At 46.2% G+C, this 57671-nt stretch carries 44 protein-coding genes and 1 tRNA gene (1 of these 45 only partly in view); 23 read left to right on the forward strand and 22 right to left on the reverse strand.

The window, feature by feature from the left end; genetic code table 11:
- A protein-coding gene (locus EHQ17_RS07210) for a 2-isopropylmalate synthase (RefSeq protein ID WP_246057441.1) crosses the window boundary here: on the reverse strand, positions 1–485 show its 5' end (the start). 1030 nt of this gene lie to the left of the window's left edge; the window shows 485 of its 1515 coding nt (coding positions 1–485); it begins with the start codon at positions 483–485; its stop codon lies beyond the left edge, outside the window.
- Between the two features lie 115 nt (positions 486–600).
- Between EHQ17_RS07210 and EHQ17_RS07215 the strand changes: the two genes are divergently transcribed.
- Complete coding sequence (locus EHQ17_RS07215; protein ID WP_135592472.1) at positions 601–930, forward strand: hypothetical protein; 330 nt, start codon at positions 601–603, stop codon at positions 928–930.
- Here EHQ17_RS07215 and EHQ17_RS07220 read toward each other — a convergent pair.
- The 3 genes from EHQ17_RS07220 to EHQ17_RS07230 form a co-directional block, all read right to left on the reverse strand.
- Positions 927–2744: a VanW family protein gene (locus tag EHQ17_RS07220; RefSeq protein ID WP_135592474.1), complete on the reverse strand. Its 1818-nt coding sequence runs from the start codon at positions 2742–2744 to the stop codon at positions 927–929. The genes EHQ17_RS07215 and EHQ17_RS07220 overlap by 4 nt on opposite strands.
- Positions 2745–2910: 166 nt before the next feature.
- The gene (locus EHQ17_RS07225) at positions 2911–3540 is read right to left on the reverse strand and encodes a hypothetical protein (RefSeq protein WP_135592476.1); all 630 of its coding nucleotides are present in this window, start codon (positions 3538–3540) and stop codon (positions 2911–2913) included.
- Positions 3541–3613: 73 nt separating this feature from the next.
- Positions 3614–4321: a queuosine precursor transporter gene (locus tag EHQ17_RS07230; RefSeq protein ID WP_135592478.1), complete on the reverse strand. Its 708-nt coding sequence runs from the start codon at positions 4319–4321 to the stop codon at positions 3614–3616.
- Positions 4322–4481: 160 nt separating this feature from the next.
- On the opposite strand from EHQ17_RS07230, the gene EHQ17_RS07235 reads away from it, so the two are divergent.
- Together EHQ17_RS07235 and EHQ17_RS07240 are read left to right on the forward strand one after the other, a co-directional pair.
- A complete protein-coding gene (locus tag EHQ17_RS07235; protein WP_135592480.1) occupies positions 4482–6110 on the forward strand; it encodes a glycosyl hydrolase family 18 protein in 1629 nt (542 codons plus the stop codon).
- The gene (locus EHQ17_RS07240) at positions 6097–7041 is read left to right on the forward strand and encodes an L-threonylcarbamoyladenylate synthase (protein WP_135736167.1); all 945 of its coding nucleotides are present in this window, start codon (positions 6097–6099) and stop codon (positions 7039–7041) included. The genes EHQ17_RS07235 and EHQ17_RS07240 overlap by 14 nt, the downstream gene beginning before the upstream one ends.
- A gap of 99 nt (positions 7042–7140) precedes the next feature.
- Here the strand turns inward: EHQ17_RS07240 and sppA are convergent, their stop codons facing one another.
- Positions 7141–8928 (reverse strand): signal peptide peptidase SppA, encoded by a 1788-nt coding sequence (gene sppA / locus EHQ17_RS07245; RefSeq protein ID WP_135590207.1) that lies wholly within the window; start codon positions 8926–8928, stop codon positions 7141–7143.
- 154 nt (positions 8929–9082) lie between these two features.
- Between sppA and uvrA the strand changes: the two genes are divergently transcribed.
- Positions 9083–11950: an excinuclease ABC subunit UvrA gene (uvrA, locus tag EHQ17_RS07250; protein ID WP_135590206.1), complete on the forward strand. Its 2868-nt coding sequence runs from the start codon at positions 9083–9085 to the stop codon at positions 11948–11950.
- Between the two features lie 34 nt (positions 11951–11984).
- Positions 11985–13043: an acyl-CoA dehydrogenase family protein gene (locus EHQ17_RS07255; protein WP_135590205.1), complete on the forward strand. Its 1059-nt coding sequence runs from the start codon at positions 11985–11987 to the stop codon at positions 13041–13043.
- A 7-nt stretch (positions 13044–13050) separates the two neighbouring features.
- Here the strand turns inward: EHQ17_RS07255 and EHQ17_RS07260 are convergent, their stop codons facing one another.
- Both EHQ17_RS07260 and EHQ17_RS07265 read right to left on the reverse strand, forming a co-directional pair.
- Positions 13051–14013, reverse strand: a complete 963-nt coding sequence (locus EHQ17_RS07260; protein ID WP_135590204.1) for a cation diffusion facilitator family transporter — start codon at positions 14011–14013, stop codon at positions 13051–13053.
- Entirely contained in the window at positions 14013–15029 is a 1017-nt protein-coding gene (locus tag EHQ17_RS07265; protein WP_135590203.1) for an OmpA/MotB family protein, read from the reverse strand. Before EHQ17_RS07265 ends, EHQ17_RS07260 begins: the two co-directional genes overlap by 1 nt.
- A gap of 145 nt (positions 15030–15174) precedes the next feature.
- Here EHQ17_RS07265 and mgtE point away from each other — a divergent pair, with 145 nt between their 5' ends.
- The 5 genes from mgtE to EHQ17_RS07290 all read left to right on the forward strand — a co-directional run bounded on the left by mgtE (position 15175) and on the right by EHQ17_RS07290 (position 21315).
- A complete protein-coding gene (gene mgtE / locus EHQ17_RS07270) occupies positions 15175–16566 on the forward strand; it encodes a magnesium transporter (protein WP_135590202.1) in 1392 nt (463 codons plus the stop codon).
- A gap of 82 nt (positions 16567–16648) precedes the next feature.
- Positions 16649–17308 (forward strand): LA_2219 family laminin/E-cadherin/plasminogen-binding protein, encoded by a 660-nt coding sequence (locus tag EHQ17_RS07275; RefSeq protein WP_135590201.1) that lies wholly within the window; start codon positions 16649–16651, stop codon positions 17306–17308.
- Positions 17309–17403: 95 nt separating this feature from the next.
- The gene (gene mgtA, locus EHQ17_RS07280; protein ID WP_135590200.1) at positions 17404–19938 is read left to right on the forward strand and encodes a magnesium-translocating P-type ATPase; all 2535 of its coding nucleotides are present in this window, start codon (positions 17404–17406) and stop codon (positions 19936–19938) included.
- 203 nt (positions 19939–20141) lie between these two features.
- Positions 20142–20903, forward strand: coding sequence for a class I SAM-dependent methyltransferase (locus tag EHQ17_RS07285; protein ID WP_135590199.1), 762 nt, complete (start codon positions 20142–20144; stop codon positions 20901–20903).
- 1 nt (position 20904) lies between these two features.
- Entirely contained in the window at positions 20905–21315 is a 411-nt protein-coding gene (locus EHQ17_RS07290) for a hypothetical protein (RefSeq protein WP_135590198.1), read from the forward strand.
- A gap of 43 nt (positions 21316–21358) precedes the next feature.
- Here EHQ17_RS07290 and fbp read toward each other — a convergent pair whose 3' ends face one another.
- Positions 21359–22387, reverse strand: coding sequence for a class 1 fructose-bisphosphatase (gene fbp, locus EHQ17_RS07295; protein WP_135590197.1), 1029 nt, complete (start codon positions 22385–22387; stop codon positions 21359–21361).
- Between the two features lie 183 nt (positions 22388–22570).
- Between fbp and EHQ17_RS07300 the strand changes: the two genes are divergently transcribed.
- The 6 genes from EHQ17_RS07300 (at position 22571) to rpoD (ending at position 27825) form a co-directional block, all read left to right on the forward strand.
- Positions 22571–23002, forward strand: coding sequence for a hypothetical protein (locus EHQ17_RS07300; RefSeq protein ID WP_135590210.1), 432 nt, complete (start codon positions 22571–22573; stop codon positions 23000–23002).
- 117 nt (positions 23003–23119) lie between these two features.
- Positions 23120–23332: a hypothetical protein gene (locus tag EHQ17_RS07305; protein ID WP_135590196.1), complete on the forward strand. Its 213-nt coding sequence runs from the start codon at positions 23120–23122 to the stop codon at positions 23330–23332.
- Between the two features lie 185 nt (positions 23333–23517).
- Positions 23518–23727 carry a 30S ribosomal protein S21 gene (gene rpsU, locus EHQ17_RS07310; RefSeq protein WP_000232823.1) on the forward strand — a complete coding sequence of 70 codons (210 nt, stop codon included), beginning with the start codon at positions 23518–23520 and terminating at the stop codon, positions 23725–23727.
- A gap of 61 nt (positions 23728–23788) precedes the next feature.
- Complete coding sequence (locus EHQ17_RS07315) at positions 23789–24238, forward strand: GatB/YqeY domain-containing protein (protein WP_135590195.1); 450 nt, start codon at positions 23789–23791, stop codon at positions 24236–24238.
- 11 nt (positions 24239–24249) lie between these two features.
- Positions 24250–26049, forward strand: coding sequence for a DNA primase (gene dnaG / locus EHQ17_RS07320; RefSeq protein WP_135590194.1), 1800 nt, complete (start codon positions 24250–24252; stop codon positions 26047–26049).
- A gap of 18 nt (positions 26050–26067) precedes the next feature.
- On the forward strand, positions 26068–27825 hold the full coding sequence (gene rpoD / locus EHQ17_RS07325; protein ID WP_135590209.1) for an RNA polymerase sigma factor RpoD: 1758 nt from the start codon (positions 26068–26070) through the stop codon (positions 27823–27825).
- 183 nt (positions 27826–28008) lie between these two features.
- Here rpoD and EHQ17_RS07330 read toward each other — a convergent pair whose 3' ends face one another.
- Positions 28009–29661 carry a glycerol-3-phosphate dehydrogenase/oxidase gene (locus tag EHQ17_RS07330; RefSeq protein ID WP_135590193.1) on the reverse strand — a complete coding sequence of 551 codons (1653 nt, stop codon included), beginning with the start codon at positions 29659–29661 and terminating at the stop codon, positions 28009–28011.
- A 33-nt stretch (positions 29662–29694) separates the two neighbouring features.
- Between EHQ17_RS07330 and tyrS the strand changes: the two genes are divergently transcribed.
- Positions 29695–30912 carry a tyrosine--tRNA ligase gene (gene tyrS, locus EHQ17_RS07335; RefSeq protein ID WP_135590192.1) on the forward strand — a complete coding sequence of 406 codons (1218 nt, stop codon included), beginning with the start codon at positions 29695–29697 and terminating at the stop codon, positions 30910–30912.
- A 45-nt stretch (positions 30913–30957) separates the two neighbouring features.
- Entirely contained in the window at positions 30958–32154 is a 1197-nt protein-coding gene (locus EHQ17_RS07340; RefSeq protein WP_135590191.1) for a polysaccharide deacetylase family protein, read from the forward strand.
- Between the two features lie 1147 nt (positions 32155–33301).
- On the opposite strand, the gene EHQ17_RS07345 is transcribed toward EHQ17_RS07340, so the two are convergent.
- From EHQ17_RS07345 to EHQ17_RS07360, 4 genes are all read right to left on the reverse strand, one after another.
- Positions 33302–36541 (reverse strand): efflux RND transporter permease subunit, encoded by a 3240-nt coding sequence (locus EHQ17_RS07345; RefSeq protein ID WP_135590190.1) that lies wholly within the window; start codon positions 36539–36541, stop codon positions 33302–33304.
- Positions 36542–36556: 15 nt separating this feature from the next.
- Positions 36557–37093, reverse strand: coding sequence for a peptide deformylase (def, locus tag EHQ17_RS07350; protein ID WP_135590189.1), 537 nt, complete (start codon positions 37091–37093; stop codon positions 36557–36559).
- Position 37094: 1 nt separating this feature from the next.
- Positions 37095–37802, reverse strand: coding sequence for a hypothetical protein (locus EHQ17_RS07355; protein WP_135590188.1), 708 nt, complete (start codon positions 37800–37802; stop codon positions 37095–37097).
- A 130-nt stretch (positions 37803–37932) separates the two neighbouring features.
- Positions 37933–38005: transfer RNA gene (locus tag EHQ17_RS07360), tRNA-Ala, on the reverse strand.
- A gap of 64 nt (positions 38006–38069) precedes the next feature.
- Between EHQ17_RS07360 and EHQ17_RS07365 the strand changes: the two genes are divergently transcribed.
- The 5 genes from EHQ17_RS07365 (at position 38070) to EHQ17_RS07385 (ending at position 46025) form a co-directional block, all read left to right on the forward strand.
- Positions 38070–38378: a hypothetical protein gene (locus tag EHQ17_RS07365; RefSeq protein ID WP_135590187.1), complete on the forward strand. Its 309-nt coding sequence runs from the start codon at positions 38070–38072 to the stop codon at positions 38376–38378.
- 18 nt (positions 38379–38396) lie between these two features.
- Positions 38397–41213 (forward strand): SpoIIE family protein phosphatase, encoded by a 2817-nt coding sequence (locus EHQ17_RS07370; protein WP_135590186.1) that lies wholly within the window; start codon positions 38397–38399, stop codon positions 41211–41213.
- Entirely contained in the window at positions 41197–41526 is a 330-nt protein-coding gene (locus tag EHQ17_RS07375; RefSeq protein WP_100748431.1) for an STAS domain-containing protein, read from the forward strand. The genes EHQ17_RS07370 and EHQ17_RS07375 overlap by 17 nt, the downstream gene beginning before the upstream one ends.
- Positions 41527–41619: 93 nt before the next feature.
- The gene (locus EHQ17_RS07380) at positions 41620–43272 is read left to right on the forward strand and encodes an acyl-CoA carboxylase subunit beta (protein WP_135590185.1); all 1653 of its coding nucleotides are present in this window, start codon (positions 41620–41622) and stop codon (positions 43270–43272) included.
- A 5-nt stretch (positions 43273–43277) separates the two neighbouring features.
- A complete protein-coding gene (locus EHQ17_RS07385) occupies positions 43278–46025 on the forward strand; it encodes an ATP-binding protein (protein WP_135590184.1) in 2748 nt (915 codons plus the stop codon).
- A 175-nt stretch (positions 46026–46200) separates the two neighbouring features.
- Here the strand turns inward: EHQ17_RS07385 and EHQ17_RS07390 are convergent, their stop codons facing one another.
- The 9 genes from EHQ17_RS07390 to EHQ17_RS07430 form a co-directional block, all read right to left on the reverse strand.
- Entirely contained in the window at positions 46201–47247 is a 1047-nt protein-coding gene (locus tag EHQ17_RS07390) for a protein-glutamate methylesterase/protein-glutamine glutaminase (protein ID WP_135590183.1), read from the reverse strand.
- On the reverse strand, positions 47244–47750 hold the full coding sequence (locus tag EHQ17_RS07395) for a chemotaxis protein CheD (RefSeq protein WP_135590182.1): 507 nt from the start codon (positions 47748–47750) through the stop codon (positions 47244–47246). The genes EHQ17_RS07390 and EHQ17_RS07395 overlap by 4 nt, the downstream gene beginning before the upstream one ends.
- Positions 47747–48262, reverse strand: a complete 516-nt coding sequence (locus tag EHQ17_RS07400; protein WP_135590181.1) for a chemotaxis protein CheW — start codon at positions 48260–48262, stop codon at positions 47747–47749. Before EHQ17_RS07400 ends, EHQ17_RS07395 begins: the two co-directional genes overlap by 4 nt.
- Before the next feature lie 15 nt (positions 48263–48277).
- Positions 48278–51211, reverse strand: coding sequence for a methyl-accepting chemotaxis protein (locus tag EHQ17_RS07405; RefSeq protein WP_135590180.1), 2934 nt, complete (start codon positions 51209–51211; stop codon positions 48278–48280).
- Between the two features lie 95 nt (positions 51212–51306).
- Positions 51307–53439, reverse strand: a complete 2133-nt coding sequence (locus EHQ17_RS07410) for a chemotaxis protein CheA (protein WP_135590179.1) — start codon at positions 53437–53439, stop codon at positions 51307–51309.
- Position 53440: 1 nt separating this feature from the next.
- On the reverse strand, positions 53441–53815 hold the full coding sequence (locus EHQ17_RS07415; protein ID WP_135590178.1) for an STAS domain-containing protein: 375 nt from the start codon (positions 53813–53815) through the stop codon (positions 53441–53443).
- Positions 53816–53829: 14 nt separating this feature from the next.
- The gene (locus EHQ17_RS07420; protein ID WP_135590177.1) at positions 53830–54192 is read right to left on the reverse strand and encodes a response regulator; all 363 of its coding nucleotides are present in this window, start codon (positions 54190–54192) and stop codon (positions 53830–53832) included.
- Between the two features lie 10 nt (positions 54193–54202).
- The gene (locus tag EHQ17_RS07425; RefSeq protein ID WP_135590176.1) at positions 54203–55465 is read right to left on the reverse strand and encodes a hybrid sensor histidine kinase/response regulator; all 1263 of its coding nucleotides are present in this window, start codon (positions 55463–55465) and stop codon (positions 54203–54205) included.
- Positions 55428–57638 (reverse strand): PAS domain-containing sensor histidine kinase, encoded by a 2211-nt coding sequence (locus EHQ17_RS07430; protein WP_135590208.1) that lies wholly within the window; start codon positions 57636–57638, stop codon positions 55428–55430. The genes EHQ17_RS07425 and EHQ17_RS07430 overlap by 38 nt, the downstream gene beginning before the upstream one ends.
- Positions 57639–57671 lie beyond the last annotated feature (33 nt).

The following is a 57671-nucleotide window of genomic DNA, read 5'->3' on the forward strand; positions in this document are numbered from 1 at the left end:
GCCTCACAGAGTTCGCGCAGAAATTCAGGCTCGGAACGGGTGGCGTCTTCCGGTGAAAATTCCACGTCGTCCACGAATTGACGGCAAAGGGTCACGGCTTCCACGGCCATCTTTAAGACCTCTTTGGGTTCTTTGCCGAGTTTGTATTTCATATGAATGGGAGAAGAAGCGATGAAGGTATGAATTCGTTTTTTCGCCGCCGGTTTTAATGCTTTCGAAGCCGCTTCGATGTCCGCCTTCATCGCCCGCGCCAGAGCGGTAATGATCGGCCCTTCGGTTTCCCGTGCGATTCGTTCCACGGCTTGGAATTGTACCGGTGACGAAACCGGAAAACCGGCTTCGATGACGTCCACTTTCATAGAAGCGAGTTGCGCCGCGATTTCCATCTTTTCATTTTCGGTCATTGCGGCGCCGGGACATTGTTCCCCGTCGCGAAGCGTGGTATCGAATATACGAACGTAGTCATCTTCTGGATGGATCGACATAGAATTCTCGCAAAAAAATCTTCTTCCAGTTTTTTCCGTTTTACAGATTAGACAACCAATTTAAAAGGAAGAATCCCGAAACTTCCGGAATCGATCCGGTTTCTCGTTTTCTTTTATGATCGAATTCTACGCGTCGAACTTTCAATCCACGGATTGCTCCGTGGCGGCCAGCCTCTACTCGGAAATATTCGGCTTCGAAGTTCTACGGAGTTCCGGAACACATTCGGAATTGAACGTTCCAGGATCGATTTTAATCTTCAGTAAGGAATCGAAACATTGTCCCGTTTCCCCGGGAACGATCACGTTTCGGATCGAAAAAAAAGATTGGGAAACCTTGTCTTCGCGTTTACTCGGCCGAGGTTTTCTTTTTGAATCGGGGGACGGAGATTCCTATCGTTCGGTTTTGGATCCTTGGGAAAATCGGATTTGGTTTTATTTTTCCTAATTCCGCGGAGTTTCCTTTTCCAAACCCAAACGCGACCGAACTTCCCGCTTTAAACTTTCGTAATCTCCTACGGGTAAAACGGTCACGTTTTTTTGCGTCGTTAGACCGGAGGCGGTTGTTGTTATCACCGGGATTCCCAGAGAAATCGCCTTTAAGAGTTGTCTGGGTTGGTGTTCTACGTAGGTAGGATAAACTACCAAACCGATTTCCTCCCAGGAATTTCGAAACGGATCTGCGGTTACGTTTTCCCAAAATCCTTCTCGTTCGACGGCGTTTCCTAAGACAAAAATCGAAAGATCGTTTTCTTCCGCCAATCGTTTCATTTCGTACGCGCCCTTTCTTCCGAGCGCCGATCCCGGAAATAAAATTCCCGTTCCCATTCTTTTTAGAACAGGAACTTCCGGTCGAAACCATTCCAAAAGGATCGATTGCCCGGAAAATCGATTCGCGATTTCCGCGTGGGGAGTAATCAGATTCCGAGCCGCGGCGAGGGCTTGGGTCTCGGATTGGATCCAGTGTTCGGATGCTCGGAAGTCGTTTAACGTTTCACTTTGCGGATGATTGGTATGGGCCTGATTCAAACGTTCGTGTAATAGATAAAATGGAAGTCGAGTCATCAATACGTCAAAGGTTCTTCCCGCAAAAACCCCCGCTTCCCAAAGGACCGGCAACAACGTCTGAGAAACGACGAGATGAGAAGCCTCAAAAGGAATACGTCGTGCGGCGGCTTGCGCTACGATTCGATCCAATTCCAAAGTGAGACGAAATCGATTCGTCGTCGCCGCGGTTAAATAACGAAGTTTGAATATTCTCCAAAGGGAGGGAAAAAATACGGATGATACGTTAGACGCGCTTCTTACACTCCAATCGAATCGATTCGTTTTCCAACGATTTCCGTTTTTCATCGGAACGATTACGGAATCGTTCGGCTTCCATCGGGTCCGCACGTATTCATCGAATTCGGGCCAGACCTCATCCAGAATCCAAGCGGTAAACTCGACGGTAGGGCGATTGTTCCAACCGTGCCGGCTACAAGCGATTTTACCGCAGCTATAACAATCGTTTAGCGAAGGGTGGTTTCGAGTTTCCTCGTTTTCCTCCGTTTTTGGGAACAACTCCGGAGCCTTTTCGTTTTTAGAAACGAGCCCGATTGATTCCTCGTTTGCGGCGGGAATGGGAGCGAGACTTCGAAATTGGACGATCATACTCTCCGCGTTGAATTCTATTTCGATCCGAAAGTCAACGGGGGAACGAAAGCGAAGATCGACGTAATTCCATTTTACAGTAGCGTCCCTGTTTTGTTCGGCGAGCGATCCGGGAATCACGGAAGAATGTCTGTGTCTTTCCAATATTTCGAAACCGGATCGAACTGCGACGTCGTAGAGTGCATTCGAAATTTGGCATATACCACCGGCGATACTCGGAACGATACAACCTTCTCGGATCTCCCTTCCTAAAACGAATCCTTGTCCTAAATTCGGATTTCCGATTTGTTTCCAAAAGCTGAATACTTGATCCGCGGTAACCTTGACGCCGTTCAGTTTTCTGGCGACGATTCTCAAGTTCTCGATCTTTCCTGCGGTCAATACTCTGTTTTCCACAGTGTCGTTCGGATTCCAAAGAGGGGTTTCCGAGGTCGCCAAGAGCGTAGAGATCGACCATCTACGATCTTCGTCTTTTTTCCAGAGAGGGACCGGAAAGAGAATATTTTTGAGTCCTCTATATCCTTGGAGTAGAAATACCTTAACGGCGAATCCAAGTTCGTCGGCGCGGGTTTTGGAAGAAGGTATTGTTCTGATTTGTGTCCGGTTCATCGATGCGCTTACTCAACACATGGAATTTTTTTCTTTGATACGAAATCCGTTCGTCCTTTAGACTACGAACATTTCTAAAGGAGAATCCGGTTTTGTTCTTCTTGAAATTTTAGAATTCGAGCGCGATGCTTAAGGAGTGGATCGTTTTTTATAAAAAGTTTTCTTTTCATTCGGAATCGGAAAGGTTTTGCTGCTTCTTTCCGACCTTTTCTTCTTCGATTCTTTTATTTTTTAAATCATAGATAAATCGATAACGTCTTGTGGAAAGCGAAACCAGTTCCGAACAATTTCGAACGTCCCAATGAGGATCGACGGTGATTTTTCGATCCTTTAGGAAATATCGATACTTCAATCCGCATTTACTTTTATCCGCGGTCGTATTCGAAATCCACAATTGTTTGTCGTTTTGCGGAAGGACCTCGTTCCAAAAGTATGTTTCCAAGTCCGAAGCGTAAAAATTTTCGTACCCCGGAAATTCTTTTTGCAGGGTTTGCCTTTCCACTTTAAAGAAACTCGATTCGGAACCGAAAATGCCGAATTTTTTTTTCCCGAAATACGCGAATCGTTCCTCTTCGAAAAGTTTCCGAACGTTGACGTCGATCTTTACGTGTTTTCGATTTTTGATCCAGAATTGAAAAAAAACTTCCACCGAGATTTGAGGAATGGATTCCAAATCGTTTCCTTTTTGTACGGTTTCAAAGGTCATGTTCCGTTTACCGCCGCACGCGGGGAAAAAAAGAACTCCGAAGATTCCGATTCGGAAAACGTTTTTTAAAATAGTATTCTTGAATTTCATCTTTTCGATTTTCCGAGACGAGTTCGATTTCGGATAGGATGGATATGGAAGTAAACTTTTTTCACCCGTCTTCCTAACCCGGAGAAATCGGATCCACGTCCGAATGGCCTTGTTCCATCGCTTTTTCGATCATCTTCTGCGCCTCCGGTCCCAAATATCGGTCGATAAGAAGATGCGCCAAATAGATAAGGGGAGTGATGGCGATCGCAACTCCGCATTTGTAGATGAAATTATTGGTCGAGATCGAGTTCAAATCCTGAAAGGACAAATTTCCTCCGCTTAAAGCGATATAAATGACCACGAAAGAATCCACGAGCTGGGATACGATCGTCGAACCGGTGGCGCGCAGCCACACGTATTTGTTTTTCGTTTTGATTCGGAGGAAATGAAAAATCTGGATATCGATCAACTGACCGATGGCATACGCAACGATCGAACCTACGATGACCTTTCCGGAATTGGAAAACACAACTCGAAACGAATGATCGTCCACGGGCGAATTGGGAGCCGCGGGAATCGAAAGATCGAGCATCAGCAGAAAATACGCCACGAAGATCATCACCATTCCGATCAGGGTGGTGAAACGGACTCCTTTTCTGCCGTAGTATTCGTTGAGAAGATCGGTCACGATGAACGTGACGGGGAAAGGAATTACGCCCATGGTCAAGGTGAAACCGAATGAGACAAAAAGTTTCGAGCCGGTCACTTCCGCTAAAATCAGAAACGTAAGAAAGAACGAGTTCAGAACTAAGAATAATTTCAGCGGTTTGGAAAGAGGCATACGATTTTTTCCCTTCCCCTTGGAATTCGTCAACACGTAAAAAGAACCGTTTGACAACCGTTCCACCGCCAAATCTCTGGAAGTGGGTCCCGAAACGGATCGTTCGTGGAAACTTCTTCATTTTCTTCGATTCCGATTCGATAATAAAACAGTAATACAGATGGCAAACAAACAAGAAGACAGATACAATACCCCGGACGGATTGTTCCAGCCGGTTCCCTTTCAAAAAACTCCAGAAACGAAACGGAAGATCCTCGTTTATTCTTCCGTTTGGTTTTTGCTTTCCGCGGTTTCATTTACGTTGGGAATCAACCTTCTCAAAAAACAGGAAACCCCGGCGGTCGGTCAGGAAACGGTCCGAGTCAGTTCCGTGGGCGTTTTGGACGGACTTCGGAATATTTTCTTTTTTACTAAAACGACTTCCTCTTCCGAAGAATCCGGATCGAAGGCGACCGAAGGTGATTCTGCGGGTTCGAACTTTTTTTCCTTCGCACAAGACGATGATCTTCCCGAGGCGACCTTACTTCCAAAAGCGGACGAAAACACTACGTTCCGCGCGTCCACCTGGTTTTCCGATTATGAAGCCATGAAAAAGACCGTCCATCTGTACAACGAAATCCATCCGTTTATCTACGGAATGAAGGGACGTGAAACGAACAACGGGGATCTTTATTCCAGCTGGGGAAGCACTCAAAAACACGAGCGGGTCGCCGAACTCCGCAAGTTGAATCCGAACGTTAAGGTCATTCCCACGATTTTCCGCTGGGAGAATAAATACGAAAAAATCTCCGAGAATATCGGTATGAACGGACGTAACGATATCCGGGACAAACATCTTTCAAACATTCTCCACGAAGTCGATACATACGGTTACGACGGAATCGACATCGACTACGAAGGTATGAGCTGCGAAAAAAAGGAAAAGTTCGAGGAGTTCATCGTAATCCTCTCCAAAGAAATGCACAAACGCGGAAAAATTCTTTCGGTCGCCGTTCATCCAAAAACCCCCGCGAAAAAAGAATCCCTAAAGGCGTGCAAAGGTCTGAAGGATAAGATCAAGATGGATTACGCGGAAAATTGGAGAGGTCCGATGACGCACGATTACGCATTTCTCGCCAAATACGCGGATCGTATTAAGATTATGGCATATGAATTGCATCCTCGAAAATATAGGAATCCGGGGCCGGGACCGCAGGCTCCCAATACTTGGATCAAAAGTATCATCGAATACGCGAAGGCGAGGGTGCCGTCCCGTCAGTTGTATATGGCCATTCCGACCTACGGTTACGATTGGGCCTTGAATTGTAATTCCAAAATCAAATCCGTCTATTACCAAGACGCGGTTCGTAAAAAGGATTTAGGAATCCATAGACAACCGACGAACATCGATCAGATTCTTGCGGATTCTAAAAATTCCGGCTCTTGGACCAATCTTTCCAAATTCTCCTGGGTGCACACGGGTAAAACCTACGAAGATCCGAGCATCTGGTACAAATCGGAAGGTTGTGATCGAGTCGCGTTTTACATGAATCGGAAAGCGTTCGAAGATAAGATGAATCTTCTGCGGAAGTACGATCTCGGCGGATTTTCCTTTTGGCAATTGATCAGCGACAACGACCCGGGAATCAACGATTATCTGGAACTATTGGTTTCCAACAAACTTCCTCCCGTGGAAAAAGTCAAAGAACCCGTCCAAGATCCCAATGCTCCGACCAACGAAACCAACCAAACCTCTCCGGAAGAGGCGAAACTAAATCGTAAACACGTCGAAAAGGTTGCGCGAAAATAAGGTCGATACGATTTTAACCGACTCTCCCCGGGAAGCGGCGCAAATCCTGCTTTCCGGGGGCCTTGTGGTCTTTCCCACCGAAACGGTCTACGGAATCGGGGCTTCCGCGTTCGATCAAACCGCTTGTAAAAAAATATACGAAGTAAAAAACCGGCCTTCGGACAATCCGTTGATCCTTCACGTAAAGGATTTGGATTCCCTTTTACGGTGCGCCGAGGTTCCTCAAAACGCGTTACGCGTCTTTGAGTCGTTTTCTCCGGGACCGATCACGGGGATTTTTAGAAAAAAGGATCCCCGCCTATTCACGGCGGGTTTGGCGACGGTTGCCGTCCGAATCCCGTCCCATCCGACCGCGTCCGAATTTCTAAAAGAAGCGAACGTTCCCGTGGCGGCGCCTTCGGCCAATCTTTCGGGAAAGCCATCCATTACGAAAATTGAATATATTCTGGAGGAGTTTTGGGGAAAGGTGGATTGTATTTTACGCGGACCCGACCCGACTATCGGAATCGAATCCACGGTGGTTTCCTTTGTGGAGGACGTTCCGATTCTTTTGCGCCCCGGTTTTATCGACGAAACGGATATCAGGACAAGGATCGATTTATTAGATATTTTGAATGTAGAAAATCCGGTCGAAACCGCCGTTATTAGTCCCGGTTTGAAATACAGACACTACGCTCCGCTCTGTAAGGTAGTCCTCGTGGAGTCCCTAACGAACGTTCCCGAAGACGTTGCACAAATCGGTTTTACTTTTTTCGAAACGCGCCCCTTCCAAGTTTTACTCGGTTCGAACGAGGAATATATGAGTTCCCTATATTCTTTTTTTGTGGAATGCGATCGCAGGGGGATACGAGAGGCTTGGTGCGAAATCCCGAAAGAAGGCTGGGGGAAACAGGCGCTTTTGAATCGTATCACAAAAGCGGCGCAGTCGTAAACGTTTCTTCCGAAAGACGTCGCCCTTCTTCGAATACACTTTCCTCTTCGCAGATTCCCTTCTTGTTTTTCCCCCGAAATCGATCGTTCGAATTCCGCTTTAACCCTGTCTCCAAAACGACGAGGAGAAGAGGGAGTTTGACTCCGCAAAAAAGAAATTCTTTCGTACCGATGGAAAAAAGGAAGTTCCTTTTTGAAAGGAGAGAGATGTTTCCGAATCGCCGAACGGGAGGTCCGCCCCCGGGAGACCCGAAACGGCGGATCGAACGAGGGAGTTCAAGAAACCGGGGCGCATGGATTTTAAAAAACTTTGAAAGGTGAATAACGTGGGTAGATATCGAAGTTGGATTTCTTCGCAGTTCAGATCCGACTTGATGTCCTCCACGAGTCCCAAAAAATCGGAGACGGAATCGATCATCTTTTCCTTAAGGAATTGGCTCGAAGTGAACACCTTTCCCTGTCCGAAACGTCGATCCAACAAAGGTACGTCCACGTTACGCGCTTCGGCGACACGTTTATAAAAAAGTCCTTCCGATTCTCGTATTTCCCGTTCCATCAGTTTCCTGGATTCCGGCTGGATCGGGCCGTATTCTGATAGGATGTCCCTGTATTTGTAAAAACCGACCCTATCTTTGGTGACTCCCAATTTCGAGTAGAGATCTTTCAGATCCATACGCATGGAAATACTTCCTATACTTCCTACGATCGCATACGGAGAGGAGTAGATCTTTTTCGCTCCGCAGGAGAGATAATATCCTCCGCTGGCGGAGACGTTCTGTATGTAAGCGTAGACGGGTTTTTTCTTTCCTAATTTTAGAATTTCCTGATATAGTAATTCGGACACGAACGCGGACCCTCCGGGGGAATCCACCTCCAGTATCACGGCTTTGACGCTGGGTTCGTCCTTTAATTCCTTGAGCGCCGATCTGACAGATTGATAGGAAATTCCCTCCGTTTTGCCGTCTCCTTTTCCCTGCGTATCGTGGTGAATGTTTCCTTTCAAGGGCAATACGGCCACGATTCGATCGGGACGCTTCCAAACACGAAACGAGCGTAAGGCGGAATATCGAAATAAAGAGGAAAGTTTCAACTCCTTCGTGGAAGGTTTTCGTTTTTCGTCCCCTCCGTCGTGGTAGTTTTCGTAGGTGAAATTCTCCCGAAACTCCTCTTCATTTAAGAAATCCGTAATATACTTACGCTCTCTCAGGATTCTGGCGGACAAAAACGGTTCAGAGAAAGTCTTCAGCGAAAAACCGGAATATCTGTCGAACAACGTTTCTAGATCCTCGGTCATCTGTTTTAGTAGTATGTTCAGATTCTCCTTGGCTTTCGGAGAAAATTTATCGCGTTGAAGGGATTCCCCGAAGGATTTGTAAGGTCCGCTTTGGAACGTCTCCACTTTGACACCCCATTTTTTTCCCGCGTTTCCGAAAAAGAAGGACTCCGCGGAAGGAAGTACGGGAAAAAACTCGGACGCCTCCGAACAATAACGTACGTCGCAAACGCCTAACAAGAGTAAGGTTTTGAGTCCGCCCGTAAGTGCGAACCCTTCTAAAATCGCTCCCGATTCCTTTAATACGCGTAGCCCTTCGGCGATACTCGTCGCTTCCGCGAATCCGTATTCCGGTTGTCGTATGAGGATCGAAACTTTTTTAAGATTCGGAATTTTAGAAAGAAGTTTTAGCTCGGATAAAAAATCGATGAAAAAAAAGTCCTCGTCCTTAGAGGAAAGTAGTTTTAAGAGAAACGATTTGTTATATTCCGAAAACTCAGAAGGAATCTCTAAAAAATAATGATTTCCCCGAAAATAACGAAATCGTATCCAGCGGATCGTATGAAAAAAAAGTCGGATCGGTAGAAAAATCAATCGGAGCAGGTTTCGAAACATGGGACCAATCTGAGGAGTCGTTTCTCCGGGAAAAAGAAGAATTTATCCGAGGAAAAAAGTTTTCAGATTTTCGGAAGTAGTTAGAACCTGGCCCAAACGGTCCGAGCCTGTTTTCGTCGGACGAAAGATTTGGTTTCATAAAAAGGGTAGTTCATTGCAGGAAATTCGGATTCGCGGCGCAAGAGAGCATAATTTAAAAAACATCAACGTTGACATTCCCCGGGACAAACTTGTCGTAATTACGGGATTATCCGGTTCCGGTAAATCTTCTTTGGCCTTTGATACGATTTATGCGGAAGGACAGAGAAGATATGTGGAAAGTCTTTCCGCCTATGCGAGACAATTTCTCGGCCAGATGGAAAAACCGGATTTGGATCTGATCGAAGGTCTTTCTCCCGCAATTTCCATCGAACAAAAAACCACACACAGAAATCCCCGATCCACGGTGGGAACCGTAACCGAAATCTACGACTATCTCCGTCTTTTGTATGCGCGTGTGGGAACTCCCCATTGTCCGGAATGTGGAACGCCGATTCAATCCCTATCCGTCGATCAGATCACGGCTCGGGTTCTCTCGTTTCCTTCCGGTACGAAACTACAGATTTTAGCCCCGGTCGTGGACGGTAAAAAAGGCGAGCACAAGGATATTTTGGACAAGATCCGCAAGGACGGATTCAATCGGGTTCGTATCAACGGGGAAATCCGAACCTTGGACGAAGAAATCGTCCTGAAGAAAAATTTCAAAACCTCCATCGAAATCGTAGTCGATCGAATCGTGATGAAGGACGGGATACGAAGTAGACTGGCCGATTCTGTGGAAACCGCTCTCAAACAGTCCGAAGGAATCGTGGTTTTGGACGACGGTTCTAAGGATCACGTACTCTCGCAAAAAATGGCCTGTCCGAACGGACACGAGATCGGGTTTACCGAACTTTCTCCCCGTATGTTTTCCTTCAATTCTCCGTATGGAGCCTGCGAAACCTGCGACGGTTTGGGAAGTCTGTTGGAATTCGACGAGGATCTTTTGGTCGGTGATCCGGAACTTTCCCTCGTGGACGGTTGTATCGAGGCCTGGGCCGGCTCCAAAAGCAACGGTTTTTGGTTTATGGCCACGCTCAAATCGCTTTCCGATTCCTTAAAGTTTAAGATGAACACCCCTTGGAAAGACCTTCCCGAAAAAACGAGACAAACGATCCTTCACGGGGACAAAAAGATAAAAATCGAATACGATTTTCGCGGAGCCAATTCCCATTACGAATTCACCAAGGAATACGAAGGTGTGATTCCCAATCTACACAGACGTTATAAGGAAACCAAATCCGATTCGATGCGGCAATGGTTCGAATCGTATATGACCAATCACCCTTGTCCTTCCTGCAAAGGGAAACGTTTGAAACGGGAAAGTCTTTCGGTAAAGGTGCATAACGTCTCCGTGGACGAATTCACTTCCTATTCCATCGAAAAAGCGCTGCGTTTTGTGGAAGGTTTGAAAGTGACCGGAGCGGAAGAAGTGATCGCCAAACCGATTCTCAAGGAAATCCACCAAAGACTTTCGTTCTTGAACGACGTGGGAGTGGGTTATCTCACTTTGGAACGAAGCGCGGGTTCGCTTTCGGGGGGAGAAGCCCAGCGGATCCGTTTGGCGACCCAGATCGGCTCTCGTCTGATGGGGGTTTTGTATATTTTGGACGAACCTTCAATCGGCTTACACCAACGCGACAATACGAAATTGATATCCACACTCAAGGATCTTCGCGACTTAGGGAATACGGTTCTCGTCGTGGAACACGACCAGGAAACCATGGAGGAATCCGACTGGTTGATCGACATGGGACCGGGAGCTGGAGTTCACGGAGGTTCCGTGGTTTGTGCGGGAAGCCCGAAACAGGTGGCCGCGCACAAACAATCGCTTACGGGAAAATATCTTTCCGGAAGAATGACGATTCCTATTCCGCCGAAACTCCGGGAAGGAAACGGTCTTTCGATCCAGATCCTCGGAGCCAAGGAAAACAATCTCAAGAACATCGACGTTACGCTCCCTTTGGGAAAGTTAGTCGTCGTTACCGGAGTTTCCGGTTCCGGAAAATCCACCCTGATCAACGACATTCTTTACAACGCGGCGGCTCATAAGGTGATGAAGATGAAAACCGTCGCCGGAAAACACAAATCGATCAAGGGATTCGAAAACATAGACAAGATCATCAATATCGATCAATCTCCTATCGGCAGAACGCCTCGTTCCAATCCGGCGACTTACACGGGATTGTTTACTCCGATCCGGGAAATGTTCACCGGTTTGGAGGAGGCGAAGTTGAGAGGATACGGCCCGGGCCGATTCAGCTTCAACGTGAGCGGAGGTCGTTGCGAAACCTGTCAAGGGGACGGAATCCTAAAAATCGAAATGCACTTCCTTCCGGACGTCTACGTCACCTGCGAGATTTGTAAGGGAAAACGATACAATCAGGAAACATTAGAAGTTCGTTATAAAGGAAAAAACATCTACGACGTCCTGGAGATGACCGTCGAAGACGCGAATCAATTTTTCGAAAATATCCCCATCGTCAAAAGAAAACTCGAAACCCTATTGGAAGTCGGATTGGGATATATTCGATTGGGACAACCGGCGACGACGTTTTCCGGTGGAGAAGCGCAACGGATCAAACTCGCCACCGAGTTGTCCAAACGTCCCACCGGAAAAACCTTGTATATCCTGGACGAACCCACGACCGGTCTTCACTTCGAAGACGTTAGACGCCTTTCCGAGGTTCTGCACACTCTTGTGGACCGAGGGAATTCGATGCTCGTCATCGAACACAATCTGGACGTCATCAAACAGGCGGATTGGATCGTGGATATGGGACCGGAAGGAGGAGACGGAGGAGGAATCGTAATCGCCGAAGGAACTCCTAAGGACGTGGCCAAGGTGAAACATTCCTATACCGGTCAATATCTGAAAAAAATATTCGCGGATTCGAAGGAAGAAAGTAAATCTCCGAAAGGAAAGGAAAAAGCGGTCCGGTAAGGTTTAGGATCGCCTGACAAAGGAGGCAGCAAATATGACTCTCAAAGAATTCCTAACGTCCGTTCCTGCGGAGGAATATAGAACCGTCTTTCGAAACGCGCTTCCGCATCTGATCGAAGAAGGTTATTTCGACCCGGTTTCCGGAGGTTCCTTCGAAACCTTTCATAAAAAAGTGTATGCGTTGGGCTCGTATCCCAAAGGAATCGGAATCGGAATCGCACTGATGGCACAAATCAACGTCGCGGGAAGGGTGATCCGATATTGTGGATCCGGTTTTTTCAACGAAACGGAAACCAGAACTCTTCCAGAGAAAGAAAAAACCGCCGCGTTGACGGGAACCATCCAATCCGGAATTCGATCGGGAACGAACATCATTTCCATGGGAGTAAGTGAATCCGGTTGGAAAGGAAGAATTTCGAATATCACGAGCCGTTATACGATCGAAGGAAACTCCATCGTCCTGGATTTGAACAAATCGTTTCTGACCAACGGAGCGAACTGCAACGGGTTTTTGATCGTAGCCAAATCTCCTGACCAATACTACGACGTGATCTATCTTCCTCTGGAAGTACCGGGATTGGAACGCGAAGATTTTGACCTCGAATACGCCAAAGAGGCGACCCACTGTCGTTTGAAGGGATCGGGAATTGTACTGCCGCCCGAAAACCTGGTATTTTTGAATTACGAGGAGTTCGCTCCCGAAATACATCTTTCCGAGATGTTGTCCGCTTCGGCGAGTTTTTGCGGCTATGTGGAATTGATCCTCAAAACGCTTTTGAAAGAAAGAAGGGACGCTATGGATCCTCGTCTCGCGGCGAAAATAATCGACATTCAACAATTATTATATTCTAAAATTTTGGAAATATCTAGGAGGAAGGACTCCGATCCGGAATTTACGATGGATTCGGTGCATCCGTACGGTTACGAGACCGCTTTGGATCTGATCTATTCCTGGCTGACGGAAGCGGTCAGCGGCGTCGAATTGGCGCAGATGTTTCCCGACTTCGGATTGTTTTACAGCATTCATCCGGGAAAAATGCCGGTTTATCAAAAAAACAGTCTGAAAAAAATCAGAGCCCTCCGCGGAGCATGAACGTTTTCTAATGATGGTGATGTCCGTGAGGGTGAGGGTGATCGGTTCCGTGTGTATCGTTGACGGCGAGAAGTTTCAGTTTTTCCGTAAGTTCCGCGTTTTCGCATTGGATCGTAACGAAGTCGATCCCGAAAGAGGATTTTAGAACTTCAGTACATTGAAATATTATGAAATCCTGCTTTTCCGAGGAAGACGTTCGTATCCGAAACGTGCAGGCGTTTACGCCCCGTGTCACCGACCAAAAATGATAGTCCAGAACCGCTTCGATTCCTTTGACTTTACGGATATGTTCCAAAACGTGCGGGATATCGATATTCGCCGGCGCCGACTCCAAAAGGACGAATAAACTTTCCCGGAAAATTGCCCAAGCGGAACGAAGGATCAAAAGGGAGATGAGGACGCTGATCGTCGCGTCCACCCAGGTCCAACCGGTAAAATGGATCAAAAGAGCTCCGAATAACACTCCCACGGTCGCGAGAAGGTCGCTCAAGACGTGTATATACGCCGACTTTACGTTGATGTTGTCGTTTCCGAATCGGAAGAGTACCCAGGCGCTGAGAAGATTGAGCACGATTCCCGCGGAGCTATAAAGGAACATGGCAAAACTAAGAATTTCTGTTTCGTTTTGCAAACGTTGGACCGCTTCCCAAAGAATAAAGAAGGAAATTCCGAAAATCAAAACGGAGTTGAGAAGCGCGGTTAGGATTTCGATTCGGAAATATCCGAAGGAAAACCGAGGATTCGGCTTTTTTGAGGCGAGAATTACGGCGATTAAGGAAAGAAACAAAGCGATCGAATCGGTGATGATATGCCCTGCGTCCGCCAAAAGCGCGACGCTTCCACTATGGATTCCCCCGAAAAACTCCACACAGAAGATGACCAGGGAAACTACGATCGCGAAAACTATGGATCGTTTGAGCCCGGTTTCTCCGTTTCTCTCGACGTGATGAAGTTGAAAAAAATCGTCCATCAACGCGGAACTACTACGATGTCTACTCTTCGATTGAGGGCCCTATTTTCCGGAGTATCGTTCGATACGATGGGTTGGAACTCTCCGTAACCCGCGAGAGAAAAATTACGGGGATCCAGATTTTTACTCTCTAAAAAATAATGAAGAACGGATAACGCGCGTTCGCCGGAAAGCTGCCAGTTGTCGGAAAATTTTTTGGTTCGAATGGGAACGTTGTCCGTATGACCTTCTATGATGATGAGATTCCCGGGGTAATTGGCGAGAATTTCCCTGATTTTGTCGAGCGCCGGTTGGATCTGCTTTTTCAAATCGGCGGATCCAGAGTCGAAAGAGATCTTATCGTCGATATTGATAACGAGACGATTGTGAAACCGTTTGAGCCGGATCTGCCCTTTTTTGATTTCGTCGGTGAGTTTGGTTTCCAGTTCGTTGGCTTGTTCGCTCAGACGATCCAATTCCTTCCTTTGATTTTCGGAAAGATTTTTCAACCGCGAGATCTCGTCGTTTAAGGAAAGGATCCTGGATTCGAGATCCGCGATTTTTTTCTCGTATTCTTTTTGTAGGGCTTCTGTTTTTTTCTGACAGGCGGCCCGTTCCCGTTCCAATTCTTCTTTGAGGTTTTCGAGAAGATCGCGGAATTTTTTGGTCTGTCTTTCGTTTTCCTCGATCAGTTCCTTTTCCTTGTTGGAGCTTTTGGTTTTGAGAACCGCGATCTGATTCTCCAAGGCCTTGTGTTTTTCTTCGGAGAGTTCGTTGTCCTTGGCCCGGAATTCCTTTTCACGAGCGATGAGTTCCTCCAAAGAACGGATCTTGGATTCCAACTCCAACTTTTCCTTTTTAGAATTTTCGGATTCGTTTCTGTGTCTGGTCCGCAGAGAATCCAATTCGATTTCCAGCGCGATCTTTTCGTTGTAGATCTTGTTGTATTCCCACGGATAATAAAACGCATCCGCCGAAACCGGTACGACGAGGACGAAGAACATAAGTATGAAAAAGGATTTGAGAAAGAATTTCATCAGGATGTACGCCTTCTTCTACGATGGAGCCGTTCCCGATCGGGTCAAATGAAAAACTCCTTTTTTACGCTTGTCCGGGAAATTCATTGATCGGTCCGCAAAGTTTTCCATCCTGTTCCGGAACGCCGTTTCTTGGAGAAAAAATATGGAAGAGAAGGGACTGGGACCAAGCCTGTTTTCGGAAAAAGCGAACGCTTCCTCTCCGGAATGGTTGGAATTCTTCTCCGAAAAAATCCAAGCCGGAGACGATCCTTTTTTGGATCGATTTCTAAACGTCAATCACCCGGCCGACGTCGCCGAGGTCCTCGAAAAATTGGAAGAGGATGAGGCGTTTTATATTTTCAAACGATGCGATTCCGAATTGCAGGGTTCGATTCTGGTCGAATTCGACGAGGAATTTCAGGCCGATCTGATTTCTCGATTTCAGATGAAAGAAATTTCTCCGATTCTTGAAAATCTGGAAACGGACGAACTTTCCAATTTGATCTCCGAGTTTCCCCGGGAAAAAGCGGAAGAGATCCTCAATTCCATCGACCAAGAGGATTCGTCTCAAGTACGGAAACAACTTACGTTCCGGGAATACACCGCGGGTCGTTTGATGAATACCGTTTTCGCTTCCGCCGTGGAATCGGATACGGTACGTAAGGCGATCATCAAACTCCGTAAGATCGCCAAAGAAACCGACGACATCTATCATTTATACATCACCGACGAGGACAACGTTCTCAAAGGATACGTGAAACTAAAAAATCTTTTTCTGGCTCCGCTCAACGGGAAAGTGAATCGACTGATGAAAACGGGATTCACCTCGATCCACTACGATACCGACCAAGAGGAAGTGGCCAAGATCTTTCGGAAATACGATTTGGTTTCCGCGGCGGTCGTGGACGATCTGGGTAGGATCCTGGGAAGAATCACCGTGGACGACATTTTGGATATCGTTCACGAAGAAGCCTCGGAGGATATCCTTCGTTTGGGAGGGGTTTCCGAAGAAGAGAAGATGAGTTCTTCGGTATTCACTTCCGCAAAACGAAGAATGGTCTGGTTATTGATCAATTTGGGTACGGCTTCTTTGGCGGCCTCGGTAGTTTCGTTTTTCGGAGCCACGATCGAAAAATACGTTCTCCTTGCGTCCTTGATGCCGATCGTCGCGGGAATGGGAGGAAACGCGGGAACTCAGTCGATCACGCTGATTGTGCGTAATCTCGCCACGGGGGATTTGACTACGGGAAATTGGAAAGCAGCGATTCGTAAAGAAGGTTTGGTCGGTCTTTTTAACGGATTTATGGTGGGAATCACCGCAGGATTGATCGTTTATTTTTTTACCGGAAACTTCGTTTTATCTGCGGTGATGTTTATGGCCTTGCAGGCGAATTTGGTCATCGCGGCGGTAATCGGAACTTCGATTCCTCTGTTGTTGCGCGCTTTGGGAATCGATCCCGCCATCGCGTCCTCGATATTCGTGACGACGTTTACGGACGTATTCGGATTTTTTTGTTTTTTAGGTTTGGCTTCGCTTTTTATCCGGATGTTGTAGTAAAAAACGCTCCTTTACAAAAAACGAAACGGCAGTTTGGATTCATTTTGGAAACATATCCTCGGAGAATAAAAAGAGTAAGATGCAGATTTCACCCGCCCCCTCGATCACAAAAAAGAACGTAGTACACCTCGGTATTCTGATTCTATGTCTGAATTGGATCCTCAGTTGTTCCAGCACGGGAGGAACGACCGGCGGACCGGATTCCCAAACCTACGAAAAAGTTCCCAATCCAGCGGGAGAAAACGAACCCGTTTTGGACGAGGAAGGTAAGGAAGTAAATCTTACCACCGGAGATCCGGCCCCGTTTTTGAAACCATCCAAGGATCCCCTCGAATATTTCCGTGTTCACATCACGAGCGACGGATATCGGCTGCGTCAGCTTCGAGGTTCCAAATACATCAAACGAAAGACGGATCTGGGAGGAGACGCGCTTATCAGCGAGGAATTGGTTCGTTTTAACAAGATCAATTTCGTGGACGACGGAATCATTATCGTCGTGTTAAACGGAAATACGGGCGCATTCGAAACGATCCGGTTCAACACGAGGGTTCCCCGAATCAACGACCTGGCCAAGATCGTTCAGAACGACGTCACTCGCTGGTCCATGGAACATTCCGAAGAAAAACCGGTCGTTACTAAATTCCAAATTCATTATACTCTTGAATTGAAAAACAAAGTGGGAAGCACCCGGGACGCGGTCAAAGAGGAACTCAAAAAAGAAGTCATCCGCAGAAAATAAGTTTTTGCCCCGGAGACGATACGAACAAGGGTTTACCGGTAAAACGATTTATCGCCCCGGTAAACCCGAATTGTAAACATACATTTGCGGAGGCAATCCAGTTGAAGTCCGATATTTCTATACTTCGTTTTTGGAGTTTGACCGTAAAGGATTGTCTCACTCTTCTCGGCTCGGACGAAAACGGTCTCAGTAGCGAACAGGCCGAGGTAAAACGTAAGCGTTTCGGAGCCAATCGTCTTTCCGAACAAAAGGAGCTTACGGAAGTCGGTTTGTTCGTCTCTCAATTCAAAAGTCCGATCATCCTTCTTCTTTTTTGCGCTTCTCTCTTGTCGTTTTTGTTACGGGATTCGGCGGACGGTATCGTCATCTTATCCATCGTGTTCGTAAGCGGCGCGCTCGGATTTTGGCAGGAACGGGGAGCGATGTATGCCGTTCGAAACTTATTAGCCATCGTTCAAGTGAAAGCTACTGTTTTGCGGGATTCGCAACCGACCGAAATCCCCGTTGAGGATGTAGTGCCGGGGGATCTTCTGATCCTGAAAGCGGGGGATATCATCCCCGCGGATTCGTTGATCGTTTCTTCCAAGGATTTGTTCGTCAATGAAGCCTCCTTAACGGGAGAATCGTTTCCCGTCGAAAAGGCCGCAAACGTTCTCTCGGAAACGTCCCCTTTGTCGGAGCGAAGTAATTCTCTTTGGATGGGGACGCACGTAGTCAGCGGTCAAACAAAAGCGATCGTGATCAAAACGGGCAAAGACACCGAATTCGGAAAAATTTCGGATCGTTTAAAACTCAGACCTATGGAAACCGAATTCGAAATCGGGATCCGCAAGTTCGGTTTTTTTCTGCTTCACGTCACGTTGCTTTTGGTGATCGCGATTTTTGTGGTGAACGTATTTCTTCATAAACCTCTTCTCGAATCCTTTTTATTTTCGCTCGCGCTCGCGGTGGGTTTGACCCCGCAGCTTTTACCGGCAATCATCAGCGTAAATCTTTCCCACGGCGCAAAACGGATGGCGGAAAATCGTGTGATCGTAAAGAGATTGGCCGCGATCGAAAACTTCGGCAATATGAACGTCATCTGTTCCGATAAAACGGGAACTCTCACCGAAGGAAACGTAACACTACGCTCTGCGTTGAACGTCTACGGCGAAGAGGACGAAGAAGTGACTCGGAACGCTTTTATAAACGCTTCCTTCGAGACCGGTTTCGTCAACGCGATCGACCAATCCATTCGCACGAACTTGAAATTCGATCTTACCGGATACGAAAAGTTCGATGAAATCCCGTACGACTTTCTAAGAAAAAGACTCAGCGTCTCCGTTTCGTATAAAGGTTTACACCGATTGATCACGAAAGGAGCGCTCGTCAATGTGATCGAAACGTGCGGTTTCGCCTTATCTCCGGACGGCGAACGGATTTCGATCGAACCTCTGAAGGAGCGCATTTTAGAAACCTACGAACGTCTCGGTAAGGAAGGAAATCGGGTTTTGGGTGTTGCGATCAAGGATTTGGAAACGGATTCCAAAGTCGATAAATCGGAGGAACGGGATATGGTCTTTCTCGGATTTCTTTCCTTTTACGATCCTCCTAAAAACGACGCGGAAAAAACGATACGGGATTTGCGGAACCTCGGTGTGTCTTTGAAAGTGATCACGGGAGACAACCGTTATGTGGCAGCCAATCTTTGTTCCAAATTAGGATTCCAAAATCCTAATATTCTATGCGGTTCAGATCTGGAGGAGATCAGCAACGAGGCTTTGATCCAAAGGGTAAACGAGGTGGACGTATTCGCCGAAATAGAACCGAACAACAAGGAACGGATCGTAGTCGCGTTAAAAAAAGGAGGCAACGTGGTCGGATATATGGGCGACGGTATCAACGACGTTTCGGCCTTACATTCCGCCGACGTAGGAATTTCCGTGGACGGAGCCGTGGACGTCGCCAAAAACGCGGCGGACCTGGTGTTATTGGAAAAAAATCTGGAGGTACTCGTAGAAGGTGTGAAACAAGGACGGAAGACCTTCGCCAACACACTCAAATACGTGTTTATGGCCACGAGCGCCAACTTCGGAAATATGTTCAGCATGGCGGGAATTTCGCTCTTTCTTCCTTTTTTACCGTTATTGCCGAAACAAATTTTACTCATTAATTTTTTGACCGATTTTCCCGAGATGACGATCGCGACGGATCGAGTGGACGAGGAGATGATATCGTCTCCGAAACGTTGGGATATTACCGCGATTCGAAAATTCATGTTAGTCTTCGGAGTGATCAGTTCCTTTTTCGATTATCTGACCTTCGGAGTTTTGTATTGGATTCTCGAAGTAGGGACCGAACAATTTAGGACGGGTTGGTTTTTGGAATCCATCGTCTCCGCGTCACTGATCGTCTTGATCATACGAACGAGGGATTCCTTCTTTCGAAGCGTTCCGGGGCGTTCCTTGTTTTGGGCGACCATCGGAATCGGATGTTCAACCGTTTTGCTTCCCTATACACCCATCGCAACTTTGTTCGAATTGGTTCCTTTGCCCGCGAACGTACTTTTGATCCTTTTGGGGATCGTATTCGTGTACGTGACGACCGCCGAATTCGCCAAAAAACTTTTTTATAAAAGAGTCCGGTTGTAAATTCGGGAATCGACTTCCGATTCAGATTTTTTCCAAAAGAGTATCGAAACGATTCCTACCAAAACGGTTTTGCCTCGATGGATCGGATTTCATTCTTTCGATCCGATGTTTGGTGTCGTTCGACCAAGAACATTCTGTATCCTCGAAAATTTTGAAAGACAAATCGTTTTTCATTTTCGAAAACGTTTCTCGGAAGCCCATTTATGAAAGAAAAAACGATCGATTTTGATCTCGTCGCGGATCTCTACGACGTGTACGTAAACTCGGATTTGGATCTGGCATTCTTTCTTCGGGAAACGGAAGGCGTCAGTTCTCCGATTTTAGAACTGATGGCGGGAACGGGTAGGGTTTCTCTTCCTCTTCTCCAGCGGGGACGAAAACTTTTTTGTGTCGATTATTCCCGGGAAATGTTGGTTCGTTTAAAGGAAAAAGCCGCGGATTTCACGGAGAATTTGGAAACACGGGAGGCGGACGTTCGCGACCTAAAACTCGATGGAACCTTCGAAAGGATCCTTTTGCCGTTCCATTCCTTGTCTGAAATCACGGATCCTTCCGATCAGAAAAACGTATTGAAGTCCGTCCGTGACGCGTTGTCGAAGAACGGCGTCTTTCTACTTACATTACAAAATCCTAAAGTTCGTCTAAAAACCGCGGACGGTCTTATGAGACCAATGGGGAAATTTTCCCTTCCCGATCGTAAAAAACTGATTCTTTCTTATTGGAATTCGTATGATCCGAAACGAGGTATCGTGACCGGAATGCAATTTTACGAAATTTACGATTCCAAAAATACGATGATCGAAAAGCGTTTTTTACCGATCCGTTTCAGACCGGTATTCAAAGACCAGATTTACGACTATCTCGCGGAACTTGACTACGAAGTCCTTTCCGTATTCGGAGATTACTCCTATTCTTCGTTTGAAGAGGAGACAAGTCCATTCATGATTTTTAAATTAGGAAAATAGAATGAAAAAGTTTTTTATTTTTTCGACGGCGACCCTGTTCCCGTTCGCTTTGTTGTGGAACGGATTGGTCCACGGGGTATTATTGCGGGAGTCGAACGAATCTTTGTCCTATTTGCGCAGAATCAATACCGGAGATTTCGTTTTAATGGGTCTAATCGCGACTCTCGTAATAACGTTTCTTTTTACGGTTAGTTTCTGGAAATGGAAAAAAATAGGATCGTTTGGAGAACACGTATCCCACGTATTTTTTTTCTCCGCGATCGCGGGAGTATTCGTGGATATGAACCAATACATGCTTTATCCGATACCGGGTAACGTAGTGTTTTTATGGTTTTTATTCGGGTTTTCGGAATTTTGCGTATATCAGTGGATCGCAAATTACTATCACGGAAAATTCATAGAAAACGGGTAAGGACGGAATCTTGAAAAAAGATCCGCCCTCGGTGAGGAAAAACCTAAGGTTTTTTCGGAGCGAATTTTAGGAAGTGTTCTACTTCTTTTTTGGAACCGACGACTAACGTGGAGCGTTCGTGTAATTCCTTCGGGGTCAAATCCAAAATTCTTTCTCCGTAAACGGTGACGGCCATTCCTCCCGCTTGTTCCGCGATAAACGCCATAGGAGCTGCTTCGTACAAAAGTCTGAGTTTTCCGTTCGGATATTTCGTTGACTTCGTATCATTCGGATACAGAAAGATTCCACCTTTCAAAAGGTTTCTGTGGAAGTCGGCGACCAAGGAGCCGATGTATCTTCCGGATTGAGGTTTTCTTCCTCCCTCGATGGATTTGATATCGCGAATATAATTTTTGACTTCGTCGGACCAATAGTTGTAGTTCCCTTCGTTGATGGAATAAATCCCGCCCGTCTCCGGCATTTGCATATCGGGGTGCGAGAGGATGAATTCTCCGCAGGAAGGATCCAGGGTGAAACCGGAAACTCCTTTGCCGGTACAAAGAACGAGCATCGTGGAAGAGCCGTAGAGAACGTATCCCGCGGCTCTTTGTTTGGATCCGGGTTGAAGCAAATCCTCTAAACTTCCCGGCGTGCCTCCGGGAGTCTTTCGCAGATGAACGGAAAAGATCGTTCCGATGGAAACGTTCGCATCGATGTTGGAGGATCCGTCCAGAGGATCGATCGCGATCGTGTATTTTCCGATCTTATAGCCGCTCGGAACGGGAACTGTTTCCTCGTGTTCTTCGCTTCCCAGGATACAAAGGTGACCGCAGCGGGTGAGGGTATGGTTGAAGACCTTGTCCGCATACTCGTCCAGCTTCATCTGCGTTTCGCCTTGAACGTTCACGGTTTCGGTGGATCCCAAAATGTTTTCTAAAAGTCCGGCTTTGCGCACTTCACGGGAAACGATTTTCGCGGCGTAGACCAAGTGACTCATAAGGGCCGTAAAATCCCCTGTGGCTTGGGGCAACTTGAGTTGTTCCTCGATCAGATATTGGGAAAGACTCAATGTTTGTGTAGGGTGAACAGACATAAATTCCTCTGGGAAAATGATTCCAACAGGGTTTTCGGAGGGCTTGCGAATTCAAGCGAAAAGCTCTGTAATCAAGCCGGATAATTTCCAGTTCCAAGCGGAACTTTTTTTTCGAAAGAAATCTTGCGAATTCGGAAGGTTTCCGTTCCGATATTAAAAATCGGAGCTACAACCAAAAAAGCGATGCAAGCCTTCACTCATAAATATAAAATCACGGAAGACATCTTCGAAGAGTTTTCGGATCAGTTTTTGAGAGATATTCGAAATTCGTTAAGCAATGAAATCGTGATCACACACTTCCGATTTCAGGATTTGTATTCTTATTTTAAACTCCTCGGCGAACAAAGATCCGCGGAGATCATGCGGGAATTAAAATCCATCATTCAAGCGCATCTGCGACCTTACGACAAACTCTACGTCTACGATTCCAGATCCATTTTGACTCTTTCTCCGGATTGTAAAACCGAGGTCGTTCAGGCGCGTTTCGACGAGGTAGTGTTTCAGGTCAATCATCTCATCGTGGATTACGAGATACAATTTATGGAATTGAACTCCTCCGTCGAATCCTTTGAGCCGATCTGGAGTGAACTACTCGCACCCGTAAAAAGTACCTGACGTCCGTTAAGCGAAAACGGAGAATTCCGATGTACAAAATTCCCCCACCGAAAAAGTTCTTCAGGGAATGAACGATTGTACCGTAACTTTCAACGAGGCTTTGCTTCGGAGGAAAGAATGAATCAGGCAGAAAAGTTCAAAAAAACGTTGGAACGATACATCGACTACAGAGGGATCGACATCATTCTTCATCTGAAAAACGGAACCGTGATCGAACTCGATAAAAATCGCCGCTTAAACGGGGATATAGTGATCAAAAACGGAAAAACGGGAATCGTAGCCGAAATCGAAATTTCTGAAATCCAAAAAGCGGAATTTTTTGCGGCTTAGAAGTTTTGTCTCTTTTTCGAATTTTGTCGGAAAAACCTTGCAAAAAGGCCCTCTGTTTCAGGTAATGTACATTTGGATCTCTTATTTCTGCGGAAGTATAGGGATTGATGTGCGTCCCCTTAGCCTCGGGCGGCTTTCCGTTTCAAAATCGAGGCTCAATAAAAACGAAGGAATCTAAAACTCGAATGGTAGGAATTATTGTAAAAGACGGAGAATCGATCGAATCTGCTTTGAAACGTTTCAAACGTGATTGTGCGAATGCAGGAATCATGAGTGAAATCAAACGCAGAGAATACTTCGAAAAACCGAGTATCAAAAAGAAAAAAGCGATCGAATCCGCAAAAAGAAAAGCAGAAAAGAAAAAGCGCCTTTTCTCAAAGAAAGACAAAGCCTAAATCGGGCTTTGTTCCAAGAGATCCGAGAGGATTCTCCTCCTAAATCTGAATCATTAAACTCATGTCCTTGCAAATAAAAATCAATGATGATTTGAAAGAAGCGATGAAGGCAAAGAAAGAACCGCATCTTTCCACGCTTCGTTTGCTGAAATCCGACATCCAATACGAACTTACAAAAACCGGCGCCAAAGAACTTTCGGACGAACAAGTAATCACCGTAGTAAAGAAGGCCTATGCAAAACGGATGGATGCGATCGAGATGTATCAAAAGGCGGGACGCAACGACCTTTTGGAGCAGGAGCAAGGAGAAGCCGGAGTTTTGAAGGAATATCTTCCTCCGGAACTTCCGGAAGAGGAAATCATAGCAACCATCGATCGAATTTTTGCGGAACTGCAACAGCCTACCGCAAAGGATATGGGCAAGGTTATGGGAAAAGTCATGGCCGCGTTCAAAGGGAAGAGTATAGACGGCACCAAGGTTTCGGCGATCGTTAAATCCAGGCTTTCCTGAGTGGTTGCACTTTGTCGAACAAAAAGGATTTCATCGATCGGATTCATCGGGAAGTTCCCATCGAGTCGTATATCTCCCGGTTCGTTCCCCTCAAAAAGAGAGGAAAAAACTTCCTAGGCCTGTGTCCGTTTCACCAAGAAAAATCACCTTCGTTTAACGTTTCTGCGGAAAAACAGTTCTACTATTGTTTCGGTTGCAAAGCCTCGGGAGACATCATCCGTTTTGTGATGGATTACGAGAGGGTGGATTTTTCCAGAACCCTCGAAATTCTTTCCGAATATTCGGGAATTCCCTTGGAGGAAAAAAATTCCAAGTCGGCCGAACTTACGGATTTTTTGTTTAAGATCAATCAGAAAGTCAACGATTACTACCAGCATCTGTTACATACCCCGGTGGGTAAACCGGCTTTGGATTATTTAAAATCCAGAGAGATCGAGGATTCCGAGATTCGTCTTTTCGGGCTCGGATATGCGCCCGAAGGTTTCGATACCTTAACGAGAGAGGTTTTAAAAACCAAGGATGAGATTTCTGCCGGAATCCAATTGGGACTTCTCCGGGAAAAAGAAGCGGGAAACGGACGCCCCTACGACTTTTTCCGGGAAAGGATCATGTTTCCCGTTTTGGATCTTTCCGGTAGGGTGATCGCTTTTTCGGGGAGAATTTTAGGACCGGGAAAAGAAGCGAAATACATCAATAGCTCGGCGTCTTTGATTTTCGATAAAAGTAGGACCTTCTACAATTTTTTTCGGGCCCGAGAAGGAGTCCGAAAAACCGGAGAAGCGATGCTCGTCGAAGGATATTTGGACGTCATCGGTTTGGCGAGGAGGGACTACGAAAATGTAATCGCTTCGATGGGAACGGCGATCACGGAAAATCATATTCGAACCTTGAAAAAATTCGCCGAACGAGTGGTCTTTGTTTTGGACGGGGATATCGCCGGGAAGAAAGGCGCTTTGCGAGCCGCGGAAATTTGTCTAAAAGAGGGAATGGAATGTTCCATCGTGCTCCTTCCGGAAGGGAAAGATCCGTTCGATTTGGCGAAATCCCTAAACCGACAACAGTTAAACGAATTGTTGTCGGTTCGAATCCAAGGTTCCGAATTCGTATTGGACGAACTGTTGGAAAACGCGGATTCGAGAGCACTTCCGGAAAAGAAAAGAAAGGGTCTGCAGAATCTCTATTCCTTCATCCAAGGATTAAACCGGGAAACGGACAAACAATTTTTTCTCGGTTTGGGGGCCAATAAACTGGGAATCAGTATGGATGCTGTTTTGCGGGATTTTAAAGGTGGCCCGGGTGCTAAGAATGGACCTGCAAATGCCGATATTAGTTCTAACGCGAAAGAAACGAAATCGGTCCCTCAGCCAGCTTTGGATTGCGAGAGAAAAATTATTTCTATGCTCGTCAAACATACCGGACTGTTTTCCTATTCCGAAGAGATCTCTTCGATGGAATTTATGGATTCCGTAAGTTCGTTTCTTTGGGATTATTTATATACGATCTACACGGGAGAAGAGGAGATTTCTCCGGTGCGAATTCTGACTTCCGAACTTCCGGAGGATTTAAAACAGGCTTTGGCCCCGTATCTTTTGGAGGAAGACTTTGAAAGAACGGAACCCGCCGAGTTGGACAAGGTGTTTCGAATTCTTTTGTTGCAACAGAAAAAATTCCGGATCGAGGAGCGGATCCGGGAATTAGACCAAAGACGAGAACGTTTTTTTACGCCCGAGATCTTTACGGAACTGAGTTTTTACCGTAAGGAAAAAGAGAAGATTCTGGAGCATATCCGGAGTCAATCGGCTACCACATAATTTAGAGGGAATGACATGATGGAAAATCTACAAAGCATGCCTGAGGTCCAAAAGATCATATCTTTGGGAAAGGCAAACGGAGAAGTATCGTACGACGATATCAACGAGATTCTTCCCGACAAGATTTTAAACTCGGAAAAGATAGACGATTTTTTCACCCTCTTGCACGAGATGGGAATCGAAATCGTCGAAGAATATACCAGAAACACTCTGGAGCCGGCTTCCACTCTCGTTCCTAAAGACGATTCCAAACCCGCGAGAAAGAAAAAGGAATCCTCCGCCTCTGCGAGCGGTTCCGAAGATCCGATCAAACTTTATCTTAGGGAAATCGGAAAGGTGAGTTTGATTTCCGGTGAAACGGAAGTTTTCCTCGCAAAAAGAATCGAAAAGGGAGAGAAGATCATCGAGGAGACGATCCTCAGTTCTTCCATTCTCCGAGCGAACTACATTAAACTTTTACCTAAAATCCGAAGCAAAAAGATCAAAGTCTACGATCTCATCCGTGTGGACAAGATGTATGCCCTCAACGCGGAAGAGGCGCATAAACTCGAAGAATTATTCTTTAAGAATATTCTCGTGATCCAGGAACAGGAAAAGGTTCTTCAGGAAGCCGTTTCCAAAATCAGAAAGTATTCCGAAACCTCGAAGAAGTATAAGGAATTCAAAGAGAAGATAGACGCTTCCACCGAAATCATTCACAACGCGATCCGCGAGCTCGGGGTTTCCCAAAAAGAAATCCAAAAAATTTCCCAAAAGATCAAATCCATGGTCTTCCGTATCAAGGAAATCGATCGTCACTTCTTAAAGATCAAAGCGCAATACGGCCAGGACGTTCGGGATATCAAGGCGTTCAACCGCTTTATCGAAAAGAACGAGAAGTTAGACGACATCGAAGTGAAGATGGGTGTGAACATCGACGAGGTTCGCGAGGTTATCAAGGACATTCGCAACAACGAAAGAAAACTCCGTCGTATGGAACAGGAAGCCGGCTCAACCGTTCAAGAGATCAAGGATTGGGGTGAAAAGATCATCAAAGGGGAACGTGAAATTTCCCAAGCCAAGAAAGAACTGGTTAAGGCAAACCTTCGACTTGTCGTTTCCATCGCGAAACGTTATGCGAATCGGGGGATGCACTTTTTCGATTTGATCCAAGAAGGAAACATCGGTCTGATCAAAGCGGTGGACAAGTTCGAATATAAGAAAGGTTATAAATTCTCCACATACGCGACTTGGTGGATCCGTCAGGCGATCACCAGAGCGATTTCGGATCAGGCGAGAACGATCCGAGTTCCGGTTCACATGATCGAACAGGTCAACAAGGTAATTCGTGAAACAAGACTATTCGTCCAGGAGTTCGGTCGCGACCCGAGCAACGAGGAAATTGCGGAACGACTCGGTTGGCCGGTTCAAAAAGTCAAGATGGTCAAAAACGTCGCGAGAGAACCGATTTCTTTGGAAATACCGGTCGGCTCGGAAGAAGATTCCGAACTCGGGGATTTTATTCCGGATACCGAAGTGGAAACTCCGGTCAATGCGGCTGCTTCGAGTATTCTCGCCGAACAAATTCGTCAGGTGTTGCATACTCTTCCTGCGCGGGAACAAAAGGTGATCCGGATGCGTTTCGGTTTGGACGACGGTTATCCGCAAACGTTGGAAGAGGTCGGTTATCAGTTTAAGGTAACGAGAGAAAGGATTCGTCAGATCGAAGCGAAGGCGCTTCGAAGACTCAGACATCCTTCTCGTTCGAAAAAACTCAAGGATTATATCGACGGTTGATTTTTTGTCGGAATTCCGACGACCGACTCAGAAGACAAATTCACTTTACGAAACCGTAATTTTGTGATAAAGGAAAATTTGCCGGGACGTCCTCCCACGGACCCGCCTCCACCACCCAATCAGGGTGGGGCACCCGCGTTTCACGGGAAAATCGTCGGAATTACGGCAAAAAGCTCCCTCCGTTCAACGATAGGATTTTTTTAAACTTTCGATCAGTTCAATCGCAGCGGATTCTTCCACTTTTTTCTTCTTATCCTTCCATTTGAGACGTTTTGCAAGAATGGCCGAAACCGGACCCACCATTTTTCGCGCCATTTCCAAATCCACGAAAAGGATTCTAAATCTTCTCGCTAAGATATCTGTGACGCCTAACGCGAATTCTTTGTCCACCGCGAAGTTCACTTCTTCCTCAAAATAAGGAATTCCTTTTCCGAGCAATTTGGGTTTTTTCCCGAGGATTTCGAATACTTCCGTTCCATAATAATTCTGTAACCTTTGGGAGAGTTTCGATTCTATCTTATAAGCGGCTTCGATTTCCCGATGTAGGCTTTCGGAATAACCCGCCGCACCCGGAAACAGATATCGTTTTGTGGAACACTCGCCCTTCGTTTCCAAGTTGCCCGATTGAACGAGTTTATCCACCAAATCCTCCGCCATCTTTCTGTAGGTGGACCATTTACCGCCGCCCATAGTCACCAAACCGGAGTTAGAGACGAGGATTACTTCTTCTCTAGAAATATTCTTCGTATCCTGATTTCCTTCCGGGGAAATGAGCGGGCGAATTCCGACGAAAACGGAAAGAATATCCTCTTCTTTCACCGGATTTTCCAGATATTCGTTTCCGGTTTCGAGTAAGAACCGAACTTCGTTGCCGATCGGCAAAGGTTCCTCGCCCGGATTTTCGACCGGTGTGTCCGTGGTTCCCAAAATCACGTGATCTTCCCAGGGAATGATAAAGACGACTCTTCCGTCCTTCGTTTTAGGAATGATCAAAGCCGATTCGCAGGGAATTTTTTCCTTCGAAAAAACGAGGTGAATTCCCTGGCTCGGAGAAAGTACGTTGAAGGTTCTCGGATCGTCCAATTTACGAACGTGATCCACCCAGATTCCGGTCGTATTGGCGATCACCTTCGCGCGAACGGGAAACGTTTTCCCCGTTTCCAAATCCTTTAGATGAGCGCCTTTTACTTTTCCGTTTTCTTTGATAAAAGAAACGAGTTCCACTCGATTGGCAACGGTCGCTCCTTCTTTTTGTGCGGAACGCGCCAGCAGAACGTTCAGACGTGCGTCGTTGAACTGCGCATCGAAGTAGGTGATCCCTCCGAAAAGCCCCTTTTTTTGAATCGCGGGGAATTCGGAAATAGCCTCGGACTTTGAAATCGTCTTATGCGACGGGAGTTTTCCTTTCGAAGCTAAAATGTCATACAAGGTCAGGCCGATTCCGTAATACGGCCTTTCATAAAAACGATAGGCCGGAAGAACGAACTGGAGCGGTTTTACGAGATGAGGCGCATTCTCCAAAAGTCTTTGCCTCTCGCTCAAGGCTTCGTGAATCAGTTTAAAATGAAATTGAGCGAGGTAACGAACTCCTCCGTGAATCAGTTTTGTAGAACGGGAGGAGGTTCCGGAAGAAAAATCCCTTCTTTCGATGAGCGCCGTTTTGTAGCCCCGTTTGGCCGCGTCCAAAGCCGCTCCGGAACCGGTGGACCCGCCCCCGATCACCAAGATATCGTAGGTTTCCGTTTGTAATTTTTGAATCTCTTCGGCTCGGTTCTGTTTTTCCATTTTTACGACTCTTCCTGCTTTACAGGTTTCTTTCCCCCTGCAAATTTGCATTAAGTTTCACAATTCCGATCTATATTTTCTTTCATGGACGTTCAAAAGCAAATCGAAATCATACGCAGAGGTTGCGTAGACATCATCAGTGAAGAGGAATTAAAATCCAAACTTCAAAAGAAAGGCGTTTTAAAAATCAAGGCCGGCTTCGATCCGACCGCGCCCGATTTACATCTAGGACATTTTGTTCAGCTGAAAAAACTCAAACACTTTCAGGATCTGGGGCACGAAGTTTCCTTTCTTTTGGGGGATTTTACCGCGATGATCGGGGACCCGACCGGAAAATCCGAAACCAGAAAAAGACTTTCGAAAGAGGAGGTTTTGGAGAATTCCAAAACGTACCAAAGTCAGGTGTTCCGGGTTCTGGATCCGCAAAAGACCAAAATCGTTTATAACTCGGCCTGGTGTTCTCCGATGAAGTTCGAAGACGTCCTGGTGTTAAGCTCCAAATACAACGTGGCCCGAATGCTCGAGCGCGACGACTTCAGCAAACGTTACAAATCCGGGCAACCCATCTCCATGATCGAATTCTTATATCCTTTGGTCCAGGGATACGATTCGGTCGCGATGGAATGCGACGTCGAATTGGGAGGAACCGATCAGAAATTCAATCTTTTGGTCGGTCGCGACTTACAACGCGAATACGGAAAAGAAGCGCAATGCGTGCTCACTCTACCGCTGCTCGTCGGTTTGGACGGAGTCAAAAAAATGTCCAAGTCCTTGGGCAATTACGTGGGAATCACAGAATCGCCGATCGATATGTTCGGAAAACTCATGTCCATCTCGGACGATCTCATGTGGAATTATTTCGAATTATTAACCGACTTGCCGTTTTCCGAAATAGAACTCAGAAAAAAAGGAATCACCTCCAAGGAGCTTCATCCCAAGGAAGTGAAAACCGAACTTGCAAAACTCATTATGGATCAATTCTCATCTCCGAGCGAAAACGAAGCCGCGATCGAAGAATGGAAGAGGGTCCATAATCCTAAGTCCAGAGCCGTTCCCGACGAAATTCCGGAAGTAAAACTGGGAGACGAATTTTATGCGGAAACTCCCGAACCGCTTTTGGTATGGGTGTTGAGCAAACTTGCTTTTGTCCCTTCCGTTTCCGAAGGAAGAAGATTGATCAAAGCCGGGGGATTGTATCTTGCGGAAGATAAGATCACGGACGAAAAACTGTCGATTCAAAGAGGCAGGGAATATCTGGTTCGTCAGGGCAAAAAGGGGAAATTTTTAAAAATTCTTTCTTAAAAATGATTTGAAGGAATCCGTTTTTTTTTATTCAATCGATTCTTTATGTTAAGCGAGGAAGAATCTTCAGAACTTTCCAGAACGATTTCAGAAATCAAAAAAACCGGGATCGAATCCGAGGAAATCGAACGGAAATTTCGAATGCTTCGAATCCTATTTTCATTGGGATTCTTTACGTTTTTAGGTTCCGTTTCGATCTTAACCCTCACTCATAAAATTTTCCGCTTAGAAGCGACCGTCGAAAAACAGACGGTTCACATCGCCGATTTAGAGGAAACCTTAACCTCTTTACGTCTAGAGGAACAACAGAAGGAAGAAGAACTTCTGAAATTCAAATCCGATCTCTACGAGGCCGTGCCCGACGGGGATTTGAGCGACCAGGTCTCTGAAAATAAAATCGCCTTAGAAGCGTTAGTCGGTCCTGAAACGGGCAAAAACGTAAATCGTGGAGACGTTCGTTTTAAGGAAATTGCCCTGACCTTTGATTTGGGTACCGGCGAGGATTTAAAACTCATCCACGAATACATGTCTCGTTTTCCGATTAAAATCACTCTCTTCGTTTCGAACGAAAACCCTGCTTTGAAAAACGGATCGTTTTTCAGCAATACCAACCTGTATTATCTTAAGAAACTCTCCGAGTTGGACGATCGTGTCGTCTTCGGAAATCACACATGGAGTCATTATAATATTCCAAGAAGTTTATACGAAACATCTCTTCGCAAACGCGCCTTGCTGAGTTACGTTTCGGACGAGATTCCGGACACGAACTTTCTGTTGCAGGAAATGAGAATGGTCGAGGAAAAGTTTCATTCCGTAACCGGGAGAGAACTTACGAAATTCTATCGATTGCCTTATGGCGGTTTTGATCCGCTCGTAATTAAAACGTTCGGAAAATTAGGATATCCCCATCATATTTTTTGGAGCAATAATTCCGTGGGTTCCCTGGATATTCCAGACTTCGTATATAAAAAATTCATTTACAAGAAGGATCCGCAAACCGGCAAAACTCGGATTCTTCCGAATCCCAATTATAAAACCAGAGTGGAGGCTTTGGACTTTTTGTATCGTTGGGAGGAAGCGGACAAAAACGGAATGAACGGAGCAATCATTTTGATGCATTTGGGTTCGCCGAGACAATCGGAGAAATTGATTTATATTCTTCCGGATTTCATTCAGGAAATGTTATCCAAAGGTTATAGTTTCGTGACGGTTCCGGAAATCATCAATTCCCAACAGGACTGATTTTGACCGGGTAGGAATTCCGACGTTTTTCGGAAAAGCAAGGTCGCACTTTCATTGTGAAATTTTTTAGTCGTAGGTTCGGCGTTTTATTCCTGTTTCGTTCCGCTCGTCGATCTACGTTCGAGTAGGAATCTTCCGTTCGATTGTATCGGTTGTGAACACGCGGCCGATCTCGGATTTTCTTTACGTCTTCGCCGTTGATACGTGCCTTATTCCGAGGTACGGACCCGGCGTTTCGATCGTTTGTATTTTTTCTTCTTCACCCGTTTTAGAAAAGGACGAGGGTTTCGTTTTGTGATCGACCTTACAAATAGGTTTCAAAGTGGAAAGTAAAGCAGGCGACAAAAACGGTCGGAAAAACTACGAAATTTTTAAAAAAGAAAAAAATTCATCCGAAGAAAAATAGAACCGCTCAAGAGCAAAATATTTCGAAGATCGTCGTAGGATCTCCCACCGAAGGCAATCCGCGGGGTTATTTCCCTTCGGCTTCAACTGAATTTCTTTGAAAAAAGAAGTGCTGATTTTTTCTTTTGTCGATATGGAGCCAATTCTCTTTGTTTAACGTTGTTGTTCCCACGTCGGTTTTCTCCGGTCATTTGCGGAATCTATTTGTGATATGCGGCGCCTGGCCTACACGTTCTCGCATACCTGATTTCCCGGAAATCGTAAATAAAGCCGTTCGTTAAACCGTATCTGGTCCGTCGCGAGGATTCCTTTTTTCTGATACAGTTTTCCGATTCCCGCTTTCGATTCTTTGAAAGCAAGAATCTCCGTTGTAACCTGGTCTCTCAAAAACGAATGTGTGTCCCCAGCCCGTCTCGATCCAAGGCGTCCCGTCCATTTAGGTCGCCTTCGTATGATTCGGCAAAAACGAAATTGGAATCTAAAAAGAGGGAGTTCTATTCGAAAGAGATTTCGAAGATGGACGGGTTTGGTTCGGAATCGTCGCGTTTACGATTTGCAGGAGCCAAACGCAAAAGAATAGGTGGAATGCGCTCCGAAACGAAACGATCCCAATCAATCATAAGAAGGAAGGAAACGAAAAAAATTGGGACTTTAAAATTTCAGAACGTTTCGGGAAAAGGATTCTTCCACCGCCCGGTTTCCAAATCACCTTTCCCGATCTTCGTGGAAAAACGGATTCTGATCAGGTTTTAGCCTGAAACAAACGTTGAAATTTCGTCTGAACGTTATACACCGTTTTGTAAAGTACTGGAACGGCGACTAACGTAAGAAACGAAGAAAACGCGAGTCCCCATCCGAAAGCCAAAGCCATCGGAACCAGAAACGGATCCCTTCCTCCGATTCCATAGGCAGTAGGCAAAAGTCCAAGTACGGTAGTGACCGTAGTTAAAACCACCGGTCTGAGACGCAACAATCCCGTTTCCACGAGGATGGAGTCTATGTCTTCGTTGGGTTTTTCCATACGGAGCTGATTCGCAAAATCCACCAACACGATCGAATCGTTTACCACAACCCCGGCTAAACCTACAATCCCCAAAAACGCCAAAAAGCCGAAGTATTCTCCGTGTAGTACGAACGCTAGAATCACTCCGATCAAGGAAAACGGTATCGAACTTACCACGATCACCGGTTGTATGAGAGACCGGAAGAGCGAGGCGAGAATCATAAAGATGATGATAAAAGCCACGAGGAAGGCCCTTCCCAAACTCGCTAAGGATTCTTCCGTGTCTTTGTTTTCTCCGCCGAAGCGCATCCGATAACCCGGATATTTTTCAATGATTCCTTTGGAAAGTTTGGAAATCTCCGCGTTGGCGCGCCTCGTATCCGTTTTCGTTTCATCCAGATTGGACGTCACGGTTAACAGACGTTTGCCGTCCAAGTGATTGATGTTTGCAAATCCGGGCTCCCGAACATAAGTGATCAATTTCGAAACGGGAATCAGTTTCCCGAGTTGATTGTTTACGAAAATGTTATTCAACGATCCGATGGACTTTCTCACCTCTTCCGGAAAACGGACTTTAACTTCCACTTCTTCGTCCGCACGTTTGATCTTGGTCGCGACCGTACCTTGAAACGCCGTGTTGATCGACTGAGCGACCTTAAACACGGAAACCCCCGCCGTGGAGGACAAGGATTCGCTGACCTTGATCCGAATTTCATCCTTTCCTTCATTGAAGTCGTCCCCGATATCCGTGACGCCGGGAACCTTCGCCATAACAGCTTTGTATTCTTCTCCGATACGAATCAGGGTGTCGTAATCGTCTCCCCGAATTTCTATGGCGACCGGTTTCCCGACCGGCGGTCCTCCCGAGATTTTTTCAAAATCCAAAGCCACGAGTTGTCCTTTAAAACGAGAAAATTCGGAAGGGTATCCGTTGAGAGAATAGGGTTTGTATTCCTCCTTTTTTTTCTCCGCTTCCTTTTTTCGGGTCTCTTCCAGAATCTGGATCGATTTTTCGTTCAACAACCAGATGGTCTTCTCTCGTATTTCGGAAATGATCGCATCCGTGGAACGTTTTCTATTTTCTTCGGGACTCAGATAAACGAGCACTTGCGCGTAGTGTTTTCCGCGTTTGGTGAACGGATCGTTAGGATCCTTTTGAATGATCCCGACGCGCGTAACGTAGTTTTCCACCTCGTCTTTGGAGAGTTTCGCGAGTTCGGATTCTATCAATCGTGTGAACCTCTCCGTCTCTTGCAAAGAAAGTCCCGTTTGTCCCGTTAGTTTCACCTGGAACACATCCACAGATCCGGGAAATAACTTGAACTTACCCGCAACGGCGAATAACGCAAAACTTCCGATAAGCATCGCCGTCAGATAAAGAAACACCTGAAGTCTGTGTTTTAAGGCGAATTTTAAAAGAGGCAGATAAGCTCCCGTTTTAAAACGGTAAAACCAGCCGCTTTCCTCTTTGATCTGTCCCGAATGAAACTTGTGTTTGTTGATGTCGTACAAATGGGAGGGAAGGATAAAAAACGCCTCCGACAAGGAAGCGATCAGGGCGATGATGACGACAAGCGGAATACTGTAGATGAACTTTCCGAAAATCCCCGTCATAAAGAGCATCGGTGCGAATGCGGCTACAGTGGTGGTAACCGTAGCCGTTACGGGATCGATGACCTCCGAGGTTCCCTTGAGCGCCGCTTCGTAAGCGGGCATTCCTTCCTCCATATAACGATACACGTTTTCGCAGATGATGATCGCGTCGTCCACGAGGATCCCCACTACGATGATCAAACCGAACATCGAAATCAGATTGAGAGTCAGTCCGAGATAATTCATGATCACGAACGTAGCACCGAAAGAAACGGGAATTCCGAGAGCCGTCATCAGCGCCACACGCCACCCTAAAAACAAAAACAAGGAAGCCGTAACTAAAATCAAACCACCGACCGCATTCGAAAGAAGAACGCCCAAACGCCTACGAATATATTTGGAAAGGTCGTTGACAAAGGCGTATTCGAATTCTCCGTCCGAGGCGCCGCGGAATTCCTCGATGACTTTTTTCGCCTGATCCACGACCAAAATCGCGTCCGCCTTTTCGCGTTTGATTACGGTAAGGGCGATCGTTTTTCTACCGTTCACCTTATCCAAGTATTCCGCTTCCTTCAATCCTTCGGTGACTCGGGCCACGTTTTCGATTCGAATGGAATTTCCGATCTCGTTGGAGCGGACGTGAACTCCGGAAATTTCCCGCGCAGAATCGAATTCTCCGATCGTACGAAGGATCATTTCCTTCTGATTTCCGGCCACGTTTCCGCCGGGGAAATTTATATTACGATTTTTTAATGCAAAGATTACGTCCTGGCTCGTGAGATAGTGCGAAAACATGGCGGCAGGGTTAATGTCCACCTGCATTTCGGTTTCTCTCCAGCCTCGTTTGGAGATTCTCGCCACTCCGGGAATATCTTCGAGGGCTTGTTCTACGATCTTGGCTTGGGCCTTGAGTCGTTTTTCCGCTTCCACACTGTTATCGTCCGATTTTAAACTTACGTCGATTTCGATAACCGGTTGTCTTGCAGTAGTGATTTCCGTAACGATTGGATCTTCCGCTTCTTCGGGAAGATCTTCCACCCGATCGATGGCCGCTTTCAGATCGTCCACCACCTTCTGCGTATCCTTTGCATCCGGATCGAGAGTGATCACGATTCCCGAACGGTTTTCGATCGAAGCGGAGCGGAATTCCTTGATTCCGTCCACTTCCTTGATCGCCTCTTCCAAAGGTTTTGTTACCAATTTTTCGATCTCGGACGGGGAGGCGCCGGGAAACACGGTGATCACGCTTACGATATCGAAGTTGATGTTGGGGAAGGCCTCGCGATTCATCCGAAAGGCGGTAAACCCTCCGATCAGGATGATCAAAAACGTGAGAAGATTGACGAAGATACTTTTAGAGAGAAAATACTCGACCAGTGATTTCATGTAGTTTCGATTTTTTTAATCTAGAATTTTAGCGTCGGAATCCAGAGTGTCGTTGAATCCGAATAATTTCGTGTCCTTGAGACGATCCACATAAAGAACTCCCTTTAGGTGATCGCATTCGTGTTGATAAACGACCGCCTTATAACCGTCGATCGTCTCGTCGAATCGATTTCCCTTTTCGTCCATCCATTGCATTCGAATCCGATTGGGTCGTTCCACATAACCTCTCATACCGGGAACGGAAAGACAACCTTCCCAAAATCCGGAACGATCCTCGGTCAGAGGAGTGATGATAGGATTTAGGATGATCCGTTCGGGAACATCCGGAGTTCCCGGATAACGTTCGTTATCCTCCGAACCCACGACTACGATCTGTTTCAGAATTCCGATTTGAGGAGCCGCTAAACCGACACCTTCCGCGTGACGCATCGTGTCGAACATGTCGCGGATTAATTTTTTGAATTCTTTGGTTTGAATTTCTTCTTCCGAAACGGGTTCGGAAACTTGGCGAAGAAGCGGATCGCCCATTTTCAAGATTTTTCTGACTGACATACTAAAAACCAGGTTCCATCTTATTGTTCGACTTTTTTTGGACAGAAGAAATCGAATCGTCCGAAAGAATTTTCTCGAGTAAATTCGACAACGTAGAATTTACGTTTTCTGTTTTCGAAACTTCGATTCTAAATACTCGAAAATCGCGGAGCTTGGTCCCGAAATTCGAAAGTTGTTCGGAGATCGTTCGGTTCGACTCCGTAAAAAGAATCGACGGAGGAGAAATTCCCGCGGGAAGTTCGATTCTAGTACAACTTTCCTCCAAGGAACGGAAGAAGGAATACAACTCCTCGGAAAAAAAATTCCACGGACTCCAACCGAGGCGTTTCGAAATCCAATGCACCGATTTCGGAAGAAAGGAAAACGATTCCGTTTCGAAATACGGAGGATCGATCACACAAGCGGCCTCGATCCGTTTCGGAAAACGGCGTAGAAGTTCGAATACCGTTCCCGAAAAATAACCTTCTCCCAAAAGTTTCATCTTGGATTTGGAATTCCCGACTTCGTTCGATAGAATTTCGAGCCATTCCGCATAACGAGGCAAGGGACCCGACAAAGATCCCGGTTTCCATCGCCGGATTCGAATCGGAAAACGGTCGGGGAAAGAGGATTCGGTCAAGATTTTTCCGGAGTATTCGAAATCGGAAATCCAAAGAATGGGAGAGGAGTCCGCGCGTCGGAGTCCGCGGAAGGAAAGCGATTCTGCCATAGTTCCGTATTTTCCTAGGGAAAGGTTTTCTCCATGGGTTCGAAGAACGGGCCTAAGATCCATTCAAAAAGAAAGAGTTTGACAGAGGCGGGGAAAGTTTAAAAACTCAAGTGCGGCGAGAAACGGGATTTGGAGACGAGGGGAATCGAACCCCCGACCTTTTGAATGCCATTCAAACGCTCTCCCAACTGAGCTACGTCCCCGTCGGAATCAGGATTTTTCCGATTTCGACGGAGTCAAATACAAATACAAAATGGAGTGTAAAGGATGAGTGATTCGATCGAAGAATTGCAAAAAAAACTGAAAATCCAAAACGACATCATCAAAGGATACGAAAAAGTTCTACGGTTAAACGAGCAGGAATTGGAAAACGCGGACGAAATCATCCGTATGTACGAGGGGATCATCCAGTATTCCGGAAAGGAACTCAAGGACGCCAAAGAAGCCTTCGATGCCACGAACGTAGTGACCAATCTTTCCCGGGAGGAATTGATGGGAGCCCTTTCCCGCATCAAAGAACTGGAAGGCGCGAATAAAAAACTCCGGGAAGAATCCTTACGGTTCCAAGCCGGTTGATCTCTGCCCGCGTCCGCCTTGATTTCGAGTAAAAAACAAGATTCCCTCCTCAGACAAACCTCTGATGGAAAACTCTACCTGGAAGACAATCCGGGTTTGACGATCGTTTTCGAATCCCTTCTTAAAGAAATCATACAGTTCACCTCCGCGTCGTACGGGGTCTTTCACTTTCGTTTAGAAGACGGAAACATCAAATCCATCTCATCTCTTCTTCCCGATTCCGTTTCCGAGGAAGCCGGACTCGTTTCCGAGTTTTGTTTTAAAACCGGACAGGACATCAACCTCAAAAAGGGAAAATCTCCGAGCAAACTGATCGCCCCTCTTTCGCAAAATTCGGTCTGTTGTATTTTACACGTCGGAGAATTGGGGGACTCGACCTCGGAAAATCAAAAAAGGATTTTCGGAACGATCTTTTTAGGAAGACCGGACGACGCCGGAGGCGAATTTCGGGAAACCGATTTCGAACATCTTCGTGAAACTACGCGTATCATCTCCGATCTTCTGGAGGAGTCATTCGTTTCCGGAGAATCCTCGTTAGTCGTTCTTTCCTTGATGACTACTTCCCGAGTTGCTTTAGAGTCGGTGCAGATCCGGAAACAAACCGATCGGTTCGACTTTCTACTAACGGAGATTATACGGGTCTCGGGTCTCATCAACAAGTCCCTGGATCTTTCGCAGTTGTTGGAAGCCATCATGCTTTCTTCCAAATCGGTCTTCCGTACGGAAGCGTGTAGCGTACTCTTACTGGACGACACGAAGGAATATCTGTACTTTCATACCGTCCTCGGTGAAAAAAGGGACGAAGTCACCAAGGTGCGTGTTCCGGTGGGCAAGGGCGTCGCGGGAATGGTGGTTCAGGACAAACAACCTATGATCATCAACGACGCCAAAACCGATCCGAGAGTGTATCGCGAAGTGGATAAGGTTTCCCATTTCGTGACGAGGAACATCATGGCGGCCCCGTTGCTCGTGGAAGGGCAGGTGATCGGAGTCATCGAAGCGATCAACACGATCGATCGCACCTTCTTCACCGAAAACGATCTAGAACTTTTCCTAAGTTTTTCGGGAACTTCCGCGCTCGCGATTCAGAAGACAGGTCTTCTACAAAACCTGGAAACCGCCAACAAGGATTTGAGAAAGAAGGTTTCCGAACTGGAAAGTTTATTCGAACTTTCTAAAGTAGTTTCCTCCGCCAAAAGCCAAGCGGATCTGATGAAACAATCGATTCCAGTAATTCACGGAGAGATGGATTCCAGTAAAACGGGAATTTTTCTCATCAATCGTAAGATGGGAATTTTGACTTCGATCGCGTTCACCGCCGAAAAAACGATTCAGATATCGAGAACACAAAACTACCAGGGAAGTTTTATCCACGCTTGCATCGAAGAGGAAAAAACGACCGTAAAAGAGGACATACAGAATTACCAGTTCTCCCACGAACTGGATCAGGAATATCTCAAAGGTTCTTATATCGTCCTTCCGTTGATGCACCAGGGAAGAAGTTCCTTCGGAGCGATCACCGTGTCCGACCGAGTGGATAAACTTTCCTACAACCATTCGCACCTTAGGTTGTTACAAACGTTCGCGTCGTTGATCGCCAGAGGACACGAAACTCTCAAATTGCAAAACGAGATGATTTCCAGAAAAGCGATGCAACGATCCCTCGAACGCGAGATCGAAATCACGAGAGAGATTCAAAAGAATATTCTTCCCGGATCCAAAAGTTTCAGTTCCAATTTCGATTTAGGAGTCAAGTCGGTTCCCGCCAAGGAAGTATCGGGAGACTTCTACGATTTCTATCAATATCAGGACGGGCAGTATTCGTTTTTGGTTTCCGACGTCTCGGGAAAAAGTTTGCCCGCGGCGATTTTTATGGCGATGAGTTCCTCAGTGATCCGCACCCTGGCGCGAAATCACGACTTAAGTCCGGAGGAAATTCTCAAACAAGGAAACGCGCTGATCTACGAGGATTCCCACAACGGCATGTTCGTGACGACGTTTTTTATCCACTACAATCCGGCGATTTTCACCGTGGATTACGCTTCCGCAGGTCACAACGATCAGGTTTTGATTCGTAAGGACGGAAGTTGGGAATTGATCAAAGGTTCGGGACCTCCGCTCGGAGTGGTTCCTTCCGCGAGTTATCGAGGGGGAAGTTTGATCGTGGAACCGGGCGACATGCTCATTCTCTATACGGACGGAGCGATCGAGGAGAAAAATTCCAAGGACGAGGAATTCGGTTTGGAGCGGATGATCGAAGAGGTGATCGCAAGAAAACACCTTCCTTCCGAACGGATCGTAAACGAACTTTTCGGACTTGTGAGAAATTTTTCCGGAGCTCCCGAACTCTTCGACGACTTCACGGTGATGATCCTGAAGTTCAACGACGACTATCAATTCTCCCGTAGTTTTGAGGCGAGCACTTCGGCGATTCCATTGTTTCGTGAATTCGTATATGAAACGATCAAGGTTCGGAATTTGGAGGAATCGCTTCGAGACGATATCTTATTGGCCTGCGACGAAGCGGGTACAAACATAGTGATGCACGGTTATGAAAATACCGAATTGAAAAATCCAAAGTTCGAATGTAAAATACGCTTTACAGGGGATTGGATCACCATTGTATTAATGGATGTAGGAAAAGTATTCCGGAGAAAGGAAGTTCGGGAACCTTCGATCGAAGACAATCTCACCGGCAAACGTAAGGGCGGATTCGGCGTCTACTTGATCGAAAAACTGATGGATTCGGTCGAATATTCCAGCGAAGGCGGAAAGAACGTTTTAGTTCTTAAGAAGAATTTTCAGAATAAGGCCGCACATGGAAATCACATCTGAAATCAAAAATCATTCTAAAATCGTCCATCTGATCGGAAATTTGGACGTTCACAACACGCATAGGATCGAATCCGTTTTTATGGACCAGGTCAAAGCAGGAAATTCTCCGGTTCTCATCTTAGATCTTTCCTCCGTGGAATTCATCTCTTCCGCGGGACTGAGAATCATCGTCGCCGCTTTGCGGGAATGTAAGGAGAGGGATGTGGAACTTAGACTGGCGGGAATCAAACCCGCCGTTCGAAAGGTCTTCGAGATCATCGATATGAATTCCATGTTCAGCATCTTCGACACTCTCGAATCCGCGATAAAGTAGTCCTTCCTTTCTTCTTAAGTCGAATTTAACTTTCCCGAGAAGCGTTTCTTTAAAAACTGGATATATTTCTCATTCCATTTTAAAGGGCCCTGTATGTCCGAGACAAATTACTCATTGGAAAATCCATTTCAATCCTCGACCGAATCCGAGGTTCCGAAAACCCGCGGTCTTTACGAAGAAGCGAACGAACTCGGAAAGGAACTTCTCGATAAACCCTTAGCCGGCGGAGGAGTGGATCGAATCCTCGTACAACACTCCAAAGAAAGGATGACCGTTTGGGAGCGCATCAAAGTTCTCACCGACCAAGAACCGAATATCCTCTATCAGAACTGGGGCAAAAATTTGGATGGAGCGTCCCTGGTCACCGGTATTTTGAACATCAACGGTCGAGACGTGGCTATTTACGGTCACGATTTTACGCTTCGGGCCGGTTCGATGGACGCGACCAACGGAAGCAAACTGGCGCGATTGATTTATATGGCCGGAGAACACGGAATTCCTTTGATCGGAATGAACGATTCCGCCGGTGCCTATGTGCCTGCGGGTGTCGGCGGTCTCGACGGTTACAGCGAAGCATTCACCGCACTTCGTAAAATCAGCGGCGTCGTTCCGAGTCTGATGCTTATGTTCGGATTCAACGCGGGGGGCGGTGCGTATCTTCCTCGACAAGGTTCGTTTATGATCCAATGCGAGAACACGTTTTTCGGTTTGACCGGCCCCGGTGTCGTAAAATCCGTGTTAGGTGAGGATATCTCCGCGGACGATTTAGGCGGGCCGAAGGTTCACGGTCAGAGCGGGGTCGTGGATTTGGTGACCGGGGACGAACTCGGATCCTTACGAACCGCACTCAGACTTCTTTCCTATCTTCCAGACAACAACCGTTCGTTCGCTCCGTTTCATCCGACCTCGGATCCGACGGATCGTTTTATCTACGAGGAGGAGATCCTCTTTAAGAAAACGTTCAATTCTCCGACCGGAATGAATACCCCGTTCGATATTACCTTGTATCTGCAGAATATCTGCGACCACGGTCAGTATTTCGAAATCCAACCGCAGAGATCCAGAAACCTGGTCACCGCATTCGGAAGGATCGGCGGCCACGTGGTCGCCTTCGTAGCAAATAACTCCGCGGTTTCCTCCGGTCAGATCGATATCGGAGCCGCGCGTAAGGGAACGAGGTTCATACGTTTCTGCAATTTGTACAATATTCCGATCGTTTTTCTCGAAGACACGACCGGGTTTCTTCCCGGAAAGGAACAGGAGCAGAACGGAATCGTTTTGGAAGGACGAAAACTTTTGGATTCCATCATCGACATTCGCACTCCTCGTCTAACATTAATTATACGGAATGCCTTCGGAGGCGCGTACGCTTGTTTCAACTCCTATCACGTCGGCGCCGATATGGTATTCGCGCTTCCTACGGCGCGTATCGCGGTAATGGGACCGGCCGGTAAGGACTACGTCTACAAGGACGAAGTTTCCTCCGTACAAAGGGAATATCAAGAAAACGTAAAGAAAGGGATGCCCGATAAGGAAGCGATCTCGATTCGGGATAAAAAACTTCAGGCCATTTCCACACAATACGAACGGGAACTGATGAATCCGAAAGAGGCGCTTTCCCTCGGTTCCGTTTCCAGAATCGTTCTACCCGGAACGACCAGAAGTATACTCCATCAAAATTTGGATTATCTGATTCGACATTACAAACCGGAACCGCTTTCCGGACCGCAAAGGGAGTTTGAGTAATCGACATGATCGACTTTCAAAACAATCGCATTCAATTTCACCAATCCAACTCTCCTTGGATTCGTTCCTTTTCCCTGGAATCGATCAAATGTTTGATCGTTTGCCGCGGTCCAGTTCGAAAAGAAGCTATGGATATCTTCGACTCGATCGGAATCCGCGAATACGGAATTCTACTTTCCGAAAAGGATTCCGTGGTTTATCCGATGGCACTTGCGCCGGAGCTTCGTGGTTTCCGTTTTCCGCACAATATCCACCGCGTTCCCGATTATATGGGCGCGGGCACAGAAGAGAAGGTGGAACGGATTCAACAGATCATCTCCATCGCCAAAGATAACCAATACACTCATATCTTCGCGGGTTACGGTTTTATGGCGGAGGATTCCGAATTCATCGAAGCGATCGAAAAAAGCGGAATCGTTTTTATGGGACCCGCGTCGTATGTGGCCAATCAAGCCGGTTCGAAAGACGCGGCCAAAAAGATAGCCCGTAAGCTGGACGTTTCCGTAACTCCGGGTGTGGACAATATCTCCTCGTTGGCGTTGCTCGCAAAGGCTCCGGACGCAAAGGCGTTGGAAAAATTCGCGAAGGAAAAAGGGATCGACTTTACGTTCGATTCTTCCCTGTCTCCGGAAGCGAACGCGGAGAACCTGTTAGAATTAGGATATTCTAAAATTATCGAATTGGTTTCGATTGCCGATCTACAAAACGAAGCCGAGAAGGAATCGAAAAAGATCTGGGAAAAATATCCGAAAAACCGGATCCGCTTTAAATACATAGGCGGGGGCGGAGGAAAAGGACAACGAGTCGTCTCCAAGCCGGAAGAAGTCAAAGGCGCCGTTCAAGAAATTCTTTCCGAATCAAAAGTAACCGCTCCCGGGACGAACAAAAACTTTCTGATCGAGTTGAACATTGAAAATACGAGACACAACGAAATTCAATTGATCGGTAACGGAGAATGGTGTCTTGCATTGGGTGGAAGGGATTGTTCCGTCCAGATGCACGAACAGAAACTGCTCGAAATTTCTCTGACCCAGGAACTTTTAGAGAAGGAAATCGCGGTCTGTTCGGCTAAGGATCCCAAAAAAGCCGAAGTTCTCAAAGGAGACCTAAAGGTTCTTCGCGAGATGGAGGAACAATCCGAACGTTTCGGAGCCGCGGTAAAACTCAACAGCGTCTCTACTTTCGAATCGATCGTGGAAGGAACCAACCATTTCTTTATGGAAGTGAACACTCGGATCCAAGTGGAACATAGGGTTACGGAAATCGTATATTCTTTGAAGTTCAAAAATCCGGAAAACGCGAACGAATTTTTTATCGTGGACAGTCTTATCGAGGCGATGGCCTTACTTTCCCTTCACGGAAAAAGGCTTTCGAAACCGGAACGGATTCTGCGTTATCCATCCGGTTCAGAAGTACGCATCAATGCGACGAACAAGGCGATTCAACCGCACGCGGGCGGCGTAATCATGAACTGGTCCAAACCTCTTTCGGACGAAATTCGAGACGACCAGGGGATCAGCATACGCAATCCGGACACCGGTTTATTCGTTCATTATAAAGTAGCTGGAGCGTACGATTCCAATATCGCCCTTTTGATCACACACGGAGAAAACCGGGAGGATAACTTAAAACGTCTCGGAAACATACTCCGTAAAACGGAACTGAGAGGCAACGACCTGCAGACCAATCTTCTCGTACATTACGGTTTGATAAATTGGATTTTGGGTAAGGACGCGATGTTCAAACCTTCTACTTCCTTTATGATTTCGTATCTCGCCGCCGTCGGCGCCTTGGAGAAATTGGTCAAGGACCTGGATCTGGAAATCGCTTGGAAAAAAGTAATTTCCGAACTGAATTCCGCAGACGCGAAAAAGGTTCTGAATCGTAAACTTACGTTGATTACGAGACCGATCGGCGACTTGATCAAGGACGCGCACTTACTCGCAGGATTTTTAGGGTATCACCTCGGGCGTTCTTGGAAACTGTCCGGTGCTAAGGTGGAATGGTTGAGAAACCCCGTACATATCCTTTTCGATCTCTATCATTACCTGAATATGGAAGCGAATCCTTCCCAATCACCTTCGGAACAAATTTGGGATCACGACGACGAGATTCTGCAAAACGCGTTGTCGTTTTATCAGGAACTTTCCAAACTCACCGGCATATCCGAGGATTCCATAGAACTCGTAACGGCCCTGGATTCCGGGAAATCGATCCAAGGCGTGGACGCAAAACTTCTACCTTCCGTACAAAAATCACACAATGGATTTCAACTCGGTCTGTCGTTGTTGAAACTTCTTCCCGTGGCCGGTTTAAATTCCGGGTTCTATAAACTGGATGTGGACGAAAAACTGGAAGCGGTCATTCCTGAGGAATTCAAAAAAACGGACACAAGGGACGCGTTCATTAAGTTTTTGGCTCCGCCTCCGAAAGCGAGTTCCGACGAAATCGTGGCTCCTATGGGAGGAATGTTCTATTCCAAAGAGGCACCCGATCTTCCTCCTATGGTTGGGGTAGGCGATCATTTCAAAGCGGGACAGCCTCTGTTTATCGTGGAAGTGATGAAAATGTTCAACAAAATCTCCGCACCGTTCAGCGGAACGGTAAAAGAGATTTTGTTAAGCGACAGCGACGGAAAAATCATCTCCAAAGGCCAGACGATCTTTAAGATCGTTCCTGACGAAGTGATCCATATCGAAACCGAAGCCGAAATCGCGGAACGCAGAAAGAAAATCACGCTCTCCCTCCTCTGATAAGAGGCGGTCAGACGTTAGACGACATATCCAGACGATGCATGGGGATTCTTCGGTCCTGTTTCGGATCGGAGAATCCGTTTGTTCTAAATTCGAATCCTTCGGCTACACTTCAGGAACGGTACGAAACGAACGGTACGTTTTCCGGTCTAAAACGAAACGGACGGAAAAGAGTTCAAAAATTTTGAACCTCGTCCACGATTTTAGAAAGCGGAAGAATCGTGTCCACCGCTCCCCGAAGGATTGCTTCCTTGGGCATTCCGAAAACCACACAACTCGATTCGTCCTGTGCGATCGTAGTCGCTCCCGTTTGTCTCATCTTTAAAAGTCCGTTCGCTCCGTCGCTTCCCATTCCTGTCATGATGATTCCTTTCGAATTTTTGCCGGCCACTTGCGCGACGGATTGGAATAATACGTCAACGGAGGGTCTGTGTCGGTTCACGAGAGGACCGTCTAACACGCGTATGTGGAATTGCGCCCCGCTTAGATAAATTTCCATGTGTTTGTTACCGGGAGCGATATACGCGGAACCGACTTGAATTCGATCTCCGTTTTTAGCCTCTTTCACCTGAATTTCGCAAATATCGTTGAGACGATTGGCGAACGCTTCCGTAAATTTTTCCGGCATATGTTGAACGATCACGATTCCCGGACAATGAACGTCCAACTGCGTTAGGATATATTCCAAAGCCTGCGTTCCACCGGTGGATGTTCCGATTGCGATCAACTTGTCGGTCGTACTGATTTTGGAAAAATCCGGTTTGATCTGATTCCTATCGACAACGGAGTGGGAGATCTTTTTGCGCTCGGAGGAATAAGATTTGAATCTGGATTTCGCGGCCGCTTTGATTGCGTCCGTAAAGAGGATTTTGGATTCCTCCAAAAATCCTTTTACGCCTAACTTCGGTTTTTCGATGATTTCGACGGCACCCAGTTTCATCGCCAACAAGGCGGTTTCCGAATCCTTTTCCGCGAGAGAAGAACAGATGATTACGGGAGTGGGGCGCTCGGACATGATTTTCTTTAAAAAGGAAATTCCGTCCATACGAGGCATTTCGACGTCCAAGATAAAAACGTCCGGCCAGTCCGAGGCAAGTTTTTCGGCCGCAAAGATCGGATCGGACGCAAACCCGAAAATGTCTATTTCCGGATCCTCGTTTAAGATCTGCGTCAACGCTTGTCGCACGACCGCGGAATCGTCCACGATAAAAACCCGGATCATACGGCGCCTCCGGGTCTTTCGATATAAATTTCACCGTCCCACAAGGAGAAAAAAACTCTTCGATGAGAAAAACCTCCGAGGTCTTCGGAAGAAACACCGAGTCTATTTTTTTCCAGGATTTCTTTGACCGAGCGGATATTCTTGGTTCCTATGTCCCGAACCGACTTTATCTCCAGAAGTTTTTCTTCTTCCGTGGAAAACATCGAGGCTCCTCCGAACAGTTTGATTTGATATTGGGTAATCCTTCCTCCGGTTTCCAGAATCTGATCGAAAAAAAGTTGAACTGCGTCGTCCGCGTATTTAGCAAGCAACTCTTTGTTCTCTTCACCGGCGGGACGATTGGGAAGCATCACGTGCGCCATTCCTCCGTGCAAACTCACCGGATTCCAGAAACACACCGCAACACAAGATCCGAGAAGCGTACGAATTCTCAAATTCCTTTGCCCCCAATAAAATGCCCCGGGTTGTAAAAATAAATCCCGGACCAAATCCGGCTCCATCATTTCTCCTGAAGTATCTCTTCGGAGGTTTGTGTTTCCTCAAGAGAAGTCAGTTCGTCCAGATTCAGGATCTTATCGGTGTTAAGAATGATGATGAAGCCCGTTTCTTGACGAGCCATACCGTGAATAAAATCCACCTTAATCCGCGATCCGAACGTGGGAGCCGGCTCAATATTTTCGACGGAAATGGAAATGACCTCGTTCACGGATTCCACTAGGATTCCTAGATCGGTTTTCTCCTTTCCGCTTCCGGATTGCGAGGAATGTATTTCCACAATGATCACACACGTTTTTCGGTCGGGTTCCAATTTCTGTTTAAAGAATTTATGTTTTAAATCGACAACGGGAACCACGTTCCCCCGAAGATTGATTACCCCGGGTATGAATTCGGGCATCAAAGGAACGTTCGTAAGCCCGGAGTATTCTATTATTTCTTTAATGTGTAATATTCCGATTCCGTAACATTCTTCGCCCAGATAAAAGGTTAAGAATTGGTTGTCTTCCAAGGAGCTCATAACGCTGGTACCCGATCAGTATTTTTCGAACTTGTCCACGGGCGACATTCCGGCGGAATCCGGACGTTTTTTAGGAACACTTTCCCTTTTCGAAGGAGGTGCGGACGGTTTGTTCGCAACGGCGGAGCGGAACGAATCGCGAACGGGAGCACCGCCGTTAGCCGAATAACGCGGATCGCCTTCCGAAATTTTGAAAAACAAAACCGATTCCCGAAGTTGTTCGGCTTGAGAATTCATTTCCTCCGATATCGCGGCCAATTCCTCCGAAGCCGAGGCGTTCTGTTGCGACACCTGATCCAGTTGTCCCATAGCCTTATTGATTTCCGAAACGCCCGCCGCTTGTTCGTCGCTTGCCGCGGTGATTTCCTGAACTAAATCCGCCGTCTTCCGGATCGAAGGAACGATTTGTGAAATGAGATCGCCCGCTTTTTCGGCGATGGCGACGCTACTACTCGCCAAACTACTGATTTCGTTCGCCGACTTTTGACTTCTTTCCGCAAGTTTTCGGACTTCGGAAGCGACCACCGCAAATCCTTTCCCGTGGTCTCCGGCACGAGCTGCCTCGATAGCAGCGTTTAACGCGAGTAAGTTGGTTTGATACGCTATATCCTCGATGATACTGATCTTTTCCGCGATCTGTTTCATCGCTTTCACGGTTTCGATTACGGACGCACCGCCTTCCTCGGCATCCTTTGAGGACTTGGAAGATATCTGCTCCGTTTGCCGGGAATTTTGCGCGTTTTGATCTATCGATGCCGTCATCTCCTCGAGGGAAGAGGTGGTTTCTTCGACGCTGGCCGCCTGTTCGGACGCGCCTTGGCTGAGCGAATTCGCCGTGGATGAAACCTCGCTTGCAGAAGTCACCAGACTCGAGGAACGAACGATGATGTCTCCTATGATCTCGTTCAACTTATCTACGGTATTATTCGAATATTCCTTCAATTTACCGAAGGTTCCACGGTATTCATTGGTAATTTTTTGAGTCAGATTTCCCACGGAAATTCTTTCCAACGCGTCCACGACTTCGTTGAGTCCGCGATTGCTCACTTCCAGAAGTTGATTGATCGATTGACTAAGATTCAGAAAAAAACCGGTTTTGGATTCGATGACGATTCTTTTCGTAAAATCACCGTTAGCCGCCGAATTCACGATCCCTTCGACTTCCTCTTGAACGGATAATTCCGTAGTCACGTCGGACCATTCCACGACCGAACCGAGACGTTTTCCTTCCGAATCAAGAATCGGATTGGCGATGAGGTTAAAACTTCTGCCCCCGATATTGATCGAGGCCCGGTGGGAACCCGTAAACGTGCCCAGTAATCCTCGTTGATGCGTAGGATTTTTATGAAAGGAGTCGATACTCGATCCTACCAGGGCTTTCAAGTCGAAGTGGCTGAACTGTTTCTTTATATCCGATTCCCCGTTCTTAAACATTGCGATCACGGCTTTGTTCATATAACGAATATTGAATTCGTTATCGGCGATCATTACGTTGGTTGAAGTGCTGTCCAACGCGACTTTAACGCGGATCAGTTCCTCGTTTTCGATCCGACGTTCTTCCGCCATCCGATTCTGCTCCGTAACATCGGACCATTCCACGACCGAACCGAGACGTTTTCCTTCCCCGTCGATGATCGGATTGGCGATCAGATCAAAGCTCCTGCCTCCGATGGAAATCGAAGAACGGAAAGTATCCTCGAGTTTTTCCAAAAGGCTTCTCTGATGTGCGGGGTTTTTATGAAACGAATCTATATTCGTTCCCATGAGACCGTTCAGCTTAAAATTCCCCAACTGCTTTTGAATGTCCGTTTCCGCTTTTGAAAACATGGTACGAATCGCTTTGTTCATATAAACTATGTTTAGATTCCGGTCCGCCATCATGATGTTGGTGGAAACGTTATCCAACGCAAATTTAACTCGTGTTAGCTCTTCGTTTTCGATTCTTCTTTGTTCTGCGTTCTTATTTTGTTCGGTCACATCCGACCATTCCACGACCGTACCCAATTTATTTCCGCGACTATCGGTGATCGGATTGGCTATCAAATCGAAATCGCGTCCTCCGATGGAGATCGAGGATCGAAACGTGTCTGTAAGTTGAGCTAAAAGATTTCTTTGATGCGAAGGATTTTTATGAAACGAATCGATATTCATTCCGAGAAGTCCGCCGACGTTGAAATTCGCGAATTGTTTTTTGATATCCGCTTCCGCCTTAGAGAACATCTCTCGGATCGCCTTATTCATATAAACGACGTTTAAATTTCGGTCAGCCATCATGATATTCGTAGCGACGTTATCGACGGCAGTGCGCATCCGAAGCGATTCTTGTTCCAGTTTTTGGATCGATTTTGCGCCTGAAAATTGGGACCAAAATAAGAATACGAGTAAAAGTAGGGAAATTCCAGAGTAAACCCCGAGACGGAGATAAAAGCCGGATCCGCTCGCGGAATCGATCGAAACGTTTTCACTCTCGGTCAAAATCGATTTTAAAAGTTCGTTTCTCGCTTCCTTAAATTCGGACACATCGGAAAAAAAAGAGGAGCGCATCAAAGCGGTACGATCTCGGTCTAAGTCCTTGCTTTCGCCGATCTTTTCCTCCAACTCCTGTGCGGAAGAAAAGAGGATCGTTATTTTTTTTTCGAACTTTGCGGTTTCCGGTTTTTGGAAACTCCCGGATTCCGAAACGGCTTTTTTCAATTTCTTAAGCGAATCGATCGTTTCTTGCAGATCCGAGCGCAACTCGTCTTTTCCTTTTCCCGAAGAAAGATCTATTTGTATCTGCATCAGATCCTCCTCCGCTTTTGAAAGAGAAGTTTGTAACGAGGAGAAATATCGTAATCCTTCGTAAACCACCGTCTTCGCTCCGGTTTTCACATCGGAAAGGAATAAAAATGAAAGCCCGTTGACAAACAGGACCAACCCAATAAAAACCCCTAAGTTTTTTCTGAACATCGCTTCTCTCCAGACTTATAAATAAAAACGAACCCGAGGAATTATAAGAGTACTCGACATAGAGTCAATTTATTTTTACAGAATATTCTTATATATTAATTCAATCCCGATACTGTCTCCCTGATTCCGGTTTCCCTATCCCTAACGAAATTATATAAACCCGGAACGTCCAGTATGAACGCGATTTCTCCGCTCCCGAGGATGGACGTTCCGCTAAAACATTTAAGATTTCTGAATATGGAGCCCATAGGTCTGATAACGGACTGGACTTCCCCTTGCAGGTCGTTCACTATGATTCCGAAAGATTTTTCTTCGTATTCAAGAATTACTATATTCTCTTTTTCGTATTCATTTTTCTCCAAACAAAGAAGGGAGGATAGGTGTAGTACCGGCAACAATTCACCGCGCAGGTTCATCGTACCGGCTGCCATCCCGTTCAAAATGACCTTCGCCTCGACGGTCTCCCGAACGAGCTGCATAGGAACGATAAAATGGGACGATCCAGCCCTCACGAGGAAACCGTCGATAATGGCCAACGTCAAAGGTAAACGGATCAGAAACGAACTGCCGATATCCTTCCAGGATTGAATTTGAACGGTACCGCGAAGGGATTCGATATTTCTGAGCACTACGTCCATTCCGACGCCGCGACCCGAAAGATTAGTTACTTGTTCGGCCGTGGAAAAACCGGGTTGGAAGATCAGGGAATAAATTTCCGATTCGCTTAAAATCTGGTCTCGGGCGATCAGACCTTTTTCGATAGCCTTTGCGCGGATTTTGTCCGCGTTCAGCCCGCCTCCGTCGTCCTTGATTTCAATCAGAATACTTCCCGTTCCGTGACTCGCGGAAATTTGTAGTTTACCGATCGCAGGTTTTCCTTTTAACGTTCTCACTTCCGAAGTTTCGATTCCGTGATCCAACGCGTTTCGCAGGATGTGAACGATCGGATCGGCGATCTTTTCGATGACGGAACGATCCAATTCAGTTTCTCCTCCGAAGATTTCCAACTCCACTTGTTTGTTCAGTTCTTTGGAAAGATCTCGAACGACCCGTTTGTATTTATCAAAAAGATCCGCGATCGGAACCATACGCAGACTGAGCGCGTATTCCCGAATCTCGCTAACGAGACGATACAACGATTCGGAGGATTCGATAAGATGAGTATTTTCTGTTTCTATAATATTCCTGCTTAGATTCGCCTCTTGTGTGATCAATTCTCCCACCAAGGATATCAAAGCGTCGATTTTGGCCGAATCCACTCGCAACGTTTTCGTTTGAAGTTTGAGGGTTTCCGATTCTTTGGAAGTTCCAGAGGAAACGTCCGAAAATCCTTTTTCCAATTGACGGGGGCTCGGATCTCGTTTTCCTTCCTTCAAAATGGAAAACTCTTCGTATTTAAGAACATTTTGAATTTCTAATGCGTTTACGTACGCTTCCTTCCCCAAAGGGAAACTTTCCGCGTTTTCGGAAAAAAAACGCAACGGGCTGTGCGGGGGAAGTATTCTTATATAACTTCCTTCCTTTAGAAATTCCAGAGTGGAATCGATTTCGTCTCCGTTCGATCCGGACTCGTAGGATATCTCGAAACCCAGGTAACAATGCTCCGGATTCATCTCCTTCCACGCGGGAATGGATTCAGGATAGACGTAGAGGTGTTTTATTTTTCCGGAACCGGAAAGGTATTTCAAAAAAGTGAACGGATCTAACCCCGATTCGAATAGTTTATCGTTTGGAATCAGAGTAATTTGCCAGAATTTAGAGGTTGATCGATCTTCGTCCGAAGGGGCCGGAAATTCTGTCGAAAGGGACATGTCTTTTGCGGAAGAATCCGAAGAGAATTCGCCTAACAACTTTTTGGCGATAAGAAGCAACTCTGCCTGACGTTTAGAAGTTCTATCGTCTAGAACCAACGTTTCACCGACCAACGTCACCAACTTTCGGATATGATCGCAGGCCAAGAATAGGAATTCGATCGCTTCCTTACTCAGGGATTGTTTTCCCGAACGGACCCGATCCAAAAGGGTTTCCACGTCGTGCGTGAACGTTTCAATCTGCTCGTAACCGAACATTCCGGACGTTCCTTTGATCGTATGAACGGCTCGAAACACCGAGTGGATTTCATTCGAACTTTTGGGGTCCTTTTCCAAAACGAGAAGAGAGGATTCCATCGAAGACAGAAGCTCCTCCGATTCCGAAATGAACGTATCCCTGACTTCCGATAAATCCATATCAATTCTTTCCTGTTCCGTATAAAAACGAGAACTCCTTAAGGTCCTCTTTTTGAAGTTTGATCTTATCCCGTAAAAATCCAGTAAGTCCGTATAAATCGATTAATTTTAAAACGGCGTGGCTGTGATTGACGAAACGAACCGTTGAGTTCTTCGACTTGGCTTCCTTTTTTAAAGCCAATAAAATTTGCAAACCGGACGTATCCATCTTGGAAATTTTGGAGAGGTCGAGTTCTATCGACTTCCAGGATTCCTTGAGAATGGAATCCAGCTTTTCCTTAAATTCCGAAGCGTAATATATGGTAACTTCTCCACCGATCCAGAGTTTCAAAACGTTGTCGTTTTGGATTCGTTCCGTGTTCCATTCGAATGACATTGAATTTCGTCCGTTTACGGTAAAAGTTTTTGAATCGTTTGCACCAGTTCTTCCGGTGAAAACGGTTTCGTCAGCCAAGCCCTTGCTCCCGCGGCCAATCCTTCGCTTTTTACGTCCTCCTGCGATTCCGTGGTAAGCATGATAATCGGAACGAATTTATTTTTCGGATCTTTTTTGATCTCTTTGACAAAAGTGATTCCGTCCATATTCGGCATATTCATGTCGCTGACGATGATATCCACTTTATCATTTTGTAATTTATCAAGACCGTCCTTTCCATCCACGGCCTCCAGAATCTGGAATTCGAAATTGCTCAGATGAAGGTTGAGTATCTTTCGAAAAACCGCGGAATCGTCCACGATGAGAATCCGTTTCATTCCTATCTCCTTATTGAACCAATGGTAAAAAAATTTCCGCGAGTACACAAAGACTTACGTCCTGGGAAGTGTGATCGTTCGCGTTGTGAATAAAAAACAATCCGCCGTGTTTTCGTACGATGTGATCTACGGCGGTTAAACCGAGTCCCAATCCGAATTTTTCGAGATGACTTACGTTTTCCACGGGCGGATAGATCCGAAAAAAAGGTTGTATCACGAGTTGTTCGAACTTTTCGGGAATTCCTCCGTACGGCCTTGCATCCACGCGGTTTTTGAAGGTTATACAAAAATATCCCTGGTTAATGTTCGTAAAAATTTCGATCGGAGAATTTTGGGAGGAATACTTATACGCGTTGAGAAACAATTCCTCGAAAGCGAGATATAATACGTTCAAATTTACGTTTATCTTATATTCTCTTTTGAAAACTGGCAGATTCACGGTCAAACCCTTCGACGAGAGAAAATCGTTCAATAAATCCGGCAACTCCTTGATTTTAGAAAGAACGTCGCTCGTGGAAATCAATTTCGGATTTAGATCCTCGTCGATGAGATTGAGGAGTTTTTCCAAACCCAAGAGCATATTTTTTGTGATCCGGTTGTTCGTAAGAAGAAGGTCCATAACCTCCTTATCGATCTTATAGAAACCGCCTTCCGGAATTTTGATGGAGTCAACCATATCCAAAAGGCTCGTAGTGGCTCCGATTCCGCTTCCTTGCGAAAGGGAGGTTTTGAGACTGTAGATGGAGGTTTTTTCGAAGGATTCGTTGTCCGATTTGCGGATCGTTTCTTTATAGGTGAGCCATTCCAATTGGCTTCTCAGTTTTTGACTTTCTATCTCGGCGAGATTTTGCTCCATATTCCTTAGGTAACAATAATTCAAAGCCTTTTGTAGGGTTTTCAAAAATATATCCGGGTAAATCGGTTTGATGATATAGTCGAAAACTCCGAGTTTCATGATCTCTATGATCTTATCGGACGTGCCCACCGCGGTTTGGACCAGAACGACCGCGTTGGGATGCGATTCGCGCAAGTGCGTCAAAAATGTAACACCGTCCATCACGGGCATCATCAGATCCAATATAAAAATGGAATACGATTGACTTTCCAACTTCTGAAGCGCTTCGGCTCCGTTGGCGGCGACGTCGTGTTTGACGCCGAGTTCGTCGCATAAACTTTCCAAAAGAATACTGTTTTCGCGTTTATCTTCCACGATTAAAACCGGTTCGTTCGGAATTCTATGCGTAGTCGTTTTCTTTTTCAACTCGGCTTCCAAAGGTTCTCTCCTTTTGAATTTCGATCAGGATCGATTTCAATTTGTCTAATGAAAACGGATTTTGAATCGTATAGTCCGGGAAAAAAGGAAGCAACTCCTCGCGAAAGGGTAGAGGGATTTCCGCGCTTTCCAGGAGAATGAGGCTGCAATTTTTTTTTACTTTTTGAAGCCATCCTCTCAGAAGTTTTACGATTTCCGTCTCTTCCAACAGAAGACGTGAATCGTATAACAAAATCATATTCGAATCGAGGTTTTTTTGAGGAATCTTCGAAAAATCTTCCGTGATACGAATCGAAATATAATTCTGAAAGTTATAGGTAAAATAACGTTCGATGGCCGTATCGTATATCCTATCTTGGATGGCGGTTATGATACAAGAAGTCCTTAACTCGATCGGATAATCGTTTTCCTTCGTTTCATTGTTCGTCGCTTCATCGTTCCCGTTCGAATCGATCGGTGTTACCGCCGATGAGTTGCGGGGAAGAACGATTCGAAAACAAGAACCTTGGTCCGGTTTACTTTCCACTTCTATCGTTCCCCCGTGCGCTTCCACGATGTTTTTTACGATTGCGAGTCCCAAACCGCTTCCCTCGAACTCGCCTCTGTTTTCGCCTTTGATCTGATAGAACGTCTCGAAGATTCTCCGTATCTCCTCTTCGGGGATTCCTACTCCCGAATCTATGACTTCGATTTCGTATCCTCGCTCCGTACGTTTCAAAACCGTGTTTACTCTTCCGCCGGTGGGAGTGAATTTGATCGAGTTTCCGAGAAGATTGAGCAGAACCTGACGGATCCGTTTCGCGTCCGCTTCCACTTCGTATTCGCCTTCTTCGGGAATGACCGTGAAGCCGATTTCTATCTTTTTGGTGATCGCTTCTCCAGAAATCATTTCCACGGAACTGAAAACCAAATCCTTGAGATCGAATCCGGAGCGATTGAGGATCAACTTACCGGCTTCGATCCGGGACAAATCGAGGATATCGTTGATTACGTTTAATAAATGAACTCCCGAATGAAAGATGAGATCCTTATAACGATTCTCTTTTTCCATGTCCTTGGGAAGTTGCATCAGACGCGAAAAACCTATGATGGAATTCAGGGGGGTCCTGAGCTCGTGACTCATATTGGCCAAAAATTCGGATTTGGCCCGATTGGCCGTTTCCGCCCTTTCTTTCTGGAGATTCAGCTCTTCGGTTCTTTGTTTTACCAAAACCTCCAGAGTCTCTCGGTGTAATTTCAATTCTTCTAATATGTTTTTTCTTTCTAGAAATACGCTGATCAGATCCACGAAGGTTCTGATCGTAAAAATCTCCTCTTTTGCGACATTGGTCGTCTTGAAGTTTTCGAATCCCGCGAAACCGAACCATTCGTTCGACACGAATAGGGGAATGAGCGTGATCGATCGGATGTTTCTCGTCTCGAAAAAAGTCCTTTCCTTTTCGGGGAAATCCGAGGAGGGAGTTCCCTGTAGAAAACCTCCGGAAGAAAAAACTTTTTTCCAACGCATGTAATTTTCTGAATATTCTAAATTTTGATTTATTATTCCGGAGGACGCAGGAAGGGAAGGGTCGGTAACTTCCAAAAACAATTCCGCTTTCGTTTCATCCTTAGAATTTTTATAAAGATACAACCTTTCCGAATCTACGAATACGAGAAACTGCTCCATCGCGTATTTCAGAGTTTTAAGATCCGCGGACGTGGACAAAAGGATCTGCGTCGCGGCGGTAATTCCCATTTCCAACCGAAGTCTTTTCGTAGCGGTTTCCCCTTTTTTTACCTTTTCCGTGATATCCCTCTGTACGGATACGAAGTAGATAGGCTTTCCATTCTCGTCTCGAATGGAAGAGATACTCCATTCCACATTGTAAGGAACGCCGTCTTTTTTGTAGTTCACAGCTTCCCCGGAAAAATCTTCTCCCGCTTGTAAGGCAACTTTCAGTTTTTCCATAAACTTTCGATTACTTAAGGGACCCTGGAGAAGTCGGGGTGATTGGCCGATCAGTTCGGAAGATTCGTAGCCGGTCATCTTACAGAACGCAGGATTTGCATAGACGATTTTCGGCCCCGGGAAGTCCAACTCCGCGTCGGTAACCAAAATGGAATCGGATACCTGATTCACCAGGATCTCATACAATTCCTGCGAGTGACTTAAGCTGGTCGTTTCCTGATGCACGGGCCGATACGGTTCATCATTTTTCCAAAAGAT

Origin of the sequence: Leptospira gomenensis, from assembly GCF_004770155.1 — a bacterium.
Classification (GTDB): Bacteria; Spirochaetota; Leptospiria; order Leptospirales; family Leptospiraceae; genus Leptospira; species Leptospira gomenensis.

Coding starts and splice junctions, on each gene's coding strand:
- EHQ17_RS07215 (WP_135592472.1), top strand. CDS start 601: ATGATCGAATTCTACGCGTCGAACTTTCAATCCACGGATTGCTCCGTG.
- EHQ17_RS07220 (WP_135592474.1), bottom strand. CDS start 2,744: ATGAACCGGACACAAATCAGAACAATACCTTCTTCCAAAACCCGCGCC.
- EHQ17_RS07225 (WP_135592476.1), bottom strand. CDS start 3,540: ATGAAATTCAAGAATACTATTTTAAAAAACGTTTTCCGAATCGGAATC.
- EHQ17_RS07230 (WP_135592478.1), bottom strand. CDS start 4,321: ATGCCTCTTTCCAAACCGCTGAAATTATTCTTAGTTCTGAACTCGTTC.
- EHQ17_RS07235 (WP_135592480.1), top strand. CDS start 4,482: ATGGCAAACAAACAAGAAGACAGATACAATACCCCGGACGGATTGTTC.
- sppA (WP_135590207.1), bottom strand. CDS start 8,928: ATGTTTCGAAACCTGCTCCGATTGATTTTTCTACCGATCCGACTTTTT.
- EHQ17_RS07255 (WP_135590205.1), top strand. CDS start 11,985: ATGACTCTCAAAGAATTCCTAACGTCCGTTCCTGCGGAGGAATATAGA.
- EHQ17_RS07260 (WP_135590204.1), bottom strand. CDS start 14,013: ATGGACGATTTTTTTCAACTTCATCACGTCGAGAGAAACGGAGAAACC.
- EHQ17_RS07265 (WP_135590203.1), bottom strand. CDS start 15,029: ATGAAATTCTTTCTCAAATCCTTTTTCATACTTATGTTCTTCGTCCTC.
- mgtE (WP_135590202.1), top strand. CDS start 15,175: ATGGAAGAGAAGGGACTGGGACCAAGCCTGTTTTCGGAAAAAGCGAAC.
- EHQ17_RS07275 (WP_135590201.1), top strand. CDS start 16,649: ATGCAGATTTCACCCGCCCCCTCGATCACAAAAAAGAACGTAGTACAC.
- EHQ17_RS07285 (WP_135590199.1), top strand. CDS start 20,142: ATGAAAGAAAAAACGATCGATTTTGATCTCGTCGCGGATCTCTACGAC.
- EHQ17_RS07290 (WP_135590198.1), top strand. CDS start 20,905: ATGAAAAAGTTTTTTATTTTTTCGACGGCGACCCTGTTCCCGTTCGCT.
- fbp (WP_135590197.1), bottom strand. CDS start 22,387: ATGTCTGTTCACCCTACACAAACATTGAGTCTTTCCCAATATCTGATC.
- EHQ17_RS07300 (WP_135590210.1), top strand. CDS start 22,571: ATGCAAGCCTTCACTCATAAATATAAAATCACGGAAGACATCTTCGAA.
- EHQ17_RS07305 (WP_135590196.1), top strand. CDS start 23,120: ATGAATCAGGCAGAAAAGTTCAAAAAAACGTTGGAACGATACATCGAC.
- rpsU (WP_000232823.1), top strand. CDS start 23,518: ATGGTAGGAATTATTGTAAAAGACGGAGAATCGATCGAATCTGCTTTG.
- EHQ17_RS07315 (WP_135590195.1), top strand. CDS start 23,789: ATGTCCTTGCAAATAAAAATCAATGATGATTTGAAAGAAGCGATGAAG.
- rpoD (WP_135590209.1), top strand. CDS start 26,068: ATGGAAAATCTACAAAGCATGCCTGAGGTCCAAAAGATCATATCTTTG.
- EHQ17_RS07330 (WP_135590193.1), bottom strand. CDS start 29,661: ATGCAAATTTGCAGGGGGAAAGAAACCTGTAAAGCAGGAAGAGTCGTA.
- tyrS (WP_135590192.1), top strand. CDS start 29,695: ATGGACGTTCAAAAGCAAATCGAAATCATACGCAGAGGTTGCGTAGAC.
- EHQ17_RS07340 (WP_135590191.1), top strand. CDS start 30,958: ATGTTAAGCGAGGAAGAATCTTCAGAACTTTCCAGAACGATTTCAGAA.
- EHQ17_RS07345 (WP_135590190.1), bottom strand. CDS start 36,541: ATGAAATCACTGGTCGAGTATTTTCTCTCTAAAAGTATCTTCGTCAAT.
- def (WP_135590189.1), bottom strand. CDS start 37,093: ATGTCAGTCAGAAAAATCTTGAAAATGGGCGATCCGCTTCTTCGCCAA.
- EHQ17_RS07355 (WP_135590188.1), bottom strand. CDS start 37,802: ATGGCAGAATCGCTTTCCTTCCGCGGACTCCGACGCGCGGACTCCTCT.
- EHQ17_RS07365 (WP_135590187.1), top strand. CDS start 38,070: ATGAGTGATTCGATCGAAGAATTGCAAAAAAAACTGAAAATCCAAAAC.
- EHQ17_RS07375 (WP_100748431.1), top strand. CDS start 41,197: ATGGAAATCACATCTGAAATCAAAAATCATTCTAAAATCGTCCATCTG.
- EHQ17_RS07380 (WP_135590185.1), top strand. CDS start 41,620: ATGTCCGAGACAAATTACTCATTGGAAAATCCATTTCAATCCTCGACC.
- EHQ17_RS07385 (WP_135590184.1), top strand. CDS start 43,278: ATGATCGACTTTCAAAACAATCGCATTCAATTTCACCAATCCAACTCT.
- EHQ17_RS07390 (WP_135590183.1), bottom strand. CDS start 47,247: ATGATCCGGGTTTTTATCGTGGACGATTCCGCGGTCGTGCGACAAGCG.
- EHQ17_RS07395 (WP_135590182.1), bottom strand. CDS start 47,750: ATGATGGAGCCGGATTTGGTCCGGGATTTATTTTTACAACCCGGGGCA.
- EHQ17_RS07400 (WP_135590181.1), bottom strand. CDS start 48,262: ATGAGCTCCTTGGAAGACAACCAATTCTTAACCTTTTATCTGGGCGAA.
- EHQ17_RS07405 (WP_135590180.1), bottom strand. CDS start 51,211: ATGTTCAGAAAAAACTTAGGGGTTTTTATTGGGTTGGTCCTGTTTGTC.
- EHQ17_RS07410 (WP_135590179.1), bottom strand. CDS start 53,439: ATGGATTTATCGGAAGTCAGGGATACGTTCATTTCGGAATCGGAGGAG.
- EHQ17_RS07415 (WP_135590178.1), bottom strand. CDS start 53,815: ATGTCATTCGAATGGAACACGGAACGAATCCAAAACGACAACGTTTTG.
- EHQ17_RS07420 (WP_135590177.1), bottom strand. CDS start 54,192: ATGAAACGGATTCTCATCGTGGACGATTCCGCGGTTTTTCGAAAGATA.